The 57,671-nt window shown below is 40.1% G+C and carries 56 protein-coding genes (2 of these 56 running past the window's edge); 28 read left to right on the top strand and 28 right to left on the bottom strand.

All coding sequences use genetic code 11. The features are described from left to right. On the bottom strand, positions 1–1,052 hold the beginning of the coding sequence (ligD, locus tag ACO05G_RS07520; protein ID WP_421765399.1) for a non-homologous end-joining DNA ligase. The gene continues 1,264 nt to the left of window position 1, outside the view; only the first 1,052 of its 2,316 coding nucleotides appear in the window; the start codon lies at positions 1,050–1,052; the stop codon falls past the left edge of the window. A gap of 388 nt (positions 1,053–1,440) precedes the next feature. On the opposite strand from ligD, the gene ACO05G_RS07515 reads away from it, so the two are divergent. The 6 genes from ACO05G_RS07515 to ACO05G_RS07490 all read left to right on the top strand — a co-directional run bounded on the left by ACO05G_RS07515 (position 1,441) and on the right by ACO05G_RS07490 (position 7,567). Beyond that, positions 1,441–3,621 carry a helix-turn-helix domain-containing protein gene (locus ACO05G_RS07515; protein ID WP_421765398.1) on the top strand — a complete coding sequence of 727 codons (2,181 nt, stop codon included), beginning with the start codon at positions 1,441–1,443 and terminating at the stop codon, positions 3,619–3,621. Between the two features lie 149 nt (positions 3,622–3,770). Beyond that, positions 3,771–4,571, top strand: a complete 801-nt coding sequence (locus ACO05G_RS07510) for a hypothetical protein (RefSeq protein WP_421765397.1) — start codon at positions 3,771–3,773, stop codon at positions 4,569–4,571. Between the two features lie 287 nt (positions 4,572–4,858). Continuing rightward, a complete protein-coding gene (locus ACO05G_RS07505) occupies positions 4,859–5,860 on the top strand; it encodes a helix-turn-helix domain-containing protein (protein WP_421765396.1) in 1,002 nt (333 codons plus the stop codon). A 123-nt stretch (positions 5,861–5,983) separates the two neighbouring features. Next, positions 5,984–6,487, top strand: coding sequence for a hypothetical protein (locus ACO05G_RS07500; RefSeq protein ID WP_421765395.1), 504 nt, complete (start codon positions 5,984–5,986; stop codon positions 6,485–6,487). Positions 6,488–6,504: 17 nt separating this feature from the next. After that, complete coding sequence (locus tag ACO05G_RS07495; RefSeq protein ID WP_421765394.1) at positions 6,505–7,116, top strand: DinB family protein; 612 nt, start codon at positions 6,505–6,507, stop codon at positions 7,114–7,116. A 10-nt stretch (positions 7,117–7,126) separates the two neighbouring features. After that, positions 7,127–7,567, top strand: a complete 441-nt coding sequence (locus ACO05G_RS07490) for a nuclear transport factor 2 family protein (RefSeq protein WP_421765393.1) — start codon at positions 7,127–7,129, stop codon at positions 7,565–7,567. A 69-nt stretch (positions 7,568–7,636) separates the two neighbouring features. Here ACO05G_RS07490 and ACO05G_RS07485 read toward each other — a convergent pair whose 3' ends face one another. After that, positions 7,637–8,158 (bottom strand): REP-associated tyrosine transposase, encoded by a 522-nt coding sequence (locus ACO05G_RS07485; RefSeq protein WP_421765392.1) that lies wholly within the window; start codon positions 8,156–8,158, stop codon positions 7,637–7,639. 178 nt (positions 8,159–8,336) lie between these two features. On the opposite strand from ACO05G_RS07485, the gene ACO05G_RS07480 reads away from it, so the two are divergent. Continuing rightward, a complete protein-coding gene (locus ACO05G_RS07480; RefSeq protein ID WP_421765391.1) occupies positions 8,337–9,008 on the top strand; it encodes a hypothetical protein in 672 nt (223 codons plus the stop codon). A gap of 47 nt (positions 9,009–9,055) precedes the next feature. Here ACO05G_RS07480 and ACO05G_RS07475 read toward each other — a convergent pair whose 3' ends face one another. Next, positions 9,056–9,667, bottom strand: a complete 612-nt coding sequence (locus ACO05G_RS07475; RefSeq protein ID WP_421765390.1) for a histidine phosphatase family protein — start codon at positions 9,665–9,667, stop codon at positions 9,056–9,058. Between the two features lie 28 nt (positions 9,668–9,695). Between ACO05G_RS07475 and ACO05G_RS07470 the strand changes: the two genes are divergently transcribed. Genes ACO05G_RS07470 through ACO05G_RS07450 form a run of 5 tightly spaced genes read left to right on the top strand, consistent with a single transcriptional unit; the run spans position 9,696 to position 14,007 of the window. Then, positions 9,696–10,133 (top strand): hotdog fold thioesterase, encoded by a 438-nt coding sequence (locus tag ACO05G_RS07470; protein WP_421765389.1) that lies wholly within the window; start codon positions 9,696–9,698, stop codon positions 10,131–10,133. Further along, positions 10,130–11,284 carry an isochorismate synthase gene (locus ACO05G_RS07465; protein ID WP_421765388.1) on the top strand — a complete coding sequence of 385 codons (1,155 nt, stop codon included), beginning with the start codon at positions 10,130–10,132 and terminating at the stop codon, positions 11,282–11,284. The genes ACO05G_RS07470 and ACO05G_RS07465 overlap by 4 nt, the downstream gene beginning before the upstream one ends. 5 nt (positions 11,285–11,289) lie before the next feature. Then, a complete protein-coding gene (locus ACO05G_RS07460; RefSeq protein WP_348282372.1) occupies positions 11,290–11,541 on the top strand; it encodes a PLD nuclease N-terminal domain-containing protein in 252 nt (83 codons plus the stop codon). Beyond that, positions 11,541–13,178, top strand: coding sequence for a 2-succinyl-5-enolpyruvyl-6-hydroxy-3-cyclohexene-1-carboxylic-acid synthase (gene menD / locus ACO05G_RS07455; RefSeq protein ID WP_421765387.1), 1,638 nt, complete (start codon positions 11,541–11,543; stop codon positions 13,176–13,178). Before ACO05G_RS07460 ends, menD begins: the two co-directional genes overlap by 1 nt. Next, a complete protein-coding gene (locus ACO05G_RS07450) occupies positions 13,159–14,007 on the top strand; it encodes a 1,4-dihydroxy-2-naphthoyl-CoA synthase (protein WP_421765386.1) in 849 nt (282 codons plus the stop codon). Before menD ends, ACO05G_RS07450 begins: the two co-directional genes overlap by 20 nt. 59 nt (positions 14,008–14,066) lie before the next feature. Here the strand turns inward: ACO05G_RS07450 and ACO05G_RS07445 are convergent, their stop codons facing one another. The 3 genes from ACO05G_RS07445 to ACO05G_RS07435 are packed head-to-tail and all read right to left on the bottom strand — an operon-like array spanning position 14,067 to position 17,001. Then, positions 14,067–14,990 carry a FecR family protein gene (locus ACO05G_RS07445; protein ID WP_421765385.1) on the bottom strand — a complete coding sequence of 308 codons (924 nt, stop codon included), beginning with the start codon at positions 14,988–14,990 and terminating at the stop codon, positions 14,067–14,069. A gap of 57 nt (positions 14,991–15,047) precedes the next feature. After that, the gene (locus ACO05G_RS07440) at positions 15,048–16,454 is read right to left on the bottom strand and encodes a carboxypeptidase-like regulatory domain-containing protein (protein ID WP_421765384.1); all 1,407 of its coding nucleotides are present in this window, start codon (positions 16,452–16,454) and stop codon (positions 15,048–15,050) included. After that, positions 16,444–17,001, bottom strand: a complete 558-nt coding sequence (locus tag ACO05G_RS07435; RefSeq protein ID WP_421765383.1) for an RNA polymerase sigma-70 factor — start codon at positions 16,999–17,001, stop codon at positions 16,444–16,446. Before ACO05G_RS07435 ends, ACO05G_RS07440 begins: the two co-directional genes overlap by 11 nt. Positions 17,002–17,099: 98 nt before the next feature. Between ACO05G_RS07435 and ACO05G_RS07430 the strand changes: the two genes are divergently transcribed. From ACO05G_RS07430 to ACO05G_RS07420, 3 genes are all read left to right on the top strand, one after another. Next, on the top strand, positions 17,100–18,020 hold the full coding sequence (locus ACO05G_RS07430) for an AMP-binding protein (RefSeq protein ID WP_421765382.1): 921 nt from the start codon (positions 17,100–17,102) through the stop codon (positions 18,018–18,020). Beyond that, the gene (locus tag ACO05G_RS07425) at positions 18,017–18,670 is read left to right on the top strand and encodes a hypothetical protein (RefSeq protein ID WP_421765381.1); all 654 of its coding nucleotides are present in this window, start codon (positions 18,017–18,019) and stop codon (positions 18,668–18,670) included. Before ACO05G_RS07430 ends, ACO05G_RS07425 begins: the two co-directional genes overlap by 4 nt. A 93-nt stretch (positions 18,671–18,763) precedes the next feature. Next, positions 18,764–19,120, top strand: a complete 357-nt coding sequence (locus ACO05G_RS07420) for a DoxX family membrane protein (protein WP_421765380.1) — start codon at positions 18,764–18,766, stop codon at positions 19,118–19,120. 78 nt (positions 19,121–19,198) lie between these two features. On the opposite strand, the gene ACO05G_RS07415 is transcribed toward ACO05G_RS07420, so the two are convergent. After that, entirely contained in the window at positions 19,199–20,248 is a 1,050-nt protein-coding gene (locus ACO05G_RS07415) for a PA0069 family radical SAM protein (RefSeq protein ID WP_421765379.1), read from the bottom strand. Between the two features lie 77 nt (positions 20,249–20,325). On the opposite strand from ACO05G_RS07415, the gene ACO05G_RS07410 reads away from it, so the two are divergent. Next, a complete protein-coding gene (locus tag ACO05G_RS07410; protein ID WP_348282382.1) occupies positions 20,326–21,636 on the top strand; it encodes a DUF2254 domain-containing protein in 1,311 nt (436 codons plus the stop codon). Between the two features lie 10 nt (positions 21,637–21,646). On the opposite strand, the gene ACO05G_RS07405 is transcribed toward ACO05G_RS07410, so the two are convergent. From ACO05G_RS07405 to ACO05G_RS07395, 3 genes are all read right to left on the bottom strand, one after another. Next, entirely contained in the window at positions 21,647–21,910 is a 264-nt protein-coding gene (locus ACO05G_RS07405; protein WP_348282383.1) for a hypothetical protein, read from the bottom strand. Between the two features lie 48 nt (positions 21,911–21,958). Next, on the bottom strand, positions 21,959–22,495 hold the full coding sequence (locus ACO05G_RS07400) for a rhomboid family intramembrane serine protease (RefSeq protein ID WP_421765378.1): 537 nt from the start codon (positions 22,493–22,495) through the stop codon (positions 21,959–21,961). 75 nt (positions 22,496–22,570) lie between these two features. After that, entirely contained in the window at positions 22,571–23,032 is a 462-nt protein-coding gene (locus tag ACO05G_RS07395) for a hypothetical protein (protein ID WP_348282385.1), read from the bottom strand. A 137-nt stretch (positions 23,033–23,169) separates the two neighbouring features. Between ACO05G_RS07395 and ACO05G_RS07390 the strand changes: the two genes are divergently transcribed. Continuing rightward, positions 23,170–23,493, top strand: coding sequence for an Hpt domain-containing protein (locus ACO05G_RS07390; protein WP_348282386.1), 324 nt, complete (start codon positions 23,170–23,172; stop codon positions 23,491–23,493). Positions 23,494–23,497: 4 nt separating this feature from the next. Here ACO05G_RS07390 and ACO05G_RS07385 read toward each other — a convergent pair whose 3' ends face one another. From ACO05G_RS07385 to ACO05G_RS07350, 8 genes are all read right to left on the bottom strand, one after another. Continuing rightward, on the bottom strand, positions 23,498–24,148 hold the full coding sequence (locus ACO05G_RS07385) for a SanA/YdcF family protein (protein ID WP_421765377.1): 651 nt from the start codon (positions 24,146–24,148) through the stop codon (positions 23,498–23,500). Then, positions 24,145–24,807 (bottom strand): TrmH family RNA methyltransferase, encoded by a 663-nt coding sequence (locus ACO05G_RS07380; RefSeq protein ID WP_421765376.1) that lies wholly within the window; start codon positions 24,805–24,807, stop codon positions 24,145–24,147. The genes ACO05G_RS07385 and ACO05G_RS07380 overlap by 4 nt, the downstream gene beginning before the upstream one ends. Continuing rightward, positions 24,804–27,431, bottom strand: a complete 2,628-nt coding sequence (locus tag ACO05G_RS07375; RefSeq protein ID WP_421765375.1) for a DNA gyrase/topoisomerase IV subunit A — start codon at positions 27,429–27,431, stop codon at positions 24,804–24,806. Before ACO05G_RS07375 ends, ACO05G_RS07380 begins: the two co-directional genes overlap by 4 nt. Continuing rightward, the gene (locus ACO05G_RS07370) at positions 27,432–27,749 is read right to left on the bottom strand and encodes a hypothetical protein (RefSeq protein WP_421765374.1); all 318 of its coding nucleotides are present in this window, start codon (positions 27,747–27,749) and stop codon (positions 27,432–27,434) included. After that, positions 27,742–28,359, bottom strand: coding sequence for a SatD family protein (locus ACO05G_RS07365; protein WP_421765373.1), 618 nt, complete (start codon positions 28,357–28,359; stop codon positions 27,742–27,744). Before ACO05G_RS07365 ends, ACO05G_RS07370 begins: the two co-directional genes overlap by 8 nt. A 65-nt stretch (positions 28,360–28,424) precedes the next feature. Continuing rightward, positions 28,425–28,931: a hypothetical protein gene (locus ACO05G_RS07360; RefSeq protein ID WP_421765372.1), complete on the bottom strand. Its 507-nt coding sequence runs from the start codon at positions 28,929–28,931 to the stop codon at positions 28,425–28,427. After that, positions 28,931–30,796, bottom strand: coding sequence for a DNA topoisomerase IV subunit B (locus tag ACO05G_RS07355; RefSeq protein WP_421765371.1), 1,866 nt, complete (start codon positions 30,794–30,796; stop codon positions 28,931–28,933). Before ACO05G_RS07355 ends, ACO05G_RS07360 begins: the two co-directional genes overlap by 1 nt. Positions 30,797–30,937: 141 nt before the next feature. Continuing rightward, the gene (locus tag ACO05G_RS07350; RefSeq protein WP_421765370.1) at positions 30,938–31,354 is read right to left on the bottom strand and encodes a hypothetical protein; all 417 of its coding nucleotides are present in this window, start codon (positions 31,352–31,354) and stop codon (positions 30,938–30,940) included. 57 nt (positions 31,355–31,411) lie between these two features. Here ACO05G_RS07350 and ACO05G_RS07345 point away from each other — a divergent pair, with 57 nt between their 5' ends. Beyond that, positions 31,412–32,620 carry a sterol desaturase family protein gene (locus ACO05G_RS07345; RefSeq protein WP_421765369.1) on the top strand — a complete coding sequence of 403 codons (1,209 nt, stop codon included), beginning with the start codon at positions 31,412–31,414 and terminating at the stop codon, positions 32,618–32,620. Here ACO05G_RS07345 and ACO05G_RS07340 read toward each other — a convergent pair. The 4 genes from ACO05G_RS07340 to ACO05G_RS07325 all read right to left on the bottom strand — a co-directional run bounded on the left by ACO05G_RS07340 (position 32,617) and on the right by ACO05G_RS07325 (position 36,527). Further along, on the bottom strand, positions 32,617–33,138 hold the full coding sequence (locus ACO05G_RS07340; RefSeq protein WP_421765368.1) for an SRPBCC family protein: 522 nt from the start codon (positions 33,136–33,138) through the stop codon (positions 32,617–32,619). The two genes, ACO05G_RS07345 and ACO05G_RS07340, sit on opposite strands and share 4 nt — an antisense overlap. Next, positions 33,135–33,458, bottom strand: coding sequence for an ArsR/SmtB family transcription factor (locus ACO05G_RS07335; protein ID WP_421765367.1), 324 nt, complete (start codon positions 33,456–33,458; stop codon positions 33,135–33,137). Before ACO05G_RS07335 ends, ACO05G_RS07340 begins: the two co-directional genes overlap by 4 nt. Before the next feature lie 106 nt (positions 33,459–33,564). Then, the gene (locus tag ACO05G_RS07330) at positions 33,565–36,204 is read right to left on the bottom strand and encodes an ABC transporter permease (protein ID WP_421765366.1); all 2,640 of its coding nucleotides are present in this window, start codon (positions 36,202–36,204) and stop codon (positions 33,565–33,567) included. Next, the gene (locus ACO05G_RS07325; RefSeq protein WP_348282400.1) at positions 36,201–36,527 is read right to left on the bottom strand and encodes a PadR family transcriptional regulator; all 327 of its coding nucleotides are present in this window, start codon (positions 36,525–36,527) and stop codon (positions 36,201–36,203) included. The genes ACO05G_RS07330 and ACO05G_RS07325 overlap by 4 nt, the downstream gene beginning before the upstream one ends. Before the next feature lie 885 nt (positions 36,528–37,412). Between ACO05G_RS07325 and mnmE the strand changes: the two genes are divergently transcribed. The 10 genes from mnmE (at position 37,413) to ACO05G_RS07275 (ending at position 50,368) form a co-directional block, all read left to right on the top strand. Beyond that, positions 37,413–38,777, top strand: a complete 1,365-nt coding sequence (gene mnmE, locus ACO05G_RS07320; RefSeq protein WP_421765365.1) for a tRNA uridine-5-carboxymethylaminomethyl(34) synthesis GTPase MnmE — start codon at positions 37,413–37,415, stop codon at positions 38,775–38,777. 188 nt (positions 38,778–38,965) lie between these two features. Then, positions 38,966–40,861 (top strand): hypothetical protein, encoded by a 1,896-nt coding sequence (locus ACO05G_RS07315; RefSeq protein ID WP_421765364.1) that lies wholly within the window; start codon positions 38,966–38,968, stop codon positions 40,859–40,861. A gap of 211 nt (positions 40,862–41,072) precedes the next feature. Then, on the top strand, positions 41,073–41,777 hold the full coding sequence (locus tag ACO05G_RS07310; RefSeq protein WP_421765363.1) for a tetratricopeptide repeat protein: 705 nt from the start codon (positions 41,073–41,075) through the stop codon (positions 41,775–41,777). A gap of 465 nt (positions 41,778–42,242) precedes the next feature. After that, the gene (locus ACO05G_RS07305; RefSeq protein WP_421765362.1) at positions 42,243–42,752 is read left to right on the top strand and encodes a hypothetical protein; all 510 of its coding nucleotides are present in this window, start codon (positions 42,243–42,245) and stop codon (positions 42,750–42,752) included. Positions 42,753–42,764: 12 nt separating this feature from the next. Continuing rightward, on the top strand, positions 42,765–43,484 hold the full coding sequence (locus ACO05G_RS07300; protein WP_421765361.1) for a hypothetical protein: 720 nt from the start codon (positions 42,765–42,767) through the stop codon (positions 43,482–43,484). Between the two features lie 359 nt (positions 43,485–43,843). After that, positions 43,844–44,317: a LytR/AlgR family response regulator transcription factor gene (locus tag ACO05G_RS07295; RefSeq protein WP_421765360.1), complete on the top strand. Its 474-nt coding sequence runs from the start codon at positions 43,844–43,846 to the stop codon at positions 44,315–44,317. A gap of 93 nt (positions 44,318–44,410) precedes the next feature. Then, entirely contained in the window at positions 44,411–45,013 is a 603-nt protein-coding gene (locus ACO05G_RS07290) for a hypothetical protein (protein WP_421765359.1), read from the top strand. A gap of 2 nt (positions 45,014–45,015) precedes the next feature. Then, positions 45,016–45,291, top strand: coding sequence for a hypothetical protein (locus ACO05G_RS07285; RefSeq protein ID WP_421765358.1), 276 nt, complete (start codon positions 45,016–45,018; stop codon positions 45,289–45,291). Next, positions 45,288–45,674 (top strand): hypothetical protein, encoded by a 387-nt coding sequence (locus ACO05G_RS07280; RefSeq protein WP_421765357.1) that lies wholly within the window; start codon positions 45,288–45,290, stop codon positions 45,672–45,674. Before ACO05G_RS07285 ends, ACO05G_RS07280 begins: the two co-directional genes overlap by 4 nt. Next, complete coding sequence (locus ACO05G_RS07275; RefSeq protein ID WP_421765356.1) at positions 45,671–50,368, top strand: Kelch repeat-containing protein; 4,698 nt, start codon at positions 45,671–45,673, stop codon at positions 50,366–50,368. Before ACO05G_RS07280 ends, ACO05G_RS07275 begins: the two co-directional genes overlap by 4 nt. 32 nt (positions 50,369–50,400) lie before the next feature. Here the strand turns inward: ACO05G_RS07275 and ACO05G_RS07270 are convergent, their stop codons facing one another. The 6 genes in view from ACO05G_RS07270 to ACO05G_RS07245 are tightly spaced (at most 15 nt apart) and all read right to left on the bottom strand, a layout consistent with a single transcriptional unit that may run on beyond the window. Continuing rightward, positions 50,401–52,224 (bottom strand): hypothetical protein, encoded by a 1,824-nt coding sequence (locus ACO05G_RS07270; protein ID WP_421765355.1) that lies wholly within the window; start codon positions 52,222–52,224, stop codon positions 50,401–50,403. A gap of 15 nt (positions 52,225–52,239) precedes the next feature. Beyond that, entirely contained in the window at positions 52,240–54,873 is a 2,634-nt protein-coding gene (locus ACO05G_RS07265; RefSeq protein ID WP_421765354.1) for an OmpA family protein, read from the bottom strand. Then, positions 54,873–56,171: a carboxypeptidase regulatory-like domain-containing protein gene (locus tag ACO05G_RS07260; RefSeq protein WP_421765353.1), complete on the bottom strand. Its 1,299-nt coding sequence runs from the start codon at positions 56,169–56,171 to the stop codon at positions 54,873–54,875. Before ACO05G_RS07260 ends, ACO05G_RS07265 begins: the two co-directional genes overlap by 1 nt. A gap of 1 nt (position 56,172) precedes the next feature. Beyond that, positions 56,173–57,081 (bottom strand): hypothetical protein, encoded by a 909-nt coding sequence (locus ACO05G_RS07255; RefSeq protein WP_421765352.1) that lies wholly within the window; start codon positions 57,079–57,081, stop codon positions 56,173–56,175. Then, positions 57,081–57,461 carry a hypothetical protein gene (locus ACO05G_RS07250; protein WP_421765351.1) on the bottom strand — a complete coding sequence of 127 codons (381 nt, stop codon included), beginning with the start codon at positions 57,459–57,461 and terminating at the stop codon, positions 57,081–57,083. The genes ACO05G_RS07255 and ACO05G_RS07250 overlap by 1 nt, the downstream gene beginning before the upstream one ends. Positions 57,462–57,464: 3 nt before the next feature. Continuing rightward, on the bottom strand, positions 57,465–57,671 hold the final stretch of the coding sequence (locus tag ACO05G_RS07245) for a hypothetical protein (RefSeq protein WP_421765350.1). It continues 765 nt past the right edge of the window; the window shows 207 of its 972 coding nt (coding positions 766–972); its start codon lies beyond the right edge, outside the window — the gene reads right to left on this strand; the stop codon is at positions 57,465–57,467.

The raw sequence follows: 57,671 nt of genomic DNA, 5'->3' as shown, positions 1-57,671 counted from the left end.
GCGTGATGACGTTGGATGCAGAATCGACTTCCTGGTACTTCGCTATCAGACAAAAGGGGCTCAGGAGTTCGATTAAAGTCTCGCTTTTTCTCATAATCGGTGAGTTGCTCCGGTGTTTTATGTCGTTTGTTGGGTGGTAGTTCCTTTGCAACAACCGCTCGTTTATCCGTATGCAAGGGCACAGCCCACCCTCGAATTTGCTCCCAGGCATCTCCGTGTTCTGTTACTCTTTGAAGCGTGGTTTTAATATTCCATTGTGTCAAATCCTTCAGGCTTTCCAGTTCATCCCATTCAATAGGTGTTGAGGCAGTAGCTCCTTGCCTACCTCTGAGACTATATGGGCAAACAATGGTCTGAGATGGCCGGTTTCTATAAATGTCAACAAGCACCCTTCCTTTTCGCGATTCCTTTTTAATATGAAGTGTTGTTAACTCATTCTTTTGAATGAAGTCTGAAGCTATCTTCTTTGCTGCTTGAAAACACTCTTCAAAAGAGTACCTGGCCTCAATGGGAGTTACTAAATGAAGGCCTTTGCCACCGGTGGTTTTTACAAAGACATGGTAATTATACCTTTCTAAATGTTCCTTCAGTGAAAAAGCAATGCCCTTCAAATCTTCTAATGGAAATGAGCCATCTTCAGGTGGGTCAAGGTCATATACAATATAATCCGGCTTGTCGCTATGCTCAGAAAAACTATGAATCTGGTGAATTTCCAGGCAGGCAAGGTTGGCTAGCCAAACCAAAGTGGCTTCTTCTTTAGCAACCACATATTCTTTCTTTCGCTCCTGCCCCAGCCTTTTGTAATCGATCCAGTCAGGTGTCCAGTCCGGACGATGTTTCTGAAAAAACTGCTCTCCATAAATCCCGTCAGGATATCGAACTAGCGAAAGAGCTCTGCCTCGGATGTGATTCAGAATCGTTGGAGCCAGTTTTAAATAATATTCAATGATTTCGGCCTTTACAATCTCGTCCTCCGGATAAAGCACCTTATCCAGGTTTGAGAGCTCTATCACCCGCTTACCTACCTCCGCATGTATCTTTTGCTTGGCCATTAAGTAATATTAGCATATTCTTTAATTACGTCACTCGGTTAATTAAAAACTAAAAAATAGACCCTGAAATAAATTCAGGGTGACTATTGAATGAGGCAGACCACTAACTTGTTTCTCAACCTCTGAATGAGCAAAATTGAAGATGCCGTGTCGAGCACGGCATGACACGGTATATTGCACAATATAATTCAATCTTCGCTCCATGAACCAATTCAGTGATGCTGCAGGCAGGCTTGTTTCGGAATCTAAGATCAACTTTTTACTACTGAAGTAATTCGAAGTGCTGTTAGCGACTTGTTTCCCATTTTCTGAATGAGTAAAATTGAAGATGCCGTGTCGAGCACGGCATGACATGGTATATTGCACAATCTTATTCAATCTTCGCTCCATGAATCAATTCAGTGATGCTGCAGAGCTAGCTGCCAATTACGTAAACAGCACCAATCGTCACATTTTCCTCACAGGAAAAGCCGGTACCGGCAAGACGACCTTCCTTCGAAGTATTGTCAAAAACACCTACAAAAATGCGGTGGTAGCAGCTCCTACAGGTATTGCAGCCATCAATGCGGAAGGAGTTACCCTACACTCGTTGCTACAGTTGCCTTTTGGCGCTTTCGTGCCGGAAGAGATTCCGTTTTCAGAACGAAACATTCAGGTCAATACCCCCGCTTCCCTTTTCAGAGAGGCAAAATTTGGAGCACAAAAAAGGAAGCTCATCAATGAACTGGAGCTCCTGATTATTGATGAGGTGAGTATGCTTCGTGCAGATCTACTAGACTGCATTGATGCGACTTTGCGTCACTTGAGGAAAAGGCGGTTTGATCCCTTTGGCGGACTGCAAGTCTTATTTATAGGTGATTTGATGCAGCTTCCTCCGGTGGTCAAGCGAGAAGAGCAGAGCCTCCTGCAACAATTTTATGCGTCTCCTTACTTTTTTGATGCACGGGTTCTGAAGGACAACCCTCCCATTCGGGTTGAACTGAATAAGGTCTACCGGCAAACGGATGAGACATTTATTAAGCTACTCAACCGTCTGAGACACAATGAGCTATTGGAAGACGATGTGGAACTGCTGAATGATCACTATGATGCAGAAGTAGCTGACAAGAATCTGGAGGGATACATTCACCTTACTACGCACAATCAAAAAGCAGATAAAATCAATACCTCCAGGCTTGCTGATCTGGACGGTAGGGATCAGCTTTTTACCGCTGATATCGATCGAGAATTTCCTGAAAATGCCTATCCCAATGAGGTGAACCTCCGACTAAAGGAAGATGCTCAGGTGATGTTCATCAAAAATGACCCCAGTGGTAAAGGACAGTTCTTCAACGGAAAGATCGGAAAAGTATCCAGTTTGGAAGATGGCATCAAGGTCAAATTTGAAGATGGAACGGAAGTAGCCGTAGAGCAATACGAATGGGAAAATGTTCGATATGTACTGAACAAAGAAACCAAGGAGGTTGAACAGAAGGTACTCGGCACATTCAAACAATACCCGGTTAAGCTGGCGTGGGCCGTGACCATACACAAAAGTCAGGGTCTGACCTTCGAGAAAGCTATACTCGATCTGGAAAATACGTTTGCGGCTGGTCAGCTCTATGTTGCTCTTTCCAGACTTACTTCATTAGATGGACTGATACTTTCAAGTCCCCTACCCAAGCGATCTCCTTCCATTGATGAGCAACTCAAATACTTCATAGAGAGCTTTGAGGATACTCAAAAGCTGGAGAAGCAATTCGAAAACGATCGAATTGGATTCATTCGGATGTTTGCGGAACGTGCCTTTCTCTTTGATCCACTGCTGAGAGAATTGGTCAATCATAAAAAGACGTTTAACAAGGACGAAAACCGATCCCTGAAGCAAAAACAGCTACCGTGGACGGATGAACTGATTAATGATACCTTTCCCTTGAAAGAGGTTGGACAAACCTTTATACGACAGGTCAATTCGCTCTTATCTAAGGGAGAATGGCATCAATTAGCTGAGCGGATGACCAAAGCATCTGATTACTTCACCGAGCATCTTACAGATAAAATAGATCGGATAACTCAACTGCATCGGACTTTGAAAACCCAATCACAGGCCAAGACCTATCGGGCTGAGTTAGTGGAGTTAAAAGATCTGTTCAGTAATCAGCTGAGGCAAATCGTAAAACTCAATTTGCTGATCCAGCACATCAACGAAGGCAAGCCATTGACAAAGGAAGCTTTGCAAAAGCACGCATCTACCAAGCAAGTCAATGAGGCTGCTTCTAAGGACAAAACACCCACTGCCGAGATCACCTATAAGATGTATAAGGAAGGGAAATCCATTAAGGTCATTGCAGAAGAGCGTGGTTTGGTGGAAGGAACCATCGAGTCTCATTTGGCCAAGTATGTCGAAAGTGGCGATCTGGATGCTGCTCAGTTTGTAAAACCAACCAAACTCAAGGCGATCCTAAAATGCTATGATGAAGGCCTGACCAAGTCTGGTGAGATCAAAGGAGCATTACCCGATAGCTACACCTGGGGTGAGATTAAGATGGGGATTGCGCATGCTCAGTCAAAGGAATCGAAGGAATCCTGACAGGTTTTGAAAACCTGTCAGGATTTTCTATCAACTTTTGAAGATCCCGCAACAAGTGCGGGATGACCTCATTGCAAATGCCAACCAGAAATAATCTGCTGTTTTTATACCTTGTTAAAACATTTTTCCATTTATAGATTTCTAACAAAATGAAAACACTGCTAAGAATCTCATTGCTGCTTGTCTTTTTACAGATTTTTTCTCCGGTTCAAGCTCAAATACTTCACACAGAAAGTTTTACGGTTATTCTGGATTCAACCAGAAGAATGAAGGGTTCAATTGTTCCAGATTTCAATTATAAAAACCTGAGAAAAGACCTGTTCTCTTTTGAGAATACGGCAGATTTATCCGCAAAAGTTGGAAAAAACGCACTTACGGTCGCAAACAAGATCGAACTTTCGAAGTTTGGTGATGAAACGTTGGTTAGCGGCGGGTACATCTATGCTGAATACAGAAATGTGATGGAGAAAAAACAATCCATTGAATTTTACAGCCAGGTCCATTGGGCGGAAGCACGAGGAATGGAACGCAAATATGCCTTTGGAGTGAACAGCAGATGGAGGATTGTAAACAGGCCTACATTGGGATTCTTTGTAGGTATTGGCCCATTCTATGAATTTGAACGATGGAATTTTGACGGTGTAGCAAATACAGAAGCAATTGCAGATACCACGCCCATTGAAACAGAAAATATTAAACTCGGATCATACGCCAGCTTAAAATATGCACCCTTCGATAAAATATTCCTGGACATTAGCGTGTATTACCAAAGCCGGTTCGATGAGCTGGTTTCTACCCCTCGATTTGCTTCCAGCTCTCGATTTACGTACCAGTTTAGCAAGATTGTAGGCTTATCATTGATCTACCAAAACATTTATGATCCTACTCCTACCGTACCTATCGACAAATTGTACAATAATATAATTTCCGGATTCACCATTACGTTCTAAATAGCTTTTCCAAAAGCTGGCCATTCGGAAGGGCGATACCCTAATAGAGCTTTTACTTCTATATAGTGGGGTAAACGACACAGCCATTATATTTGAAAGATAGATAAACGCCTGGCGTTTACATTATAGTTGTAGTGCATTTAAAAAACAATAAATAAATAAATAGTAACCTTTATTCAAAGGAACATGTTCTTTAAAGCACTTGTCGATATAATTTTGAAATTTTGTTTCTATTAATACACCACTTCATTGTCTATCCATTATATCAAATTAAGGACCTCTAATAAATGTTAACAAATGGTCTCATTCTGATTCTGGCATCTCTCGGCTTGGCGCAAGGTCTTTTTTTAAGCTTCTATCTATTCACACTCAAAAAAGGAAACAAGAAATCCAATATTCTTTTAGCTCTGTTTTTATTAGGCCTAACCATTAGGGTTGGTAAATCTGTACTAAACCATTATGTTCCTTTGGCGAATTGGCAGAACAACATTGGCATTTCAGGAATTTTGTTTGCTGCGCCTTCTTTGTGGCTTTATGGATTATCGCTCTTTGAGAAAAATAAATCATTCACATTAAGAGATTACATCCATTTTGTACCTTTCATTTTGTTTCTGTTTTTAATTCCATTCGTGCCAAGGCAGGGAAATTTTGAATCCTTTTGGAATTATGGAGTTGTCGTTTTTCATTTACTATTTTACCTGATACTCTCCTGGTCTTATCTGTATAAAAATCGATTACACGTATCACTAAGTATCGCCCGGTGGTATCGAAATATCTTAATTGGTGCGACACTTATTTGGTTTCACTATGTTGGAAATTTTTTCGATTTTACCGTATACTACATTACGGGACCCATATTTTACTCCATGTTGATTTATGGTTTGAGTTATCTTTTTTTAAATCGCCAAAAGTTTACTCTTCAGAAGTATGATAGCTCTAACCTAAATAAAAAGAGTTCTGGAATCCTTTTTCAAAAAGTAAAAAAACTCTTTGAAACCGAGCACACCTATTTGGATGAAGGTCTTACACTGAATGTAGTCTCTGAAAAATTACGTGTGAAATCCCGCGAAATCTCGCAGGTCATAAATGAAAATACGGATCAAAATTTTTACGAATTTGTAAATCAGTATCGCATCGAAAAAGCCGAAATTCTATTAAAGGATTCGAAGTATGACAATGAGAAAATAGCCACCATTGCTTACGAGTCTGGTTTTGCAAACGTCACCTCGTTTAATGTTGCGTTTAAGAAAAAAACCGGATTAACGCCTTCCGTCTATAGAAAAGGATAAACCGTTTATTTTCCATTCAAGGAAACACGTTGCTTATAGTTTTCAATTCTTTTATCACTGATTATTGTCCCATACAATTTTGTTATGCACAGCTAGTGCATGATAGTGGAAGGTTCAATAATTATGAATAGAAAAAAATTTATCTATGGGTCAATCGTAGGACTCGGGGCAGCCATAGCTGTTCCATCCGCCATACTCATGAAATCGAAAGAAAAAGAAGCGGATCAATTAGATGAAAAATTGGTTAAGAGTTTTGTGATTGCCGGGCATTCCAAATTGGAACTGGTCAAAGAAATGCTCAGCGAGCATCCCAACTTAATTTATGCATCTTATGATTGGGGTGATGGTGACTTTGAAGAAGCCATTGAAGGCGCGGCACATTTGGGCCAAAAGGAAATTGTAAATTATCTACTTTCTCTAGGCGCCAGAGCCAACCTTTTTACACTAACCATGCTAGGGAAAACAGATTTGGTGAAACCAACGCTGGAAGCGTACCCTGAGCTATTATTTGCAAAAGGACCTCATGGTCTCACCTTACTACATCATGCGCAAATTGGCGAATCTGCTGAGATGGTCAACTATCTCATGGAGAAGGGTGTAACTCAAAGAATGATAAAAATCAAATAGTTTATAACCCAATAACAATGACCAGAATTCCAACAATAATTTTAATGGGTGTTCTAATCTTATTCGCACAATGTTCTACTACTTCCGGGACTGAACTAACAAAGGAAGAACGGGATTTTGCTATTAACGAGTTAGTAAGTTCCAGAGATAGCCTACTCAATACAATTAATGGCCTAAGTGAGGAGCAACTCAATTTTAAAAGTAACGAATCGTCATGGTCAATTGCCCAGTGCATGGAGCATATTACTCTTTTCGAAAATGTGATGTTTGACGTGCTCGAGGAGTCCTTGAAGCTCCCAGCCGATCCGGAAAGACGGAAGGACCTACGCTTTACCGATAGTGAATTGATGGCACATGTATCTGATCGCACCAGTAGTACGAAAACGACCGAAGAATTTGAGCCAACCGGAAAGTATGGCAATCATAGTTTAACGGTAATAGAATTTAAGGATAAACGCGAAAAACATATTGAGTATATCAGAACAACCACAGACGACTTAAGAAACCATTTTGTGAATTTTGGTTCTGCAGATGCCTATCAACTTTTGCTCTATATGTCTTCACATTCAGAACGTCATTTACAACAGATCAAGCAGATTCTAAATAATAAAGATTTCCCAAATAACTAAACACAGGACAATGAGAAAAATTAAAATTATGGGTTTAATGATGCTACTAATAATAGCGTGCAATGAAAAACCTGATACAAACGGAAATAGTGCCTCAGCTCCATCAGCAGAGAAATCTAATTTGACTGCACTGGAAGTGGTTAACAAAAGAATGGCCCTTTTCAATGCGAACAATTACGATGAGTTTATAAAACTGTATCATGCAGATTTGAAAGTGTACACATACCCTGATAAGCTAATGGGAAAAGGGTCGGATAGATTAGCCTCCATTTTTAAATCAGATTTCGATAATAAATTGGTGGCTGTTGAAATTGTTAATCAAATGGAAAATGGCCCTTATGTAATCAATCACGAGTTGGTTACAAATGATGGCAAAAAGACCAAGTATATTTCTATTTATAAAGTTGAAAACGGGTTGATTACCAATGTGCGTTTTGTAAGAGAATTTTGATAGTAAAAAAGAAGATATAATAGTTGGTTCCGCCTTTGTTGGTGTTGTCACCAACAAACTAAATAAACCTCATTCATCACCGTCATAGTGAGACAAAAAACCAAACTCATTCTTGTTTTGCAGATAGAATCGAGCTGAGGAAAAATAGTAATCCTCAGGCAATTGACATAAACCAGCCTTGACAGGATTATCATGGATGTAGTCAAGTTTTTGAGTGAGGACATCCGAAGAATACAGGTCAGTCGAAAGTGCATTTCTTTTCCAAAACTGACACTTACGGTCTTGCTTGTTTACCTGAAAATGCTTTAGCACTTCAGGATGATTATCAATCAGATCAAACTTTATTTGCTGCGCCACATATTTAAGAAAGTCACGCTGGACAGCTTCTCTTCTATGAGGTTCTTGTATCTGCCAAATGAGGTGAAAGTGATTGCTCATAATCACAAATCCATAGACTTCTACTCTCTTTTCCTTAACAAGGAATTCAAGACTATCCAGAATGAGTTCTTTGTACTTATCCGGTTTCAGCAAGTGCTTCCACTCGAAAACAGTTATTGTGATGAATTGAGGATGCTCAGTAGGGAAATTCACATTCTAATTTAACCATTTCATGTTGGTGAAAACACCAACATGGGCGTTGAAAGCTGGCCATACGGAAGGATGATAACCTATAGAGCTTTTACTTCTATATAGCGGGATAAAGGACACAACCACTATATTTGAAAGGTAGTTAACGCCATATGGCGTTAACATCAAAGTTGATGGGTATATGGAACAAGCATTGGAAATACTTGAAATTTTGAAATGGCCACTTAGTGTCATTGCTGCAGCACTTATTTTTAGAAAACCTGTAGTAGATCTAATTAACAGAGTCAATAAAATTGGTGTTGGAAAAAACTCAATTGACGCAACCGGTAGACTTTCTCAAGAATCTCCTTCAACTGCCTCAACTAAAGAGTCGAAAACGTCTGAAGAAAATATTAAAACCAAAGCTGAACAACTCGAACGAGCACTCCATATGTTTAGCGATGATACAATAATGAGATTTAGCAATGCGGTTGACGATCAGAGCGGTCTCAAAGAATGCAAGACCGATTCAGAAAAAGTGAACAATCTTATAAATTATTCTAAAGCTCTCCTTGCAGTTCATCATTTTGAACAGGTATACCATTTTATTTATGGCAGTCAAATAAAAATTCTTATACATCTTAATTCAGCATCTGGTGAGACTGTGGAATCATTGAAATTCTTTTACGAAAATGCAGCCAAGAATAATCCAGAACTTTTTAAAAATTTTCCATACCAACAATACTTTGATTTCTTGATTAAGCAAGAACTAGTTATCATAAATGATGACCAAACTGTTAATATTACATGGCTTGGAAGAGATTTCTTAAAATACATAATTGATAATGGAAGAACTGACCTTAAACCCTACTAAACGCTTCTCAACAATCAATATAGCGTATGGCCTTACTTAGTCATCTGTCAACTCAAATGCCCAACCCTATTAAAATCCTTCAGGTAAAACGAGCTCCCACGGTATCCCAGCACATAATAGGAGCAATTGGCATGTGGGAAGCCATCCATGAAATTCAGGGGATAGTTCAGCGTCCAGCTCAATAGTACGCGCATCGCTCTTCCGTGCATGCAAATAAGGATATTTTCACCATCCGTCTCTAACACCTGCTGCATTGCTGTTTGCTGTCGTTCCATCACTTCGATAGGATTTTCTCCCCCTCCCACATTCAGGTGAAGCTCTCCCCTACGCCAGCCGTTTACCGTATCCGCATACAGGTTTTTCGCATCGTATGAAGCTTCTTTTCCTTCCTGATTGCCCCAGCTGATTTCATCAAATCCGTCCAGGGATGTTACGGGTGTTCCATTGTGAATGAATTGGCCCACCGTTTCTTTTGTGCGAATCAAAGCGGAAGTAAATACATGGTCGAATGAAATGTCCGCTAGTGTTGCTCCGGCCTTTCTGGCCTGCTCTTTTCCGGCTTCATTGATGGAGGCATTCACCCCCCGCCCCTGCACCATTCCATTCTTATTGAAATCGGTCTCTCCGTGTCTAAGTATAAAAATCGTCTTGCTTTTCAAACTGTGTTTACCTTGGTTTGCTAAATAGATGGCAAAAGAACGAATTTTTCCTGATTACCTCCAACTCGAGGCATTAAACAATATGTCAGAGGGTTGCATGGTTGAGCATCTGGGCATCAAATTCACCGAAATTGGTCCGGATTACTTAAAAGCCACCATGCCAGTCGATCACCGAACAAAGCAACCGATGGGTTTGTTGCATGGAGGAGCGTCTGTAGCGTTGGCAGAAACCATGGGAAGTGTAGGAGCTACCGTATGTATTGATCTGAATGAAGCATATGCGGTTGGATTGGAAATCAATGCCAATCACATAAAGTCGGCACGAAGTGGTCTCGTTACGGGTACAGCAAAACCCATACACCTGGGACGTGGGACACATGTCTGGGAAATTAAGGTGCATAATGACGACAATGAGTTGGTAGCCATCAGTCGGATAACAATGGCTATTTTAGCGCATAAGAAGTGACAGAATTATTAAGCATATTAAAACTGAGTAAACCGGAGCGTTTGGTCGATCAGCTTCAAGCGGTCGGTTATGCATTTGCAATCTGGCGGATGCCTCAACAGTCGGAAATCAATATGCTTATTTCCCTAAAAGAAGTTGAGCAACTGGAGGAATTTCAACTCCAAGATCTAAACAGCGGGTTTCTTATTAATCAATACGCTGATAATCATCCGGTTAAGCCTTTTTACATCCAGGCCGATATCATGATCAAATCGGATAAGGTTACCCTAAGTCCAAGTGTTCAGGATTCTGAAATTGATGCGTTCAAAGAACGAATACAAATTAGTAAACCGACAACTAAGAAAACTGTAGCGCAAGAAACAGGATCAAGCGAATACCAGAAATCTGTTCGTAAAGCACTAGATGAAATAGAAAAAGGCACTTTCGAAAAGGTAGTCTTGTCTCGTTACCGTGATGAGCCACTCCCTTCAAACTTCACGACCTGGTCATTTTTTGAATCTATTGCTGATAAATATGAGAATGCCTTTTGTAGCATCACGCATATTCCTGAAAAGGGACTTTGGATAGGAGCTACTCCTGAGTTGCTGATTTCCAATGATACCGATCGGTTTAAGACTGTGGCTCTTGCCGGCACTAAAGCGCTGACGAATGGCAATAAATTAAGTGAGATTGCCTGGACGCAAAAGGAGATTGAAGAACAGGCATTAGTAAGCAGGTACATCATCAATTGCTTTAAAAAAATCCGTTTAAGGGAATTTCATGAGCATGGGCCCAAAACCATCCAGGCGGGTAATCTGGCCCATCTAAAGACTGAATTCATCGTTGATTATGCAGAAGTAGATTTTGATGAGCTTGCGGATCAAATGCTTCACCTGTTGCATCCTACCTCTGCAGTCTGTGGCATGCCAATCGAACATACCAAGCCATGGATTCAGCAAGAAGAAAATTATGACAGAGCGTTTTATTCAGGCTTTCTTGGTCCGGTTAATGTTGAACGTTCGACCGATCTATTTGTGAACCTCAGGTGCATGAAAATAGACCAGGGTCAAGTGAGGTTTTTTGCAGGTGCGGGTATCACTGAAGACTCAGATCCTCACAAGGAATTTGAAGAGACTGAACTGAAAATGAATATTTTAAAATCTAAGCTATAATTGATATGGAACTGATTGAATTCAGCAATCGAACGATGATGCTTTTAGGTGGCCTTTTTTGGGTGGCGGTTGTGCTTTGGGTTTGGGCACTCATTGATATTATAAGACTAAGTAGAAACAGCCATGAGAGCCCCGCACCCTGGCTTATTTTGGTCATTCTCTTTCCGATTTTGGGCTCAATCTTATTCTTTCAAATTGGTAAAAAGCGGATGAAAGAAAGTAAGCGATCATTTAATCCAAAGTTTAATCACGATTAGTGCTCCATCCTACTGTTTACAACACTGCACAGATTTGTTTCCAGCTTGGTGTCACCCATGCGGTGATGTCTCCGGGCTCCAGAAATGCACCTTTAACGATTTCTTTTGCCAGGCACGAGGGTATTAGCAAGAGGATTATTCCTGATGAGCGCGCTGCTGGTTTTGTGGCTCTGGGAATAGCTCAGCTGACAAAATCCCCGGTTGTACTTTGCTGTACAAGTGGGTCAGCACTACTCAACTATGCTCCAGCAATAGCAGAGGCCTATTACAGGGAAATTCCACTGATCGTTATTTCAGCCGATCGTCCGCCTGAATTGATCGATCAGCGTGATGGTCAAACCATACGACAGCTTGATTCGCTCCAGAATCACGTTAAACACACGTATGGTCTTCCGGTAGTTTCTAATGGGAAACAATCTCAGGAATATCAACAAAAGCTAATTGAGGCACTTGAGAAGTCTGTCACACCACCATATGGGCCGGTACATGTTAATATACCGTTTAAGGAGCCCTTCTATCCAGCTATCGACCAGGTATTGGAATATGGGCAGGTTGAAATAAAGGAACGGGATCAAATAAAGACTGATCAACAAAACATTGACATCTCAGGCTACAAAAAGATTGTAGTACTTATCGGTCAGCATGAACCCGATCAGCAATTAGCCGACTGGGTTTCAAAGATCTCAAAATTGGTCCCGGTTATCAGATCGCCACTTAATAACCTAAGTGAGGGGGTTGAGCATGTTGATGCTTTTATAAACAGCCAATCTGACCTTAAGCCTGACCTCTTAATAACCAGTGGTTTATCCGTATTGTCAAAGAAACTTAAGAATTTCCTTCGACATCATAAACCTGACAAACACCTGCATTTTGATCCTGCTAGTGTAGAAGTAGATACCTATCAAACAAACCCAGCTATAATAGGTCAATTTTTATGGGAATCACTAAATGAACATCAATTCGCTCATGCAGATCGGGGCTATTTGACCGTATGGCGTACGTTGGAAATCAAAGCTAAGGAAAGCGTGAAGTCGTTTCTTACCGGAGTAAACCATAGTGAAAGTAAAGCCGCTTTTGACATTCTTCAATCCCTTCCAAAGGATTCTGTCTTGCATTTAAGTAACTCTATGCCAGTTCGTTATGCCGATCTATTTGGAGTCAAAGAAGGCGTTCATTGTTTAAGCAATCGGGGAACAAGCGGCATTGACGGGTGCACTTCAACAGCAGTCGGCTCCAGCCTGGTATCAGATAAAATGAATATCCTGATTACAGGAGATCTGGCCTTCCTCTACGATCGAAATGCATTATTTCATAATTATGCCTTGCCAAACTTCCGGATTATTATTCTGAACAACCAAGGCGGTGGAATCTTCCGGTTAATTGATGGTCCTGCCAACTTACCAGAGCTTGAAGACTATTTTGAAACACGGCATAATCGAACAGCAGAATATATTTGCGCTGAAAATGGAATTACCTATCTGACAGCCAGTGATGATAAATCACTAGCAGCGCATTTAAATTCCTTTTATGATTCAAGCAAAACAGCGAAGGTTTTGGAGGTTTTTACTGATCCGGAAACGAACCAGAACGTCTATAAAAAATTAAAGCAATACATACATGAGCGAATCAAAGATTGATTGGATTAAAGCTGAAGGCTTTGAGGATATTACTTATAAAAAATGTGGTAAGGTTGCCAGAATAGCATTTAACAGACCAGAAGTTCGAAATGCTTTTCGTCCCAAGACTGTGGGTGAACTTTATAAGGCTTTTCATGATGCCAGAGAGGATGTCAATATCGGTGTGGTTCTCCTGAGCGGAGAAGGTCCATCAGCCAAAGATGGCGGCTGGGCTTTTTGCAGTGGCGGAGATCAGAATGCCAGAGGGCATCAAGGCTATGTAGACGATGACGGTATGCCTCGGCTTAACATCCTTGAGGTGCAAAGGTTAATTCGATTTATGCCAAAGGTGGTAATAGCAGTGGTACCAGGTTGGGCTGTTGGTGGCGGTCATAGCCTGCATACGGTTTGTGACTTAACGCTAGCGAGCAAGGAACATGCGATATTTAAGCAAACCGATGCAGATGTAACCAGTTTTGATGGCGGATATGGATCAGCCTATCTGGCAAAAATGGTTGGGCAAAAGCGTGCGAGGGAAATATTCTTCTTAGGTAGAAATTATTCCGCACAGGAAGCTTTTGAAATGGGAATGGTGAATGCTGTTATTCCCCATGATCAACTAGAAGATGAAGCTTATTCATGGGCTCAGGAAATATTGGCAAAATCCCCTACTTCTATTAAGATGCTGAAGTTTGCGTTCAACCTGACCGATGACGGCATGGTTGGCCAGCAGGTTTTTGCCGGTGAAGCCACCAGGTTGGCTTATATGACTGATGAAGCGAAGGAAGGTCGAAATGCCTTCTTAGAGAAACGAAAGCCTGATTTTAGTGATATTAAGTGGATTCCGTGATAAGTAAATAAGTCGTCCCACCACTTGAAGTGGTGGGACGACTCTTTCAAAGGAGTGTTTTAGCACCCCTTTCCTTTTAATACTGCTTCGCCATTCGAAAATTCAAAATCAACGCCAAACGTACGGGCGATTATTTCGATGGCATCTTTTGCTTTCTTTTTGTTGAACTTGGCGGTAAGCTTACAGTTTTTGAAATCCGGATTTTCAAACTTCACGTCGATTCCGTAGACATCTTCCAACACCTGCTCCACTTCGGTCATGGTACTCCCATTAAATGTAAGCACCTTGGTCTTCCATGCCAGATAGTTGGCATCACCAATGTTTCTTTTGATTATGCCTTTGTTGTTATTGCTTATAAGCCCCATCTCTCCTTTCTCAAGCTTGACAGAAATTACTTCCGAACCTCTTGCTTTCTTTGATAATTCAACCACGCCGGACTCAACACATACCTCCGTACCGTACGCAGTAGTTTTGACCAGAAATGATGTTCCTAAAACCTGAATCTTCGCATTGTCTGTGTGGATAATAAAAGGTCGGGCTTCATCTCTTTCAATATCAAAGTATCCTTTACCTGCTATTCGAACCTCTCTTATATTTTCATCAAAGTTTACTACTTCCATGCTGGATGTTCCATGTAGTAAAATCTCACTACCATCTGTCAAAGACTGATTGGTGTATACACTTTCACCTGAATCGTTGTTAAGAACAAAAAGCAGTGATATAGCGAGAACGAGTACGGCAGCACTTGCATATTTAACCCAACTTCTCATTATAAAAGGAACCTGCTTTCCTTGAGGCGAACTTAAAATTCCATCTAAAACATCAGACGGAGCAGCAACTTCTGGCTGTGACGCCAACCAAACATTTTTGGTGTAAAAAAACGTTTTTGCGTTGCTTTCAGATTCTGATCTCCAGCTTTCAACCAATGTTATTTCGTCATTGGTAGCTTCACCAGAAAAATATTTTGCTAATACTTCTTCCATTTTCTTCTTATCGTCTGGTTATTAACAACTTAGAGACGCTCACCCCCTAATTTTATTTTATAAATTATCATATTTTGGATCATAATTTATTGGGACTAAATCTGCCGTCCTTTCCCATGACCAATAGCCAAAAGTGGTGACCCCAAATTTATCCATAATTTCTCCTGACAAATCTAATCTAAGTGATCCTCGAAGCAATCTAATTATTGAAATTTGATTTCCTGGATCCTTAGCTAAAATACCATTTGGAGTGATATACTCTGAATATATCACATCTACTACGCTGCTGTTTCTGAGAAAACTGCGTGACTCCCTCTCCCTTCGATATTCAACAATTAGGTGGTTATTAAAATCCAACTCATAGTGATTCCCCTTGAAAACTAAGATATCTGCTTCTGTCAGTTCATTTTCTTTTTTCATTTCGAATTTTTCCAGATCTCTTAATCGATAAATTCGATACCCGTCTTTTCTAAGATTTCCATCAAGCAATGATTTCTTGAAGTGATTGAAGGATCCATAGTAGCTTTCTTTTCTATTTCTTTTCCACTCCCTCTTCTCAGCACCATTCATAGCCGCAAGATTTCTAAACCTAATTTTTCCTCTGAATCTTAGATCTCCATCATTTTCCTTCCGAAAGGATTCAAGAAAGTAAGTAATCCGATAACCTAATGCATCATTCCTAATCTGCAGTGGCTCACTGGCATAGGCTCTAAGTGCATTTGCTCCCCTATTATAGGTGAAGTCAAGAGCTTCCGGGTTTTCGATTACGCATTTATCAGCATTTTCTGTCAGTCCAATAAGTTCCTTTTTAAAAGCAAGGTAATAGGCCAACCAGCTATCTTCCGTCCGCCTTATCCTATTGGAAATGACTTCCACCTCTTCTAATTGGCCCAGGTCCAGCTCCATTTGGTGATTTTGGATCCGAGCCCCTCCATTAATTTCTGATAATTGATACACCGCATTTTCATATCCGACATGTGAAAACACGATGTTGTAAAAGCCGGGGGGAATAGATTCAAGCTTGTAATTCCCGTCAATATCACTTGAAACACCTATGGTTGTTCCATCAAGAAATACATTGGCACTATTTAGTGGTTGGCCATTTTCGTCATAGACAGTTCCCGAAATTGTAAAGAAATTCTTTTTTTTAACCACCAGCTGAGGCGCTTCATAATGTAAAATTATTTGGTCTTTAAAGAAGGAATATTTTAATCCCGTACCGATAAATAACCTGGAGAGAAACTGATCAATGGGTTCATTTTCTGCACTAATTGTATAAAGGCTGCCTTTGGGTAATAGGTCTGTGTTATAACTGAAAAAATAATCAGTCTGAGCACTCAATGAATCAAAAATTGCCTCTAAAGGAGCATCTTTGACAGAAATAGAAATTCGATCACTTTTTCTAAACTGACCGAACGAGGAAACAGCATAAATGAGAAAGAGAATAAATAAATTAGCTCGCATCCCGAAGGTTTTTCAGGTCCTGTAGACTTTCCCTCAAAACTTTCAATGCTTTACCCATTTGTACCTCAACCGTCTTTACAGAAATACTTAAGTGATCTGCAATTTCCTGATACTTTAACCCTTCAAACCGACTAAGCTTAAATATTTCAGCACATCGTGGGGGTAGTTTATCAATTTCTTTATGAATCCGTTCGCGTATAACATCCGGATCGTTTTCATCTATTTCTGTTTGGTAGGAAGATTCCATGACATGGATCACGTGCTGTCTGTATCCATCTTTCACCTTGTCGTGCTTGATTGAATTGAGGCAGGAATTATGAACAGATCGATATAAATAGCTTTTGATCGATGAATCCTCGGATAATGATTCGCACTTTTCCCAAAATTTTACGAAGACGTCCTGGGCTATTTCTTCCGCTTCAGCACGAGTGTCCATGAACCTAGAGGCGTATAATACCATCACATTATAATATTGATTAAACACGAGTTCAAATGCCCGCTTATCTTTGTTTATCAATCTATTAACTATTACCTCTTCGTTTTCCAAGCGCAGTGATTATAAAATCTAAAAATTTCGTTTTAAAGTTAGAAGAAATTCTAAAAGATGACCTTCCAACGGAAAGATATAACGAGTATGAAAAAAATGTGTTAAGGTTAATCCAAAGTTGGCACTCCTCAGTACAAAATTTCAGTCATCATACCTCAGGCTCAACAGGTAGACCCAAGAAAATTGAAATTAGTAGGGATAAAATTGAAATAAGTGCTAGCGCCACAATGGCTGCCATTGATCCTCTTGGTAGTATTAAGCATTCTTTTCTTTGCTTGAATCCCTTATTTATTGGAGGTGCCATGGTTGTATATCGTGCACTAATATTTGATCATGACCTGACGCTGCTTGAGCCTGCAAATGAACTCCAGTTTCAACTAGATGATCAGCCATTTGATCTGGTATCTCTTGCTCCACTCCAGTTTTACAAACTACCGAAAAAGCAAATTGACGCCTTTAAAGTGGTTCTGATTGGTGGTGCTCCTATGGCTGTTCTGGATACACCCTATGAATCAAAAGTGTTTTCCACTTTTGGGATGACCGAAACCGTATCTCATATTGCGTTAAGAGAAATTGCTTCTGAAATATTCGAAACCACTGGGGATACGATAATTGGATTGACGGATGATCAGACTTTGAAAATAAAAGGATCTATAACAGATCATAAATGGCTTAAAACCAATGATATAGTTGACATGATTGATGCCAGATCATTTAAATGGATTGGAAGGGCAGATTTTATCATTAATTCAGGTGGAATAAAAATTAATCCCGAGTATGTAGAGAAGCTTCTCAAGGAGCAATTTGATGGTGATATTATGATTGCGTATTTACCTGATAAAAATCTTGGAAAGAAGGCTGTCCTACTTTCAGATGGAAATACTCAAAACGTGAATTTTTCTACTCTCCCCAAGTATCATAAACCTAAAGATGTATTTTTTAATCAGGTTATTTTTAAAACAGAAAATGGCAAAATTGATCGGTTAAAAACGCAATCTCAATTTGAAAAAACGCAATGAAAATAACATTGTCCTACCAACCTCAATTGTTATCACCCCCTTACGCATACGCTGCAGTTTTGAAATTTGATAGTTCAGGTGACCAAATTAAAACGGAGTTTGAAATTGTATATCTCAATCGTGATCTGATTTCTATTGATGCTGTTAAGTCCGAGGGTTTTACGGAGAATGATGATTATTCATGGAAAGGTGATTTCAATCCTAACTGGAAAAAAGATATTGAATCATTTGCAAGGCTAAAGTCAATGGAAGATCCGGATGCAGAAATTTATTTGCATATCAGTGTGAATGACTCTGAGTTGGGATTCCCAAAGGAAATCAAGAAAGCAGATAAGTTATTTCAGGAACTGATGCAAGCCATTGTAGAGAGGGATCAACTGGAACTACCGCTTCAATTGGACCTAAAACTTGACGGGCAAGCAGTTCAAATTAAATGGAAGTTCTGGGAAAGAATGGTTTTAGTAAATGATAATCAGTCAATCGATTGGGAAGCCGGTAGAAATATGATGGAACTAATCTATTCAATCAATTTTGAATCAATAAAACCAAGCAAAAAATCAGTGAATAATTGTGTGAATCTTGAGGGGGTTTGGTATTCAATTAAAGATAATGTCGCTCAAACGTTGATCGGTCAAATGGCTAAATTATAGCGATTGTGATCTGGTTGCACTTTTTGTGAATACCACTCAAAAAATGTATCTTGAAAGTGATTAACATTCATTTTCAACCTTTAACTCAACCAAATGAAAAGCTTAGGATTTCTTGGAAAGCTCATGTATGCCGGACCAATGGCAATGTTCGGAATTTTTCACCTCATGGGTGCAGATGATATGAAAGGTATGGTGCCTGATTTTCTTCCTGCCCCGGTCTTTTTTGTTTACTTAACGGGTATCGCATTATTACTTGCTGCCGTTGCTATCATTATTGGAAAAAAAGCTAAATTGGCAGCACAATTACTTGGTTTAATGCTTGCATTATTTGCCGTATTGATTCATTTATCCGGCTTTATGAGCCAAGATCCGGTAAGTTCATCCATGTTCTTAAAGGATATTGCGCTGGCTGGGGGAGCCTGGTTTATGAGTGCGCATTTAAGTGATTAAAGATAAATAACCTTAATCTAGACAATACTAGATAAGTATGAAGAGAGGCCTCCCATGAAATATGGGAGGTTTTTTTATTTAAAAAAGACTGTAGTTCCCCTTCCTTCTAAAGTGTGAAGTTTCCAGGGGTTCAAATGATTTGTTCTTGAAATACTTTCGCTTACTCACCTCAAATAAGTTTTTAATCGCTTCGGATATTTTCCCGTCTCCTTTTATTCTCCGTCCAAACTCCGTGTCATTCACATTGCCGCCATGTAAATCCTGAATCTGGTGCCAAACCTTTTCTACCCGATCCGGGTAACTCTTTTTTAGCCAGTCGTGAAAAATCTTATTGATCTGACCATTGAGTCGAACAACCGTATAGCTGGCGAAACTCGCACCTGCATTGGAAGCAGCCTTTAATATTTCTGGAGTTTCATGATGATTCAACCCTGGGATAATTGGGGCATTCATGACTCCAACAGGTATCCCCTCAGCTGCCAATGTTTCCATGGCTTTCAGTTTTTTTGATGCGCTGGCAGTCCTCGGTTCTAGTTTCTGTCTTAGTTGCTCATCAAGAGAGGTTATCGAGAAGATTACCTGGACTAAATTGTTAGAAGCAAGCTCTTTGAGGATGTCTATATCTCTTGTGACCAGTGCATTTTTTGTGATAATTCCCACAGGGTTCTGATACTTATTAAAAACACCAAGCAGTTTTCTTGTTAGTTGGTATTCACGCTCAAGTGGTTGATAACAATCTGTATTGCCACTAAGCATGATGGTTTTTGGCTTCCATGAAGATCTAAGAAATTCCTTTTCCAATAGCGCTGGTGCTTCGGGCTTCACAATAATCTTGGTTTCGAAATCCAACCCCGCGCTAAACCCCCAATATTCATGAGAGTTACGAGCATAACAGTAAACACACCCATGTTCGCATCCCTGATATGGATTAATGGATGCTGATAAACCTATATCCGGACTGTTGTTGGTAGAGATGATTTTTTTAGGTGTTTCCTTAAATACTTCAGTTTTAGGTTTTTCCTGAATTAGCTCTTCATCTATTCCATCCAATGAGTCAGTTGATAAATGACTACTCGCAAACTTATTGGCTACATTAATCTGTGCTCCTTTACCCTTTATATAATCCATAATTAAAATTACTAATATTTTTAGTAAAATAGATCAAGAAAGAAACATTAGCTTAGTATTAAATCAAACGTTTAGTTGTGAAAACAAGGCTGCTATACTTCTGGGACCAAATACTATCCAGTTTCTGGTTCTTTCCTTTACTTCTTGTGTTTACAGCCATTGGGCTGGCTATAGGATTTGTCTATGTCGATAGCGTAATCTCATATACACCTAACAACACTATAAGGTATTTTTTTTCAGGTAGTGTAGATTCAGCCCGGAGTGTGCTTACGATTGTTGGTGGAGGAATGTTGGGCGTGGCAAGTACGGTATTCTCAATCACACTGGTAGCTTTAACATTGGCTTCTTCGCAGTATGGGTCGCGTCTGCTTCGAAATTTTATGCATGACAGGTTAAACCAATTCGTCCTGGGTACCTACATAGCTACATTTATTTATTGTTTGATGGTTTTGCGAACAGTTAAGTCAACTGAGGAGGTGATTTTCATTCCCAATATTTCTGTTTTATTCGCCATGCTCCTGGCCCTAGGGAACATCTTTCTTCTAATTATATTTATTCATCACATCTCCATGAGTATACAGGCAGACAAAATTGTGTCTGACATCAGCATTCAATTGCACAAAAGCATTGATACCCTTTTTCCATACGAACTCGGAAAAGAACAGGAGCTTGATCAAAATGAGAAAGTAGAAAATCGCAAGAAAGAGCTTCCATCAACAAGTTCTGTTATATGCAATCAGACAGGCTATTTGCAAGCCTTGGATGAGGATGGCTTAATGAAAACTGCAAAAAGTCATGACCTGCTTGTTCAACTTGATTTGAATCCTGGCGATTTTGTGATTAAGAACCAGACTCTTTTGAAGGTATTTTCCAAAGATGAATGTGAGTACAGTCTAATGGAAAAGTTGCATAGTTATTTTCTTTTTGGAGAACGCAGGACCCCTATTCAGGATTCAGAATTTGCGATTCATCAAATGGTTGAAATAGCATCCAGAGCACTTTCACCTGGAATAAATGATCCGTACACAGCCATAACTTGTATCGATAAACTCACAAGTGTTATTTGCAAACTTTCCGCTGTTAGTTTCCCTTCAGCCTATCGATTTGATAAGGATGAACAGCTAAGAATTATCGTAAAACCCACCTCTTACGCAGGTATCATGGACGCATCATTTAATCAGATTCGCCAGTTTGGATCGAACGTCCCTTCCATTCTCATTAGACTCATGGAGTCCTTCGTCCTGATTCATTCATTTACACAAAATGACGAACAAAGAGAGGCCCTGAATAAGCATGTGCAAATGGTGATCGAAACTGCTGAATCCTCAGATATGAATAAAAGTGATTTAGCTGACCTACACAGAAGGCTGGATCAGATTGATAAGTAAGGTTATTCGATTATTGGTTACAATCTTCAAGCTGCTCCTCTAAATCCTTTACTTTAAGTGTTAGTTCCTTATTTTGAATTTTAAGATTATTCAGTTCTTTTTTGAGTTCGGTAATATCATTAGTTTTCGAATAAGCAACATCTGCAACTTCCTTCGACTGGAAAGTATCATCAACTTTATATTTTACGAGTTCTGCTTCCAATGCATCATATTTTTTTTGGCTAACACAGCTTGATAGCACGATTACAGCAAGAATTATTAATGTCTTTTTCATTGTTAATTGGATTTGTTTAATAAGATACATCAAACAGCCCCCAATTGTTTATTTTCTTCTCATTAAATAAGCAGTGCTGAGGCCTACAACTGCTCCCATCAGATGAGACTCCCAGCTAATTCGCTCATCAAACGATAATAGTCCATAAGCCATTCCACCATAAAGGAAAATGACAATAGCGCTTATAATAACGGATTTAAAATTTTGTTTGAATAGACCGAAAAAGACCAAGAATGAAGCTAACGCATAAATGAGACCACTTGCTCCAATGTGATAAAAAGGTCGACCAAAAATCCAAACCAATACATTAGTGAAGAAATATGCCTGAAGAAATACACGGGTTGCAATCGCTGGGAAGAAGAAGAATAGACTTCCACCAAGCACCAAAAGAGGAATGGTATTGGAGGCCAGGTGATTAAAATTTCCATGAAGCAGTGGAGCCATAACAACACCTACCAACCCGGTAATCTCACGTGGGTATATTCCCAAATATCCTAAATCAACATCCAAGTAGAATTCAATGGTGAATACCAACCACATGAAAAAGCAAAGTCTAAGCGGTGGTACTATTCCCGTTTTCTGCATAGGGAGTAAATTAAAATAAAAACCCTGATTTCTGAGGAGAAATCAGGGTCCGTAGTTCGCAACTACTAATAAGCGTTACTCTATTTCTTTTATCATTTTCAGTTCCATCAGCCTTGACTCTTCGTAACTAACAGATAGATAACCTAAAACTCCACCAGAGGCTTCTGCAATTTTCTTTGCTAAGTCTTTGAGGCTCGCAACAAACTTGATGGAAAAGTTTTTATCAATTTTCGGCAAAATGAAATTAAGCTTTCGCAGCTCCGTGGTGATAGCGGACACACGTGAGTCCGTACCTGATGGTAGTTCATCCACCAGCTTATTGAAGTTTTCTTCAAATTGCTCGCCGACCATCTTATAAAACTCTGCCAGTTGCTCTCTTGATCGGCTTTGCTTATTCCTCGCTACATCAATTGCTTCTCGTCTTTCAGATTTATCAATCTTGCCATCAGCTCCGGCAATCAAAATAGCTACGTAAACAGGCGCTTTTAGCAAAACCTGTATCTCGTCTTCTCTTAGGGGTTCAAATTCTGGGATCATTCCTTTTGATTTCAAATTCGGCTCGAAAATACTAAATAATTTCCGCCTTGCTCATGACATCAACCCTAAATTTTGGTTATGATTTTTACCTAGTTAACGTTTAGAGATATTACATTTAAAGTTGGATTAAGCTAACTATGGAAAAAATTGATTTAACATACCTTGAAGTTCTGAGTGAGGACGATGAAAGTTTCAAAATGGAATTCATCGAGACATTTGAGAACACCTATATTACTCTTGTGGAAAAGATGAATATGGAATTGGAGAAAGGAGATCTGGATAACCTCTCTAAATCAGCTCATCAGCTGAAACCTTCAGCAAAGATGATTCAACTCTCATGTGCAGAAACACTCGAGGATTTGCAATACCATCCCGAAAAAGCAACTTCTCAATTGATAAAGGAAATCGAAGTAGAGTGCGAGGATGCCCTTCGGCAATTAAAAGATTGGGCCGGAATTTAAACCTTTAGGATTTGATTGGAAGGATAATCTCTTCGCCTAAATATTTCGGTTTACGTTGCAATACGTAAAGATCTAAAACAGCCATTGTCCGGGCTAATACTTCCCTTAGCGCCAGCGCATTGCCAATTGGACCACCATTATCTGCAGAGACAGCTACGGCCTCCATCTCAAAATATTGTGCAATGAAAAGCGATCGATAGCAATGAAATTCCTGTGTGACAATAGTGACTTTGTTTTGACCAAACACTTCTGTACACCTCACTACAGAATCGAGCGTTCTCAACCCCGCGAAATCCAACGAAATATCTTCCTCAGGGATGTCAAGGTCGCCAAGCGCCTGAAGCATGTCCCTTGGCTCATTGTAGTATTTCGTTCGGTTATCTCCACTCACAATAATGTGTTTGATTTTTTGATCCAAGTGGAGTGAAGCTGCCGTGTTCATCCGTTCTACAAAGAAACGGTTGGGCTTCCCCTCCACAGTTCTTTTACTGGTACCTAATACTAAAGCCACATTATTCAATGGAACCGTATCTATTGTGTAGATAGAGCTTTTTGTGGATTGGACCACCCAAATATTCGTGCCCAGCACGAACAGTATTAAGGTAATTGACAACCAAACTCCCAGGCGAAGAAATTTAGCAAGCGATATCTTCATACTTCTATCCCTTTTGTTTTTAAGATTAAATCAGCTTCTCTTACAATCTTTCGGTACCATTCTGCCCGAAGATCCAGCTTCTCTTCGTCTTGCAGCTGCGGCCACTCTCCTAGCTTTGATTTCATCACTGTCAGGCATATAGCTGCACTTACAGAGAGGTTAAAGCTTTCGGTAAACCCACTCATCGGAATATGAACAAATCCATCTGCCTTTTCCCCTGCCTCTTCCGTGATTCCATCCGCTTCAGTTCCAAATACGATTGCAGTCTTCTGCTTAGGATCAAGGTCATAAATCGACCGTGATGTTTCATGAAGGGATGTCGCATAAATCTGATAACCTTCTTTTCTGAGCGAATCAAAGCACTCACCAACATTATCGTCAGCTCGGCAGTGATGATGCATGGTGATCCATTTCGCAGCACCTTGTGTAATCCCAGTGTTTACGGTGTAATCATTCTTATTCTTGATGAAATGTAAATCCTGAATCCCCATGCACTCTGCAGTGCGCAAAACGGCACTTACATTATGTGGTTTGTCAATGTCTTCAAATACCAAAGTGAGATGACGAGTTCGTAGTTTTAAAACCCGGTCGATATGGGCCTGTTTGTTGTCTGAAACAAACGCTTCCAGCACCTCAATTATGGCATTCGATTCATTCATTCTTTCTTTTTCTCGCCTCCGAAAAGTCCTAATTGATTCTCTTCTTCCTCGACTTCAGACTTTATGGTGCTCTTTATCGCATCCAGGTCAATTTTAGGTTCTTCTTCGGGTTTCTCTTTTAGAGGGGCTTGTTCTTTAGGCTTTTCATCTTTGATCAACTCAACACTTACAACCTGTTGTACCGGGAGCTTATTGCCGATCGCTTTCCATCCTTTGATGTCAATCAAACTCATGAGATCCAGCTTCTTCTTCTCATGTTTGCGACCTTCCTTGTAGGTAACCTCCACATCAGTTTCGATTCCCTTTGAAATAAACATCAGCTTGGAGCTTCTTGCCTCGGTCACAAATGGGAATTTCTTATTCGGCGTGTTAGTCTCGATGATAAAGCGTTTGACAAAATAATTTTTCGAGTCTCCATCATAATGAATGGCATTGAACGAGGCGTCCGCATCAAGTTTATAGATTCCCATTACATTATTAAAGTCGTAATGGTTAGTTAGCTCAAAAGAGGTTGTTTCATAGCTCCCATCCTTATAGAATGCTACTACCTGATCTTCAGACATGAAGTTGCCCAAATGATCACCCCTTTCTTCTCTATTCAGTCGTCCGACTGTTGGATCGTACCAGATATCTACTCCACCAAGAGTAGACCTTCCTTCTTCTTTGAAGACGACCTTCCTTACCGGATATTTGGTAAGGATATTTCCACCAGCTCCCCGACCTTTGATTTCAATCTCTGAGAAGTCAAAATCAAACACTTTCTTGCGTGCTTTGCTAGCTTGTGTGAGCGATACAGTTACAATCTCTGCTTCCCCATTAGGATTGGCTGTGAAGTAGTGCACCTTCCCTTTTCCTCCTTTTGTTAAATCATACTCACGATCTCTTGTGACAGACAAAACCTGGAAGCGCTTTACGTATGAATTGCCGGACTTAGCATCTACATAGGCCATGTTGTAGACCATGCGCTCGTCGTTCTTCTTGAACACCCCTACATGCAAGATGTCCTTCCCTACAAATGTCTTATCCTGAATTTTGGTAACGACACACTTACCATCCTTGGTAAATGCAATAACATCATCGATATCCGAACAGTCGCTGACAAATTCATCTTTCTTTAACCCATAGCCCACAAAACCATCTTGCCTGTTGACATAAAGCTTAGCGTTGTTAGCTGCGACGACCGTCACATTGATCGTATCGAAATTGGTTATCTCTGTTTTACGTTCCCTTCCCTTTCCGTACTTTTCTAAGAGGTTTTGATAGTATGCGATGGCATAATCCGTGAGATTATCCAGGTGATTATTCACCTGATCGATTTGATCTGATAAGTCCTGAATTTGCGCATCTACTTTACTCGTATCAAAGCGGGTAATGCTACTCAGTGGCTTGTCAATAAGTCGCTTGTAGTCTTCGTTTGTAATTTCCCGATAGAACGTATCGAAAAATGGAGTAAACAGGGTATTGAGCACTTCATAGCATTTCTGCAGATCACCGGAGTTTTCATAATCCGGATGCTTATACATGCCTTCGTTGATGAAGATCTTGAGCAGGTTGCTAAAGAAGATTTTCTCCTTAAGCTCGGCTTTTTCGATCTCCAGTTCTTGTCTGAGTAAGTCAATGGTTTGATCTACCGACTGTTTCAGAATTTCGGACACCCCGAGAAATACCGGTTTGTCGTTGATAATGACGCAGGCATTGGGAGAAATAGAAACCTCACAATCGGTAAAAGCATATAGCGCATCCATGGTGATGTCAGGTGATATACCGGATGCCAGGCTGATCAGGATTTCAATGTCCTTTGCGGTATTATCAACTACCTGCTTAATCTTGATCTTTCCTTTATCATTCGCCTTAACAATGGATTCAATCAGTGAGGTAGTTGTTGTACCATATGGGATATCTTTAATCACCAGGGTGGATTTATCAAGCTCCTCGATGGTCGCACGTACCCTGATTTTACCTCCGCGTTTTCCATCATTGTAATCCGTGACATCAATCTTACCTCCGGTGAGAAAGTCCGGGTAGAGTTTGACTTTTTTACCTTTCAGTGTCGCAATGCAGCCCTCCAGAATTTCACAGAAGTTGTGGGGCATCATTTTGGTAGAGAGGCCTACGGCTATTCCTTCTACCCCCTGAGCAAGAAGTAACGGAAATTTGACCGGGAACGTGACAGGTTCTTTCTTTCGTCCATCGTATGAAAGTTGCCATTTGGTAGTTTGTGGATTGAAAATGACCTCAAGCGCGAACTTAGAAAGCCTCGCCTCGATGTATCGTGCTGCTGCTGCAGAATCACCCGTACGTACATCTCCCCAATTACCCTGCGTGTCAATAAGCAGGTCCTTCTGTCCCAGATTTACGATGGCATCTCCAATGGAGGCATCTCCATGCGGATGGTATTGCATGGCGCTACCAATGATGTTGGCTACCTTATTGTATCGCCCATCATCCATCTCCTTCATTGCATGCAATATCCTTCGTTGCACTGGTTTTAATCCATCGTTAATGGCCGGTACCGCACGCTCCAGAATTACATAGGATGCATAATCCAGAAACCAGTTTTCATACATTCCCGATATAGGGATGACATCATGTATTTCTTGCTCGTTTTCGTGTTCTTCTCCCATTTAAAAACAATATTGACTCATTAGGTAATACCCTATTACTATTAAAACTGAGACTAGATTTCCGACCAGGAAATAGTCATTTGAAATTTTATCATCGTCCTTGAGACGAGTGGCAATTTTAAGTGCCCCAAAGAAGGCCATGCCCTGTGGCAGGTTCACCAATAAAATGATGAATAAAAATCCTCTTTCTAATACTCCTCTTAAAATGCTGCTTAATGTCAGCGATCGTCCAAACATCTTTGTAACAAGAAAGAATATGACAAGTGCTGCAAGCTCACCAATCACAAAAATGGCGCTATCGTATAGGTAATTATCCATCTATCAGGTGATGTAAGAGTTCTTTACACAATACATACTCATCAATTGCTAAACTTTTTCTTCTTCTCCACAACGTTGAATCATCCTTTGATTCGATTCTGGCCATTTCCTTATAATCGTGTCCCTGCAGAAATCCCGAAACAGTACTTCTGTCTTTTGGATGCCAACTATCAATAAAATGTTGAGTTACTTTCATCATTTTATTGATTTGATTACTAGCTGGTATTGATATCAAAAAGCGTCCGTTCTCTTTTTTCATATCATTCAACATCTTACGCGCATCTGTTAAACCAGGACCTAGCATCTCATATGCCTTGTCCTTATTAATAGGTGTTTCCACCTCTCCTTCATGCAATACATATCGCAGTTTGAAATCAAATTCTTCTTCCAGAATGTATTCTTCCATAGCCAGAATGATATCTACACCTTTAGCAGCGGATTTTACAATCCCTTGAAATTCATCTCCAAGTGTTATTGTTAAAGGCGATTCTATATCGTCACCGTAGATCTTGTTGGTCCATTGTACCAGCACCTGAAAGTCAGACATCAACGCGTTACTATCCTTTTCGTGACTGCTCACAACATCTGCCATTAGTATGAACCTATTCATGATCTATTTTTACAAAACACAATTTATTGTATTTTTTTTACAAAAAACTATTTTTTGCATTATTATTACAATGAATGGCTAGCTAAACCCTTGTCAACGCCAATTTTCTCTCTGTACTCGTGATGAGCTTTACGAACCAAACCACGAATTCTATTAAGTTCAGCGTCAATTTTCTTATAATTCAGCGGATACCACAAGGATGGTTTGCATATTACTTCGTCACCAAATTGATCACTGTGGTACAGCTTGAACTTATAAAGTCCATCAAGACTTACAATCTCTATATCCTTGACTTGATGAAAAGGAACCTGTATTTCATAGGATCCCTCCTTTACGTACAGGTTCTCTTGATCATAAGCCACCTCTTTGATCTGTCTGAAAAATTTGGTCAGATTCGGATACCAATAGAAGATCATTATGAAAACATAGGCGATGGCTGATAAGATGCCAAAGAGACCTCTTCTGCTTGAATTAATGAGTACGTAAAAGATGAATAGAAAAGATACAGCTCCTATGAGCAGTAACTTGTATGCCTTGATAGATTTTACAGAAAGTGATTTAGACCTTTCCATTAAACAGCTCCAACTTCCTCAATCAAATCCTTCTCCACGCGCAGCTTATCAATGATGAACTGCTGTCGATCCGGCGTGTTTTTACCCATATAAAAGGTCAACAGGTCCTGAATACTGGTATCTTTTTGTAGAATCACAGGATCTAAGCGTATACCATCACCGATAAATGCGGCAAATTCACCAGGACTAATCTCTCCTAACCCTTTAAATCGGGTGATTTCAGGTTTAGTCCCAAGCTTAGCTATCGCATTCCTTCGCTCCTCCTCTGAGTAACAGTATATTGTTTCTTTTTTATTTCGCACCCTAAAAAGAGGTGTATCAAGAATGAAAATATGGTTGTTTCTCACCAGTTCAGGAAAGAACTGCAGGAAGTAGGTCAACAAGAGCAGACGAATATGCATGCCGTCCACATCAGCATCTGTAGCTATCACGATTTTACGGTATCTCAACCCTTCGAGACCATCCTCAATATTTAATGCGTGCTGCAAGAGGTTAAATTCCTCATTTTCGTACACCACCTTTTTTGTATGCCCAAAACAGTTGAAAGGCTTGCCCCTTAGTGAGAATACGGCCTGAGTTTGTACATTCCTTGATTTAGTAATGGATCCACTGGCCGAGTCACCCTCAGTGATGAATATCATCGTCTCATCCTTGATCGCCTCATCTCCTTTCTTATCGTTGAAGTGAATACGGCAATCCCTTAGTTTCTTATTGTGCAGATTGGCTTTTTTAGCTCGCTCATTGGCCAATTTCTTAATGCCTGCTATTTCCTTTCGTTCTCGTTCAGACTGTTGGATACGTTTCAAGAGCGCATCTGCTGTATCGGAGTTTCTATGAAGAAAGTTGTCAAGTTCCGTTTTTACAAAGTCATTGATAAACGTTCGCATGGTTGGTCCATCCGGGCCCACATTTTGAGAACCCAACTTTGTTTTAGTTTGACTCTCGAAAACCGGCTCTTGTACACGGACTGCAATAGCACCAATGATGGCAGAACGGACATCCGCCGAATCAAAATTTTTCCCATAAAACTCCCGGACCGTCTTTACTAATGCCTCACGAAAAGCAGCCAGATGTGTTCCTCCCTGCGTGGTGTACTGACCATTTACGAAAGAATAATATTCTTCTCCATATTGATTCGCATGTGTAAGCGCTACTTCAATATCCTCGCCCTTCAGATGAACGATTGGATAGCGTATGTTTTCAACATCTGCCTTCCTGCTGAGAAGATCTTTTAATCCATTTTCTGAATGATACTTCTTGCCGTTCAACACGATGGTAAGTCCGGCATTTAGATAGGCATAATTCCACATCAGGTTATCCAAATACTCCGGGATAAAATGATAGTTTTTGAAAACCGTATCATCTGGTTCGAAGACGATTCTGGTTCCATTTCTGCCTTCCGCTTTTTGAACTTTCGAATCGTTGGTCACCTCACCTCTTTCGAATTCGGCAACCTTAGTTTCTCCGTCACGGAAACTTTGAACTTTGAAATAATTAGAGAGGGCATTTACTGCTTTGGTACCTACCCCGTTCAGTCCAACTGATTTTTGAAATGCACCTGAATCGTACTTACCTCCTGTGTTGATTTTACTCACGCAATCCACCACTTTTCCCAATGGAATTCCACGACCATAATCCCGAACGGTCACGCGGTGGTCCGTCACCTTCACCTCGATGGTTCGCCCATGCCCCATCATGTGTTCATCGATACTGTTATCAATGATCTCTTTTACCAATACATAAATTCCATCGTCCGGAGAACTTCCGTCTCCCAACTTACCGATGTACATCCCTGGCCTAAGTCGGATGTGCTCCTTCCAGTCCAGTGATTTGATACTATCCTCGGTATATATCGCTTCAGCCATCTAATAAAATCGTTATGAATGATTTAATAATCTCTATTCCAAAGTAATGATAAAAATCCAACACTTACACGTAACAACCTAAGCGTTAGAAATAGTTTTACTTGAAATAAGTCAATTTAATAAACTGAAATAGAGCGAGTTCTACTTCTTTTTGATTATAAAAAAAATCAAGCCAATGACCCAAATAATTAAAAAAACAGGTCCTAAATAGTTTAGGTAACCGAAGCTTGAGGGATTGATGTGACCGGTATTATTAATAACCCCAATGAATCCTACCATGGAAGCCAAATAAAAATTAACGATAAAGAGTATTGCCCGAACCCATGCAGCTAAATCTTCAGATAAATTTCGTGATCCAAGACTCGCTCCTATCCGAATTAGGATGTTGATCACTACGAAACTTCCAAAGGCATAGAAGAAGAACGTTTGTTTATGAAGATCCTTCACTCCTGCGATATTCATGTCCACCATTATGGGTAAGTATGCATACACCAAAAGAAGAATGACAGAGAAAAGTAAAACCGAAATAGAATTGAAAACTTTTATCGCTTTGATCATGGCCGCAAAACTAACCACCCATTAAAAGAAATTGTAAGGGCCAATCATTAATTTTGAATGATGGATTTCAACCCGGTTATTCTTTCTATCCCTCTTTACTTTACTTTGATCGGTTTTGAGCTTATCTACCAGCTGATTAAAAAGGTTAAAATCTACCGAACCAACGATGCGATTTCCAATATCAGTTGTGGGATTTCTTCTCAGGTAACCAATGCCCTGTGGGGGGTGCTATCCATTGCCATGTATCAATATATCAATGAGTATTGGTCCATTGCAACCATTCCCAATACCTGGTGGAGCTATGTCCTTTTGTTCGTCCTGGTAGATCTTATGTATTATTGGTTTCATCGGGCCAGTCATGAGATTAACTTCCTGTGGAACGTAGCACATGTTGTTCACCATCAGAGTGAAGATTATAACTTATCAGTCGCCCTGAGACAAGCTTCCCTTGGGGGAGTCTTCGCCATGGTTTTCTATTTGCCATTGGCACTGATTGGGTTTAACACCTACGCATTTCTGGCAGTCAAAGGGATCAACTTGATCTACCAATTCTGGATACATACAGAAGCCATTGAGAAAATGCCAAAGTGGTTTGAGTATCTATTTAATACTCCATCTCATCATCGCGTGCATCACGGACGAAATCCCAAATACATCGATCGAAACCATGCAGGGACCTTGATGATCTGGGATCGTATGTTTGGAACATTTCAAGCAGAAGAAGAACGACCTACGTATGGCGTCACTAAGCCCACTAATACATGGAATCCGGTTTGGGCCAATGTCCTACCTATCGTAGACATGACGAATCAGGTAAAAGGCACTCAGGGTTTTTGGAATAAGCTGAAGGTGCTTTTTTATAAACCCGGATGGCAACCGTTGGAGTTAGGCGGCTATCAAATGGCTCCTGAAGTGGATAAACAAACCCATCGCAAGTTCGATGTTCATCCGCATATGCCGATGATACGTTATGTGTTTGTTCAGTTTGTGTTGGTAATTGTATTTACAGCTCTGTTCCTATTTACACATAGCAATTATGATTTCTATGCCAAACTCGCCCTTGCAGGATACATCATGTGGTCCATCGGTCAATTGGGTATCCTGATGGAAAACCGCAAAAACTGGATTCCATCTGAATACATCCGAATATTGGCTTCAGGTACCATCATTGTTTTTCTTATTGGAGGTACTACCTCTTACCTTATTGCAGGGGGATTGATAATACTTTTTAGTTTCTGGCTTAGCCGAGTTGCCAAAAGCTCCTAGAAGAACTTTTGATCATAGGCTTGCTCAAGCTTCATATGTGCATTCCAGAATCCCTTAGGATCGTTTTCATTTACTCGATCAACCAGAATGTCCAGGTGTGTATGCCATCCTGCCATGGTACCAACACACTTTTCTCTGTCTGCAGGTAAATTTGAGTGTGAAAGCGTAAGTTTTACCTGATCCTGATGCTCTTCCAGTTTAAAGCTTACCTCACCCCCTTCCCAGCCGATAACAAGGAGATGTGGTGGATTGAAGGTTAGCACCTCGGCAACAGATGTCATCCCGCCTTTCAGGTCTCCATACTTTGCAGGTATCGGATCTGGTTCTGGTGAAAGTCGACTGTGATCAAATTGAAACGTTACCTTACCTCCCACGTGTGAATCCATTGGGCCTCCTGCAAACCATAATGCACGTTTGTTCGCATCTGTAAGATATTCCCAAACCCGATCAATGGGTCCAGGTAGCAGTCGTTCAAATTCAATGGTGTGATCATTGATTAGTTTTCCGTAGGTATTCATGGTTTATTTTCATTTGTTTCATCTTTCAGTAAGGCCTCAAGTTTATCCAGGCTCGCATTCCAGAACCTACGGTACTGATGTACCCAGAGAGCGATCTCTCCAAGCTTGTCCAGCTGTGCATGGCAAAAACGCTCCCTGCCTTTCTTCTCAACCTTGATCAATCCACATTCCTTGAGAATCCGCAAATGCTTTGAAACCGCAGGTCTGCTCATGTCAAAATTTTCAGCCAGTTCATTCACGTTTTTAGATTCATGTGACACCAACCCGATAATCTCTCTACGTGTGGGATCCGCTATTGCCTGAAATACATCTCGTCGCATAATATGAAACCTTTTGGTTACAAGTATACTAAAAAGAAACTAAAAGGTTACATTTAAATCAAAATTATTTGAATATTGACCTAGAAGTATTATTAGTGATTGATAATCACTCTTGTCTTAAACTATCTACTGGATTAGTAAGCGATGCTTTAATCGTCTGAAAGCTGATTGCTAATGCACCAATTAACAGAACAATCCCGGTTGCAAGAACGAAACTCCACGCATTAATAGTGGTCCGTTCAGCGAAATTCTGAAGCCAATAATCTGTTGCAACGTATGCAACTGGCCATGAAACCAATGTTCCTATTAGTGTAGTACGTACCATATTATTTGACAATAACCAAACCAGTGTTGCCGTGCTTGCTCCCAGCACTTTTCGAATGCCTACTTCCTGCCTGCGGGTTGAGATATTGAATGAAATAAGCCCAACCAATCCTAAACAAGCGATTAAGATGGACAATGACGCCAAAACCAGGAATATCTTTGCGGTAGCAGCTTCATTCTGGTATAGTTTTTCATATTCCTCATCCATAAAGAAGTACTGAAACGGATGATCATTGGTATAACCCGCCCATAATTCATCAATGCGCTCAATGGTCTTTCTAACGTCCTGATCACTCGTAAGCCGAATGCTGATATACTGTGGAGATTCATCTATTAGCAGTTCCATAGATACGGGTAATACAGGCTGATGAAGCGATTCGACATGATAGTCTTTTACCACTCCGATGATCGTAACCAAGTCATCCATATGCCAGGGTGATGTCAATTTTTTACCAATGGGATCATCATATCCTAAAGCTTGTGCCGCAGTTTCATTTATTACTACCGAATGAATATCCGTTTGCTTATGTTCATCCGTGAAAAAACGACCAGCTACTAGCTCAATGTTCATCACCTGATGATAGTTCTGATCTACCAGATTATTTGGGAACAAATATGTTTCACCTTTATCCATATGCCGGTAGGATCGAATATCATACCCCTTTCCTGGAAGGGTTTTGGTATGTGATACCTGTTGTACATTACTCATTGCGTTTAATTCGTTTTCAAATGTCTCCAGGTGATCCTGAAGGGCATCCGGACGTCTAATTACCATTACCTGCTCTTTATCAAAGCCCAGATTCTTGGTAAGCATGTAATCGATCTGATTGTAGACAACCAGCGTTACGATTATGATCACAATGGAAGCAGCAAACTGTATAACCACCAGTCCATTTCTAAGCCAACCTGAGGTACCTACTGGTGACAAAGTGTTCTTCATTGCCCAAATTGGATGAAATCTGGAAAGTACAAATGCCGGATAGCTACCTGACAGAATTCCTACAAGTGTGGCAAAGATGATAAGCACTATAGGTCCCCAAAAACTAGAGAGGATGCCGAATGCCAATTCTTTTTGTAACATCCATTCAAATGATGGCTGTAGCGTATAAGATAGGAAGGCTGCTAATATCCCGGCAGAAAGTGCTAATAGAACAGATTCAAAGATGAACTGTTTGACGAGCAGTGACCAGCTGGATCCCATGACCTTTCGAATCCCAACTTCTCTTGCTCGTGTCGCTGATTGAGCAGTGGCCATGTTCACATAGTTGAAGATGGCAATAAAGAGAATGATGAAACCAATGACTGCATAAATGTATATGTAGGACAGGTTTCCAATAGGTGTTAGCTCCTTTGTGAAATCAGATTTAAGATGAATGTCTTTCATCGACATGAGCTCATACCCTACCCAGTTTCCAGAAGCCTCCCACTCACCGATGGTTTGCCCTGTATAGTATTCAATCTGAGGAGCCATGTGATTGTAAAAGATGTCACGCATGCTTTCTTCCAAATCTTTGATATCAGTTGCTTCATTAAGCAATAAATACGTGTGGGCTCCATTTCCAATCCAGTTATTTCCTTTGTCTACATCAGGAAGTGAATTAAGGGAAGCGAGCATATCAAACTGAATGTGTGAATTGGGAGGCGGGTCTGCGACTATTCCGGTAATGATATAGAATGACGAATCAGTATCAAGCTGGATTTGCTTGCCTACCGCTCGCTGGTCTCCAAAGAATTTTTCAGCATAGGATGTAGTAAGAACAAGTGATCGAGGGTGCTTGAAGACCTCCTTCGACTTTCCTTCGATTAAGTTGAAATCGAAAAACTCAAAAAAGGAAGGGTCTACATAAAAAAGACCATCTTCTATGAATTTACGATCACCTTCTTCTAGCAAGACTGGATCACTTTGCACGATTCTCACCGCACTTTTAACAGCGGCATAATCATTCACCGCCACTGCAGCTAATGGTGCACTTGCAGGTGCTTCCCTGTTCTGCTTGCCATTGATCACCGCGACGTTACTCACCCGATAGATCTGTTCATACTTTGCATGAAAACGATCGTAACTGAGCTCATTTATAATATAGAAGACAATCAGCACAAAACTGGTTAGACCGATGGTTAGTCCGGTGAGATTGGTGAGGAAATAGCGCTTATTCCTTGCGAAATTCCTGACTGAAGTAAAGTAGAAGTTTTTAAACATAGCAATATTTGAGTTTGACCTTGATTGTTTGAATGCAAATGGACGTATGGCACTGAATACATCCAGGAAATAATGAAGGGCTGCTTTGAATCTTCCGTTTCGCTCCATCCGAAGATGATAGAGTTCCTCCAGGTCACCCTGTAGAAACTCCAGCACATTTTCTGAGCAAAACCACTGAAGGATTTTTCTCGCAAGCTTTGGTGGATTGGATTGGTTTTTCATGAGCTTGGCTTCAGATTTAGTCCCGGCACCTCTCTTGAGAAGGCCATCCGCAGCTCATTAGCTTCTTCCAATACTTTGATTCCATGAGAAGTAAGTCGGTAGTATTTCTTCCGTCTTCCTCCTCTTTCACTGGTAGCTCCACCTTCAGAAGCCTCTAAGTATCCTTTTTCCTCCAGGCGATACAATGCTGAATGCAATGCGCCAATGCTTGGGTTCTTCTTAGTTTTCTCTTTAAGAATTTCTTTGATGGTGACACCATAGGCATCTTCACCGAGCACCCCTACTGCCAATAATACCAATTCTTCAAAAGCTCCGAGTTTCATGTTAGTCCTATTTATTTCCTATTTACAAAACAAATATAAACTTATTTATTTCCTATTTGCAAATGAAATGAGTAAAAACTAGCATAATCGTAGAATCGAAGGATAGAGAATACACATAAGAGGTAAGAACCGCAATGTCGTCTTCTAGGGCTCTTTCTACTGCTAAACCATGAACTACCCGCTATTCCCTTGCGAGCGAGGAACAAGCGAGACTTGGGAATCTTATAGAACAAGTCACTCGGATTGATTTACACACACCATACCCTCCTATCGCTCGTGAATCTTCGATTTGTCGTGATTTTTTTTGCCAGAACGCCGCTCCGATTCGTTTTTGGACGGTACGTCGTTACGGTCTAGCCAAAAATGAAGAGCCCCAATGGCTTGAGTGGATTAAACAAGTCCATCTAAGAACTGTCATCCTGAGCCTGCCTGAGGTAGGTAAGCGCAGCGAAGGATCTACATAAACTCTAGGGGGAATTAGCACTAAACCAATAGACCGCCCTCAACCCAGATCCTTCGTTAAACTCAGGATGACATCCGCTTTATAATCATTTTGAGATATTGGATATGACGACTCTCGAATCCCATCGCCGGCACGGCGAACCGGCAAAATCACGTGTTGGGATTGCGAGGGTAGCTGGATTGATTTTGACATGATTTTTTGCTTCGTTTTTCATCTAGGAAAAATGAAGGGCCTCCCGGCTTGAGTGGATAATCATATCTAATCTAAGAACTGTCATCCTGAGCGCAGCGAAGGATCTATTTCAAATTTCAGAATAGTTAAATAAGACAGAATAGATTCTTCCGTCAATCTGCTTGCAGCAGATTCGTCAGAATGACATTCTAATAATATGCACCTCATATTTCTCCTATACTTTTGCACCCATGTCTCACATCAATGACACCATCACTGCGTTAGCTACCCCTCCCGGGCAGGGAGCATTGGGAATTATTCGCGTTTCCGGTTCTGAAACGATTCCTATTGTGAACGGGCTATTTCGAGGAAAGGACTTGACCAAAGTAAACTCGCATACCGTACACCTGGGGACTATACGGGACGATGAAAACACGATCATTGATGAGGTTTTAGTAACCCTATTCAAAGGACCCAACTCATACACTAAGGAAGATGTGATTGAGATTTCCAGCCATGGCTCGCAATACATCCTACAAAAGATCCTGAGCTTGCTCGTGAGTAAAGGTGCCCGCCTGGCCAAACCGGGAGAGTTCACCCAAAAAGCATTTTTGAATGGACGCTTCGACCTAGCCCAGGCAGAGGCAGTCGCTGACCTGATCGCCTCTGAGAATGCCAGCATGCAGCAAACAGCCATGAAACAGATGCGAGGTGGGTTTAGCGGCGAAATCAAGAACCTCAGGGAGCAGCTGGTTCACTTTGCCTCCATGATTGAGCTGGAGCTAGACTTTGCAGAAGAAGACGTGGAATTTGCCGACCGGCAGGGATTAATTGATCTGGTCAATAAGATCCAAACGTTGATTCAATCCCTGATCTCAAGTTTTGAATATGGGAACGCCATTAAAAACGGAATCCCGACAGTCATAGCAGGCAAGCCAAATGCAGGCAAGTCTACCCTGCTCAATGCCTTGTTAAACGAAGAGAAAGCAATCGTTTCGGATGTAGCAGGCACAACCCGTGATTTCATTGAAGATCAGATTTATCTGGATGGGATTGCGTTTCGCTTCATTGATACTGCTGGTATCCGGGAGACCGAAGACAAAGTGGAAAGTATTGGGGTAAAGCGTACGCTAGAGAAGATGCAACAGGCTAGCCTTGTCATTTATATGATTGACTTAAAGAGTGATAATGTGGCAGATGTACATGAACAAATCAAAGGACTGAGACAATCTAAGGTTCCGTATCTGGTGGTAGGAAATAAGGAAGACGAAGCACAGCAGGTGCTAATGGATGCGATTGCAGAAGAAAGTCCAGTGTTCATCTCTGCAAAGAGCAAGACTCATCTGGACAACCTGAAAGTCCGACTGAAGGAGTTTGTTGAAGAAACCAAAAGTTCAAGTGATGTGATCGTGACCAATGCACGACACCTGCAGAGTTTACAGCAAACAGATGAAGCGCTAAACCGTGTAATTGAAGGCATCAACATGCAGATGAGCAACGACCTGGTAGCTCAGGACATCCGCTCTGCTCTCTTCCATTTAGGAGAGATCACTGGTGAGGTGACGACTGATGATTTGTTGGAGAATATTTTTTCGAAGTTCTGTATCGGGAAGTAGGCCGGTTATTTGTATTAATCACCTATACTTGGCTAGCACGTATGTTTCAATTGTAGCTTGCAAGCATCACATTCTTTTTGAAAGCACTCGTTATCAATTAGCGCTAGCTAGTGATTTCAACCAACGTAATATTTCGAAAATTTTATAGATTGTTGCCTGAATTTTAAAAACCTAACCAATTCTACTACATGACTAGGGAAGAACAAGTTGCCTTTTGTAAAAAGTGTACTAACCGGGAGATGAGCATGGATGGGCTCATCTGCCAGCTGACAGGTAAGAAAGCTGAATTTGAAGGTACATGCGATGATTTTAATCGAGATGAGTCTGTAAAAGATGAAATAAAGCAAGACGATCGTAAAACCACGGAGGTCATTGCAGATCTTAAAAGCTCAGATCGAGATAAGCTTATCCACCATCAGGACTTGTTCTATGCCATAATCGGGGGATTATTTAGTGCAATAATTAGTGCCCTTATTTGGGCTGTCATAACTGTTACTGCTGAATATCAGATTGGTTTCATGGCGATTGGCGTTGGTTTGGCGGTTGGAATGTCCGTCAGATTTTTTGGAGCCGGAATAGAACAGATCTATGGAATCATTGGTGCCTTCTTTGCACTTTTCGGCTGTTTGCTCGGGAATATCTTTAGTCAGATAGGCTTCATTGCTCAGTTCCAGCAAATGAGCTACTGGGATGCATTGCTGCTAATGAACTTTGAGACCATCATACTCATTTTTAAGGATACCTTCTCATTCATAGATCTCGTTTTTTATGCTATCGCTGTTGGGGAGGGTTATAAATTCGCTTTCCGACCGGTACCTGAAGACATTAGTCAAATCGAGGATGCTGAGCCTGCAAACACCAAGCTTCGCAAGCCTTTAGTGATAGGTTGTTTCCTGATCATCTCTGCCTCAATCTTTGCCCTTTCTCAAGGTGTCAGCGGCACACAGACCTTTTACTACGAAAATGGAAACATGGAGTCACAAGGTAATATGGAGGACGGATTGGAGGAAGGTGAATGGACATATTTCTACGAAAGTGGACGACCGTACCTCACCGGTAGTTTCATAAAGGGAGTGGAAAATAGCTCATGGACTTGGTTTTACGAGTCAGGACAAGTAATGAGACAAGGTAATTATGTGAATGGGTTATTTGATGGGGAAATCATCGATTACAACCCGGAGGGCGTTGTAGTTACCACCAGCAATTATGAAAGTGGGCGACTAAATGGACCATACAAACAATATTTTGATAGTGGGGACCTGCAACAGGAAGGGTTGTATGTCAGAGACAGGCAAGAAGGAGAATGGAAGTTATACTATCAAGACGGCACTCTTAATGCTACCATTTCATTAAAAGATGGTGAATTGCATGGTGAATCCAAAGTTTACAATGCTGATGGAAGCCCTTTGAGAGAATTCCGCTATGAAGGAGATAAGATATCGCATCTCACGAACCTTTGGAACTCCGATGGTGAGCAAATAATCATTGATGGTAATGGAAGATTCAAGTCTTATCATGAGAATGGAAAACTCCAGGAGGAGGGAAATGTAAAAGATGGCAAAAGAGTGGGCAACTGGACCTCTTATCACCCTTCAGGGAGAAAACTCTCTATAGGATATTATGAGAAGGATCAATATGTTATGCAAAATGCGTGGGACACATCAGGGAACCTAATGGTTCAGGACGGCACTGGAAGCTATGTTACATTCTTCCCTGACTCAGCCTCTGAACAAGAAAAGGGAGATATAAAAGGTGGTCTCAGAAGTGGAATCTGGTATTTGTATTATCCCAATTCAATCATTCTTCAAATGGAGCAGGAATTCAAAAATGGAAAGCTTAATGGACAGGTCACTTCATATTATCAAAGCGGCGGATACCAGGCAAGTGGAGCATACGATGACGACAAAAAGGTGGGCCTCTGGACCTGGTATTATGAAACCGGGGGCGTTAGTTCCACTGTGAATTATGTGAACGGAAAGAAAAATGGAGAGCAAATTTTCTATTCTGAACTGGGGAAAAAAGTAAAGGTAGAAACATACAAAGACGGTGGCCTGATCTCTGAAGAGTTGGTAGATGAAGGTTAGTAGGATACCACTCAAGAACTCTGAGAATTTATGCTCATTCAGCACAAGCGGACGCTTGCGTTAGTTGGGTGTCTATTTCAGGAAGATCTCAGAGTCCTCGGTTGAGTGACTCTGAGTGTGGGTAAGACATTTTGGACATTGAATCACCATTCCAAAGACATAGCGAGTAAAATAGATTAACTTTTGGCAGTTATAAGTTATATCAAAATAGATGCAGTTTAATAAACTTCTCCTGATTTCAATTTTCCTGATATTCTTTAGCTGCAATCAACAAGAAAAAAATTCAAATATTGATTGTGATTTTAGCTACCTCGACCTGAGTTACATTAAACCAATAGATGCAGAAGATTGCGAAGGAGTTTCTATAGCTTCGAAAGATTCCCAAGAGTCCCTTTTAAAAGGCACTATTCTTTTTGATACCGTTACTCAAAAATATGACCTTGATACGTTTGAATATAAGCTGAGGAAAGGAGCATTTCTCATGTCGAAAGGGGCACTTGACTCTTCAATATTTTATTTACTTCAAGCCCATGAAATTGATTCTATCGATAGAGTATTAAACTACAATCTGGGATTATACTACATAAAAGTCAGTGATTTTGAAAAGGCAAAATTCTTTACCGAAAAAGCATTTCTGCGCTGCCCAGATAATGTTCCAACCCTAAACCAAAAGGGAAGAATTTTAGCAACATTAGGATGTTATGAAAAATCCTTTCCTTTTCTACGTAAGGCAATAAGACTTGACTCCAATTATCATTCAGCCTTCATAAACCTCACAGTCGCATTTTACAAAAGTGGTAATAAAGATTCTGCGTCATACTATCTTAAATTAATGGATAGTAGATTTCCCATATCTGGAGGACAAAGAGAAACTTCTAGTGATTATTGGATGAAAGTGCGAGATGAATTATTATGATGATTTTATATTTAATTGTCTTCTTTCAATTACCAGTCATCTCCTCAAGGTTCCTTTATTTGGGACTCTGAATAATTCAACATCTTCATCAGCTTCTTCGATAATTGAATCCTAAAAAAAATGGTGGTCTCGTTCAATCTTGTTGAACGGGACTCATTTTTTTTTAATTTTTAGGACTTGATTCTTATAATATATCCCCAGATTTAAGTAGTCAATCACCGTCGATCTTAAGCAGCAATGCATCCTTTGTTTAAGCAAACGCAGTTTTATACATTCCTAGATTTAGGCACCCAACTTTTAAGCAGCCCCCACCTAGATAAGAAATTTCCGGTATTAAACTAAATCAATCCACTAAACCCAATTTAATCAGTTCAGAATTTGGATTAGAAAAGCAATTAATTAGCAGGTAAGATTTTGTATCTTTTAGTGGCCAATTAAAAATAACGTCTTAACTACAAATAAAAAATGAGTTCAATTGAAAGACTATCCGATAAAGATCATGTTTACAGATTCAATATGATCAAGGGTAGAATTGCAGAAACTTTAGCTGAGGAGTTGTTCTTAAGTCTTGGTTTCAATGTATTTCGATATGGCATGGAAAACACTATTCCAGGGGTAATGGAATTGCTAAAAGGAGTAAAATCTGAGGTAGCTAATGAAATAAAAAGAATGCCGGATTTTGTTATTCAAAACCCTACAACCAAGGAGGTATATTTTATTGAAGTGAAATTTAGAGCTAGCGGAACTTTTTCTCGCAAAGACTTACCCAATGACTACCCTTTCTACAATGCATTAATTCTAATAATTTCTAAGAAACATATCAAGTGCATCTCTTATCCTGAATTGGAAGAAGGACATGCCATCACACCTACCTCAAAAAATTATCTAGGAAATAGGAAAGAATTTGAAAATTTAAATTCCAAGGTGATTATAGATTTCTGCGGTTTCGCTGTTAAATTTTTCGAAAACATCTAAAAATCTAATAAAATGGATTCACTTCTTGAAGAGGATGGGTTTAAAGGAGTAAGGAAGAACCTGATGCTTATCAGCATTTTAATCATTTTTCTTTCTTTAAGCTATCCACAACTGAATGAGTTCAATCTGCTTGGAGTAGTGATCAAAATTCCATCAGGCACTGCATATGGTTTTATATTGATTTCCTATACCTACTACACATTTAGATACTGGCAAGAATTAAAACTTAAGAAGTATGATTTAAAAAAATTGATTAATTATAGACTTCAAAAAATTCTAAATACAGAATTAGAAAATGCAACTTCAAAAGTTAAAACTGAGGGGCTGGAAGCATCAAAAAATTATATAAATAAAATTCTAGTAGAGAAAACCTTAAGCGAAGATTCACAAATTGTAGATAAAGCAAAAAATATTTTGAATTCAGAGATTCTTTTAACTCATGGATTTATGTTTGAAAGTACTACTTCAGGTCTAAAAATTACAATAGACCCTAATCAAATACTCATAACCAGAGATGGCATTGAAAGGAGGTTAAGTGATAATGGCATTGGAATACATAAAACAACTATAGAGCCTAGGCTAAAAGCCATCATCCCTTTTAAGAATAAGGCTATAAATCAATTGCTAAAGGATGACCCAAATTTTATTGTATTATTCTTGCCTATTGCTGTTTGGGGTCTTAGTTTGGTTGGAATATTAGCGAGAATGATCCTTGAATACTACATAGTTTAATTATAAAGCGCACGGTGTTTGCATTTCATTTCATTTATTAGCTTTAATAATGTTGCCATATTGTTGGACGACAAATGTAAATAACTGTAATATAGATAGTTACACCCATTATTAAGTTTTGTATCGGGAAGTAAGATTTGCCTGCCACCAAAATAAGAAAGGTGGTCTTCCGGAAGTAATTATTCTGATGATTTTTTGTTCTCAAATCTTTTTAAATGCACTTATATATTTAGATAATACAATTTATCTTAAGAACCTCTACCCATTTTGTGGTAAATATAAAATCAATTCATTTTTTAGTTCATTCCAAGTGGACTTTTTCGTATCTTCAGTAAGGATATAAACAACCACTCACCAACATGAATCAGCTCAATACCACCAAAGCAGAGATCGCTTGGAGGGACGAGGAAGATGGAGTAAAAATTCAGATCAATTTACCTGCGAATGACCCGTTATCCACCTTGCTTACCTCTAAGGAGGGTCGGAAAATTACAGTTGTAAAAAACAATATTTACAACGCCCATATCCCTGGGGTTTTTGTCCGGAATGGAATTCGGTTTGATAAGATACAGTACCATGACATTCTATACCTGGAGGCACAGGGAGCCTATACATTGGTAAGGACTTACAAAAAAGACTATACAATTTCTCGAAATCTAACTCAGTGTTGTAAGGAGTTAGGATATCCTTTTATGCGTGTTCATCGATCTTTCACAATTAATCTTGAAAATATCGATTCCTTTTCCGAGGCAAATGTTTTTTACCAGGAAAGACGAATTCCTGTCAGCAGTCCCTACAGAAAAAAACTACTGGCATATTTCAACAGGATGTAATCCTAATTGCACTTATGGAACGTACCATCCGATCACGATTCTTCATTCTACATCAGTCAATAAAAAAGGCTGACGTATCCTAACCACTTTGCTATGCAGAATACCATAGATCTTAGATCCTTAATTATTGGCCTGATAAGTTCCGTAGCTAAATCGCAATATGAAATGGACCGGAATTCCATTAAGACCGCCATCAAGCTTCTGGAAAGCGGGATGACTGAACAAACTGGATTATCCGCTCATTGGTATGCAATTCCTGAAGTTGATCTGGCAATTAAGATGTTATTAGAAATCAATAAAGAGCGAGAATTAAAATCTCAATTGGTGGATGCTGCATTTACTTCCAAGTATAGCGTTGACACAAAGCTGACCAGTGATTTCAATATTAAAGTAAAACGGATACCTGTTGATGAAGATTTAAATCTGACATCACAAAATGAAAAGCTTTTAATAGCTAAAATTTCGCGTATAAGAAAAGTGGCACAGTTGCTACACACCTATGACCATGCTTTTCTTAATGTATTCTTCAGGTCATTTAAAGGTTCAAAAGCATATAATGGAGGAAACTGGTACCTGGAGGTCCTCCATCCTCCTGAAGAAGATGCAAAGCAAAATTCAGGTTTGATACTGCGGGCATTACTAATTGTAGATGATGAGACCGGGAAGATCATAACAGCCAAATATCGTGAAGATTGATTATGAAAAAATATAATTCCCACATAGCAATAAGACGAAGTGCCATCACTCCTCCTCCAGGAGTTGACTGGCCTCATGCACGACATAAGTTGAAAACAGATTCTAAATCTACCCCTAGCCTTTCAGATTTTTTAAAAGGATATACCTCGGTAGTAAAAAACATTGAGGCGACCCAAGCCGAAAGTCAAGTCCATCAATTGGACATCAAGGAATTCAACATTGAAATAACCGCAGGTATTGCAGGTATGGATGATAACGAAATTATAATAGCATTATGAGCAATAAAACCATAGAAGAATTAGAAAATGAGGTTGTCAGTCTAAGAAATCTAGTTTTTGACTTGTACAATGAGCTCAAAACTTCAAAAAGTGAGGGTCAGAAGATCACAGGAATTGCTGTTAAAACAAGTGATTTGATGAATGGATTTCAAAACTCCATGGCAAAAGCCATCAAATCAAATACCCTATCGAGTGCTGAAAGTGAGACCATCAAAGATTACATCATTCAAGATCTTGAAGTTGATTTTGCATTGCCTCTTATCGCAGAAAGAGGAGAAGATGAGCCAATGCTCATGCTTCCTAATATCAAAAGTGTAACTGAAGAATCACCATTGGTGAGACTCAAATTCAAGATTTCAAACATTCCAGATTCAGAAGAATGAAACACTACCTCAATCAAAAAACACGTGAAAAATCCGTAATCAGCAATTCCGGCAGTGAAGGTGCGGGTTATATGGAGGATATTGTAAAGGAAATCGGTCAGGCATTGTCCCAGAGTCAGGAAAAACTGGATGAGATCTTAATAGAGTCACAACAATTGAGGCTCAAAGAGTTGATAGCAAAACCAAAATTGGTCCTGCCTCAGGCGTCCACATTTGTATTGCCGGAAGCTAAACTGGATCTGCACATGCAGGTCAAAGGCAAATATGACTCTCTTGGAAACTTCAAAATAGAAACCAAACCACATAATGCTCAGACTCAGGCTAAGTCCAATGTGAACCAGGAAGTATCATCCAAGATTTCATTGAGATTTGCCATGGTTCCCGGAGACGCAGCTACTGATGCCAATGTTGTCAAACCAAATAGCAAACAGCTTATTGAAGACATCCGTGAAAAAGCCATTGAGGAAATAGAGAAGTATAATAACATACGCAACGATAAAATTGAATATAGTAGTCTGACACTTGAATATATGCCGGATTCCAGAAAATGGTACATTTCGGTATTAGATGCAGATGAAGTTTTCGCCATTTTAATTTTTGATGATACCTCTGGTGAATTTTTAGAACTATTACTCCTGTCTGCTGAAAAAAGAACCATTGATGATATCACTGAACTTGCCAGTCCCATTATATCAGAGGTAAGTAAGTTGCGTGTCTCTTCAGGTGAGACTGTTACAATCACCGGAGAAAACCTGGGTGCCTTAAATATGACCGACACTATCATTACAGTTGGAGGCAAAAGGATTAATCCGATGGAGGTCTCATTTGAACAAATCACTTTTAAGATCACTCCAGAACTAACTAGCGGATCCATTAGGGTGTCTACACCGGAGGGAACGTTCGAACATACAGATCCGCTGATCATTAATGCTACCCCCAGAAAGTTTGAAATAAATTCCAACTATGGATATTTTAATCCTGACAATAAACTTGGTAGTCTGATTAAAATTTTGGGAGAAAATATTTCATCAGACACAAAACTCAAGTTTACCAATGGCACATTAGGTCATTTGGAATCCCATACCCCAACGTTAGCTCAATTTCGAGTTCCCCAAGGAGCAAAATCAGGTCCGGTCAGCTTCCTAACGCGTGACCAAGAAGTGAAGATGGGGATAGAGGAGCTTTTCCATCTAAGGCCATTCATTAATAAGGTTTCCCCGAAAGAAGCAAGACGGAATGAATTAATAAGAATTAGTGGCAACCACTTTTCGAACGTCACCAGTCTAAAAATCGGTGAGCGAACATTTAACCTTACGAACTCCACTAAGGAAGAAGATGGAATCTATTCGATCAAGTCGGATCAATCACTATTGATTGCAATTCCAAAAAAAGCTGGAGACGGACGTATATTTTTATACAGCCATCAAAAGTGGTGGGATACCAACGTCTTCTTTTATCAGATACCAAGTATTGAGATTGCCCCTGAATACATTATTATCGGCAATGAAAGCAGGGTTTACGGGTATGGATTTGGAAAAACCCATCAAGGACTTTATCTGGAATTTGAACGCAACGAAAACAGCATCATAGAAGCCGCATATCTGGATCATTCAGATGAGCACCATGTATTGGGTTTTGCGCTTAAATCAGGTGCATTTACAGACAAGATGCGCATCATACGTTCAGATATTGCTTCGGAGGAAAAGTATGACGAAACGACCACACTTTGGAATCGTAAGATTCCTGTGTTCCGGCAAGGAACCTTCGCTGAACACATCATCTGGTGCTCTCCTATATGGAATCAAATGGATGAAAAGTGGATCACAGAGGGTTTTGACATATTACCTAAAAAAGTACTGAAGAATAGAGAAGGAACAGGTGCTCTTACACTTATTCAGGATCTTCCGATCTATTTTACCTTTTATGGAGAGTTTTACAACCTAAGTCACCTTGATGTTCAAATAGACCTGCTTGATGACTACAAAATTGAACAAGGGCATCTGAAGATTAGCTTTAATCCGGATACCATTGATTTCCATCTAAGTGCAACAGATACAAGCATCTCCTACCCAACAAACATTATCATGGCCGGGGATGGATTTGATCGACTGTTTCTTAAACTGCATTTCAGTGAAACAGAATGCACCATTACCATCAATGAGCATAGATTTGGTTGGCTCCTGGACGATGAAGAATCTGAGATAGCCATTTTGTTGCAGGAATACATTCAGATGCACAAAGCACGGAAAATACACATTGCACCTTCCATTGATTCGTTTACAGGGTCAGTGATACTGAGTAATTATGATGTCTTGGAATTACCCGACTTTTCCAATTTTGTTTGGGATTTTAAAACTGAATCGTTGCTAAAAGAAGAAGTAGGATATGAATTAAATGAAATAGAACATTTTCCAACCACTGAAAAAAGAACCTTTAAAATTACAGGTAGCGGATTTACGAAATACACTACAGTGATGATTAATGAAATCAGAGTAGACACTTACTTTCAATCTGAAACTGAGTTGGAAGTTAACCTACATGATGCAACGCTGAACAATGGCGAACTATATGTTTTTGATTACCTCAACCCGGATCTGAGGTCAAGATCTGTTCCATTTAAAATTATCCAAGAAGCGAAAATATACACTTCACCAGAACATGTTGCAGCGGGTGAAACGATCATCATTAGTGGTGACCATTTTACGGAAAACGGATTACCAAATGTATACGTTGAAAAATTTGGTCCTTTGAACGTCACGAATATCACAAATGAATTGATCGAGGCGATCGCTCCTAAGCTGACCATAGTAAATGCCAAACTGCGATTGGTTTATGATCAAAATACCGTTAAAATATCACCTGTACTTATTAACGTAAGTTCACTTAATAACTATAGTTTTCTTCGCAATGCGCATCATGCTGTGTGGCAAATATCCAATGGAGAAACAATACCATATGGATCTGAAACAGAAGGTTATGGGTCTGCTGAGATTATAGATAATGCAACATTAGACGATGGCGACACCTATGACCAGGCCCTTGTTATTACATGTCCTACGGATTCACAAATCATGCACCTGGAAGGGCGCTTCGAAGATTTCTATTTACCACATTCATGCGATTTAGCGTTTGAAGTGGGCTTTCTTCAGGAAGCGAGTCAAAGCAATGGTATCCGGTTCTCCGTATTTTTAGAAGCTGAAGGTTCTCGACACATTTTCATCGATCGCGCTATTGAAGAGTATGGAGATGCCCTTTCTATATATTCTTTCACTTATGAAGCAGAAGGAAAAAAAGGCACTTTAGTTATCCGGGCTGAGCCGGGAACTTCTGGTTTTGATGATCTCCTGGCCATCGTAAAGGCCGAACTCAAGTTCACGCACGTTGAAGACGGCTGGACCATGCTCTTCGGGTCTGATAAAACCAACATCCTCACCATCCCCGGAACCCGGAATGAAACTGATTCGCAAAGCATGCCCGGATCAAGAAGCTTTTCAGCAATATGGCAAGATTTAAAAGGTAAAATTTGGTTGTTTGGTGGATATGGAAATGATGCCAACCCGAGAAGCGGACAATTAAATGATCTCTGGACCTATGATGGAGACAACTGGACCTGGGTAAAAGGCTTTTTCACTACGAATGGTTTCTCCAAATTTAGCAGCACACCCGGTGAAATCACCACACCAGGTGGCCGTCATGGTACTGCCTATTGGCAAGACAATGACGGGGTATTCTGGATGTTTGGCGGACATGGTTATCATACAAGCGGGCGCCAACGATCACTTAATGACCTGTGGATATTCACAGAAAAGGATGGCTGGAAAATGGTAGCTATCAGTGAAGATTGGAAAGCCGATGGTGCTCATGGAACTTATGGTGATGAGCTCATCATGTTGGACGAACATATGAACAAGGAAACAGTCAAGTGGTGGCCACTCACACGAGTACGTAGCTCTTTCTGGTACGATGAAACCACGGGCTTGTTATGGCTGTTTGGAGGTGAATATAAAGAATCAGGAATACAGTCGTATTGGATATCGGACTTATGGACGTTCGATGGAGTATCGTGGGAATGTAAAAATGGTGATGGGACTCCAAACTATGCTCCCGACTTGCAAAATAAGCGGCCATCGGCCAGGTGTGGCGCATCCATTTGGACCGACAGCTCAGGGAAATTGTGGTTATTTGGCGGTTATGGGATAGTTGATGATCAACCCAGGACTTTGAACGACCTATGGTTCTTTAAAAAGAATAAATGGACGATGGTGAAGGACAACAACCTCCAATTGAACAATTCTTTCGTTCAGTCAAACAAGCGACCAGGTCCCCGGGCTTATGCTGCTCTTTGGAAAGATAGCAATAACTCGGTGTGGATGTTTGGAGGTGAAGGCTCTAACACGGATGCCAGCAGGGATGCTCCTTTGAATGATTTATGGAAATTTACCAATGACAAGTGGTCGCATGAAGGTGGACCTGTGGACATGAGGGATATGGGAAATACTACGGCGGCTAAAATCCCTTATCCAGACAGCTGGCCTTCATCACGCTATGGGGCTGCTTGCTGGCTCAACCCTACCGGATGGCTGATGATGTATGGAGGAAAAGGCTATGCTGAATCTAAAACGACAGGAAATAAGTCACTGGGACGATTGCAGCAGATGTGGCAATTTTCGCCGGGGGGATTAGGTTTATTTTGAAAGCTTCCTAAAATCTGATAATTATAATTTCTTTAGGCAATGTTTGAAACGTTGTTTCCATCATTCAAGGCACCATAATAATTATTTCCATTCCATTTAGAATTTAAATCTTGAATAATATTACCAGAGGTTCCTAGATTGTTCATGTTGGTTCTAAACCAATTGATTTCTGGCTTTGGGTTGAGATTAGGACCTACTCGATCTAAATTATATTTTAAACGAATCCCCCTCAATATACTTCTTAACTCAGTTTCCGAATTTCGAGCATCATAAAGATTTACTCTCCAATTATCAGTACCTTCATAAGTCATGAAATCCACTCTCTCAGGCCTAGAAGTTCCTCCCCATGGAATACGAAAACCAATTACTTCAAAAGCTCCGGACCTTCCATTTGGCAAAACAATATCTTTTAATGTCTCATTCACGTCAATAGGCACTTGGCCGTCGACTAGCTTTTTATAACGGATAGATCCAATTCCATCGCTAATTACGACAACCAAAGGTTTATGGAAATTCCCAGGAATGCTTGCCATAATATTATCTACAGCGCTCCTAAGCGGGGTGTGGTGTCCCGATCTATTACTAAGTGCCTGCATTAGCATTGTCTGAACACGTGCTCTCATTACACTCCCAGGTGGAGGGAATGTAGGCCAAAGATTATTTGTATCAGCATCAAAAATTCTAGGTTCAAATACATTAACCTGTCTAGTGGTCTGGTTAAGATGGAACATTCTGAAGTAAATTGGTAATAGTGACGGGTCATTGCTATTGCTAGTTGGTAGTAAATGATCATTTATTTCACGGCATGCATATTGATAAAGTTGTTGAAATACAGGAGCCGGATTATTCACAGCATCATCAGCTTGAGCTACAGTTTCGCCATCTCCTGTTCTTTCCGGGCGAAACATGCTACCACTCATGTCTAAAAGAATGTAAACAGAATCCACCTGCTGATCGGGAACAGCAATATCCTGAATATCAAGTCCCGGGAAATTTTGAGTATCATCTGGGCCACTATCAAGGCAAGTAATTCTTGCATAATTAAGGCTCTGCGCTGGCTGTCCAACTTGTCCTTGAACTTCAAAACGACCCGAAGTACCGGCAGGATTGATGTCTTGACTGTAAATCTGATTTAAGACTAAAGTACTATTCGGAGCAGTATTTCCTAAAGTGACATTGTATTGTTCGTTAGGACCCTGGTCAACAATAGTAAGTGTTGTAACCCCGGGGGTATGCATAAGAGGAGGTTCAAACCATAAATGAATGATACCTCTTTGCCCTATGGTTAAAAAATTTGTAGGATTTCCAAATAATTTATTTCTTAAATAAGCTTGTTGATCCGTGACATTAGCTGGGAAGTCGGCAGGAACAAAATCATTTCCATTTATATCCATACCCCAATTAACTTCTATTCTTGAGGGTAATGAATTGGATTTCCAGATAGGCTCAACTATTAAAATATCATCATCGAATTGTGGTAATCCGGTCGTTAACCTAATCGTTTTACTAAATACATTACCTGTCGAATCATAAGCTTCTATGACAACATAATCACCTGAAACCGCATTAACTTCATTGACTGTACCATCTGCATTTATTAAGTATGGTTCTTCACTGTTTTCTGTTTTTGGACCTTGATATCTATCATTAGGTTTAATAAGACGCAAACGACCTCTTACCGCATTTTCACCGTTGATTTTAATCCTTAAATTGATGCCAGATGATTGCCCTAATGGAGGGTTAGGATCCGGAAAATTTTGTTCCTGATTCTGAACCACAATTCCTTCAGTTGTTACTTGTATTTGGACCTTTGTAAGTGTATTTGGTTTTATAAGTATTTGATCTGAATTTGGCATGTTAAGGAATTAATTTCAGAATTTCCATTTTGATAAAAATTGCTGCAGCTCTTCAGAAGTTTCTGGTATCTTTATGAATCCAGTTTCTATTTTATTAGTCGGGTTATCATCCGCATCTCGAGGTTTCCCACTTTCAAAAGAAGATTTTCTGGCCCACTCTCCGCCATTGTTTTGTAGCCAAATGACAGTATGCCAGAACATGTAATCATCACCTTTAACACTGGAACAACGTGCTTTTTTATGACCATCGACAGACTCGTACATAGGAATATTGTTTCCAGGAATAGTCCTCTTTACAAACTGAACCTCTACCCACTCGACAAATGAACCAAGTTTTATTATATCAGTATCATCTGTAAAATCATGAATTACATTGTTCTCTTTATCTTTTAAAACTGGTATTTGATTGTTTTCATCAAGGTATATTGCGGGAGAGTCACTCGAAATTTGCCTTTGGATATTTGCAGCAATTGATTCATCAATTGAAAAGAATAAATCCGGCAGATATTCATCTAAATTGTATACTTCACCATATGGGCCAATATCATCATCACTTCCAATCTCTCTACCTAAAGATTTAATTTGCATCCACACCCCTGACTTGTTTCTTACCCATACACCTCCCCATGCACTTCTCTTAAAGTCAAATTTGAAAGCATAGTCAGTGTTAAAACCAGTAGTTTGATTGTAATTAGTTTCAGTTGTTATTAAACTCCTTTCGATCTCGGGTACATTTGATATTTCAAATTTGGGCTCGAACCAAATCAAAGCTCTGTTTTCCCCACTATCCCTAGGACATCCCAACTCAAAAGCTTCTCCTGGTTGTATTCTGTTCTTTATATTTTCAATATTGCTAATTGCTTCCTGATAGATCGGGTTGGTTTCATTTGCATGTTTGATGAACATTAGCTCCTCAATTTTTGGATACCAATCCGGTGATTCTTGTTTCTGAAAATAGCTCTCCAGAAGCTTATTTTTCTTTGATAGCAATTCTTCTGCTAAATCATTATCTCTAATACGTTGACCTATAATGACTTTAATTGATGAATGAGTATCCTTGGGAGATTCATTATTTTCAATATATAAATCAATACCCCTCCTAAATACATAGTGTCCTAAATGCTTAGCTGTTCTTAAGTAGATTTTTTGTTTTGAAAGCTGACATTTCGCATTCACAATTTGATAATATCCGTAGATACGTCTTCCAGAATCTCCTTGAAAAGCATCATTATCATTCTCAGTCACTTGGGTAATTGTCAAAAGAGCTAGATTACCATCTATTAAGATCATTAATGATTTTTGACTAAAAGATGTGTCCTGATCAGAATCATAAGTCGCTTGAAGCCCCCCTCCGTTCTTTTTTTGGACACGAAACTTGTATACGTTTAAGGCCTCTTCGCTTATCAACTTAAAACCATTGACTCCATCAATTTTACTTTCTGGCAAATAAGATTGATAGTATGCTTCTGTGTTTTTGTAGTTTGGAATTTCAACTCTTACAGTAAAGTTTTGAGGAACTGGGGCCGCTCCTTTCTTAATTGCGCTTTCGCCCAAAATAGTATGAATGTCCTTATATTTAAATTCATTGACATCAATGTAACATTCTCTATCATGGGAAAAATTGTCAATATCCGAGTATGCCTTTGCTTCAACTTTTCTACCCTTTGAACCAAAATCAGTTTGATCTTCATTAATACTAATTCTTGTTTCTAATCTAACTGAATCAGAAACCAACTTATTAGTTAGTAATTTTTTAACTGCTACCGACCTTTCAATTTTTAGATTATCAGCATAAGTTTTAGAGCCTTCCTCGTTGGCATAGCCTTCTAAAACAACGGTGTTAATATTTTTATCAATTTGATTTCTTAGATATTGAGCTAATTTTTCAATAGACTCATTTGCAGATTTATTAATCGTTTTACTTTCTTTATCGAAATACACAATTTGATCATATTGATGACCTTCAAATTTTAATTCCGGCTTGATTATTAACTCATACTCACCTGCTTCTACATTAGATATTTCTCCAATTCCATAATTAATGCTTTGAGGATTAGTATCAATTTTTATTTCTTCAATTTGAGTCCCAACTGTATTTTGCAAGAATAGCTTTTGAGGCATTTCTTGTCCCTCTTCAATTTTAACCTGAACCTCTAAACTTCCAAATTTTCTTTCCCTTTTCCCTTCAGTCTCCAACTCCAGAACCACCGTCTCTCCTGCCCTGACATGGACTTCATTTCCGTTTGTCTCCAGCTCTTCGTCTGGTTTTGGTGGTTCTACTGGAGGGTCTGGATCTTCTATTGGATCTGGTGGATCCGGCGGGTCTTCTTGCTCGATTACCTCTTCTACATTTTTGACTCCATCGTAGACCACCCAGCCATAATATTCCGTTCCGTCTCCTCCCACTACAATGACTTTCACCACCTCATACGGTGCAAAGGGATCGCCTTCTTTCGCAGGGTGTCCTTCTTCTACCCAATGCTCGAGAGATGTTACCTCTACCACCTTGCCTTTTAGCTGAAGGACTGCCGTACCGGTCGATTCCCCTCTGGAATGCTCATCGGCAGGATTTGCAGGTGTGTAATTGTCCCATCCGCCCATTACACCGGTTACATTATACTTTTTCCCTATTTCGGTGAAAAACGCCATCAATCTTCTCCTGTTTCTTTGAAAATCACCTCGTAAGTTCCTGGAGTTACCTTGTCAAAATGGAAGGCTTTATCCCTCGACAGACGCTCAGTGGTTATGACCTTATCTTGCATGATGAGCTCCACACGGGTCTGGTTAGCGTCTCCCATTGGATACTTGCCAACGACTTTCCCCGGTGGTAAATGACTTAAGTAGATAGTCGATTCGGGAACCTCCAAGACATAGGTTCCTCCTACCAGTTCAAAAAACTGAAAGTTACCATGCGCATCTGTGGTTGTACGGCTCACTTCTTCTCCTGATTGTTTCAGGATAACCACTTGACCAGTCATTACGCGACCTTTTTGATTACGGAGAACACCACCAATGACTGCATCTTTAACAACCACCGACTTTGTTGATGAGAATAGAAAGTCTGGCACATCCATCAGATATGGGTAATTGGATAAGGGTGTATCTCTTACCGGGAAAGCAGGCAAAGGCCCTGTTGTGAATTTTCCGGTTTCATCAGTGGTGGTTTTAAATATTTCATTATCCGGAGCTTTGAAATGAACATCTGCATATTCTACCGGATAACCATCCTGATCGGTGAGCCAACCTTTGATGTTACCAAATTCGTCCCTTCGTATTACCTGAATCGTGCATGCATAATGCTTAACCGTTACTTTGTAAGTGCCCGCCGGAATTTTGGAAAACCAAAATAATCCACCATTTTTTGTCGTACGCTTTAGAACCTCTTCTCCCATTTTCAGCTCAACATCCGCGCCATCTAGCGGTCGATTTTCCACATCATAGACTGTCCCGCAGACTGCTCCCGGTCCCATGGCATACATGCTGGGACCAATACCGGTCAATGATTTAAAAGGAGTAAGCAATTCATAGATGTAGCGTTTCTTTTCGAAAATCTGGTGTGGATCCCTTGGTACAAAAAGGTCTCCTTTGAGTCCCGGCGGCTGCAGCCTATTCAAATCATAAGATTCCTTGAAAAGATCTAATCGCTCGACTAGGTCACGGATATTAATGTCACACCAATAATCCTTGCTGCACTTGCTGGTACGATGTACGTAAGAAAACCCAGGTTGAGAACTTTTGAGTACCTTTTGATTCCAAACATCATCCAGTTTATCATCCTCAGGTTGCCGGATCATGAGTATGTAATAGGGATCCAGTATCCCACGATCGATGTATTCTTCACGAAATTGCCATGATTTTGACTTACGCACATGCTTTTTGATCACATTCAGAGCATTCTCCAACTCCCATGCGTGTATGTCTGGTTTGGGTGTTTGAGTGAGGATCATACTATTCCAATTTCAGTCCAAATGTGGGTGATTGATCAGATTTGAATGAAAGTCCTTCGTTCATTTCGAATTGATCGTCATCGAATGACAATCCCCCTTTTTTGCCACCCGATCGACTATCCCACATTAAATCGTGCTTGCTCTCAAGCATCTCGCGTTTCTTTTGATTGTAAGCCTTAATGGATTCCATCCGGTCATCAACAGATAGGGTTTTGAAGTCTTTGAACCATTCTTTCGCGTCTGGCTTCCTATTTGGTTTGGGAATATCATTCGTGCTAAAGGCTTTGCTATCCTTTGTAAGGAAGATCTCTGGTTCAACAGCCATTGTAGGGGCAGCTGGTTTATTCAGATTGACAACTTGATGATTGATGGAGGAATCGTGTGGAGCAAGGGATGGCTTGCTTGAGGCTGTGACTTTGTGATCACTGAAATCTGGTGCCAATCTTTGTTTGGCCCGTTCCAATAATACCTTTTTAATCAACGCCGCACGTTTCAAAAGCGCTTCATCATCACTACTTTTCTTATCAATCAGTGCCTTCCGTTGGCTCGACTTTTCCTCTTCTTCAAGCTTTTCTTCTCTTTTTTGCTCACTGTTTTCTCGTGCTTCTTCTCTCCTTAAATGAAGGTAGCGTTCTTCAGGATCTTCCGGAAGCTCTTCCTTAGAAGCATCTTCCACCGCCTGTTGCTTGATTTGAGAGTAGCTACTTGCATCTTCCTCTTGATCATTTTGCCAACCTGAAGCTTTGGCCCATTCTGGTCGCTCAGAAGCTATTTTTTCTTTGATGGTTTTTAGAATAACCTCTCCCTCTTCTCCCTCTGGCAATCCTTGAGGAAAAGCCATGGAGAGGTAAAGCTGTAAGGCTTCATCGATGGAAATCTCAGGGACTTTATTTGAATCGTTCTGTTCCATTAGACATCAAAACCAAGATTGAATTTTTCTTTCCATTTTTTAGATTCCACTCTCATCAAATCATCTTCTTGGCTCTTATTTGCTTCCTGTTTCTTCGGGATCGCATCCATCAATTTGTCCTTTTTGTGTTTCGGATCGATGGGCATGTCCACCTTCGAAATTGATGCGAATGGATCTCTCGTCATAGATTCAAGGGGTAATGAATCATCGGTTGATTTATTGAAGTTTAACCCTTTTTCGACCTTTGGGTCAATGTCCAATTGCTTTGCTCTCGGGGATTGTGAAGCATAGATCATCTGATCTTTGATAGCCTTGATTTTATCGGAAATTCCAGGATGGAACTCATCCGAGATGGTATCAAATATTCCTTTGAACTTCATCGCTTAAGCTGGGATATCCAGGTCAAGCAGGTCATCGAAGGAAAATGCACTTTTTTGAGTTTCACCTGCAGCGTGCACCGACATGATATCACTATGCCCTTCTTCACTAGTGAGTGCGATAATGTATTTGTTTTCAATCTTATCCTTGACGATCCATTTCCTTACTGTGATCTTTTCATCGTCACTCTTTTGTTCCTCCTTAAAGGTAAT

Source organism: Ekhidna sp., assembly GCF_965227465.1.
In the GTDB taxonomy this organism is placed as follows: Bacteria; Bacteroidota; Bacteroidia; order Cytophagales; family Cyclobacteriaceae; genus Ekhidna.
This window is presented reverse-complemented; position numbering and strand designations above follow the sequence as displayed.

What these genes read in the sequence shown, in the direction of transcription:
- ACO05G_RS07515 (WP_421765398.1), top strand. Translation starts at nt 1,441, where the DNA reads ATGAATCAATTCAGTGATGCTGCAGAGCTAGCTGCCAATTACGTAAAC.
- ACO05G_RS07510 (WP_421765397.1), top strand. Translation starts at nt 3,771, where the DNA reads ATGAAAACACTGCTAAGAATCTCATTGCTGCTTGTCTTTTTACAGATT.
- ACO05G_RS07505 (WP_421765396.1), top strand. Translation starts at nt 4,859, where the DNA reads ATGTTAACAAATGGTCTCATTCTGATTCTGGCATCTCTCGGCTTGGCG.
- ACO05G_RS07500 (WP_421765395.1), top strand. Translation starts at nt 5,984, where the DNA reads ATGAATAGAAAAAAATTTATCTATGGGTCAATCGTAGGACTCGGGGCA.
- ACO05G_RS07495 (WP_421765394.1), top strand. Translation starts at nt 6,505, where the DNA reads ATGACCAGAATTCCAACAATAATTTTAATGGGTGTTCTAATCTTATTC.
- ACO05G_RS07490 (WP_421765393.1), top strand. Translation starts at nt 7,127, where the DNA reads ATGAGAAAAATTAAAATTATGGGTTTAATGATGCTACTAATAATAGCG.
- ACO05G_RS07480 (WP_421765391.1), top strand. Translation starts at nt 8,337, where the DNA reads ATGGAACAAGCATTGGAAATACTTGAAATTTTGAAATGGCCACTTAGT.
- ACO05G_RS07470 (WP_421765389.1), top strand. Translation starts at nt 9,696, where the DNA reads ATGGCAAAAGAACGAATTTTTCCTGATTACCTCCAACTCGAGGCATTA.
- ACO05G_RS07460 (WP_348282372.1), top strand. Translation starts at nt 11,290, where the DNA reads ATGGAACTGATTGAATTCAGCAATCGAACGATGATGCTTTTAGGTGGC.
- ACO05G_RS07450 (WP_421765386.1), top strand. Translation starts at nt 13,159, where the DNA reads ATGAGCGAATCAAAGATTGATTGGATTAAAGCTGAAGGCTTTGAGGAT.
- ACO05G_RS07445 (WP_421765385.1), bottom strand. Translation starts at nt 14,990, where the DNA reads ATGGAAGAAGTATTAGCAAAATATTTTTCTGGTGAAGCTACCAATGAC.
- ACO05G_RS07440 (WP_421765384.1), bottom strand. Translation starts at nt 16,454, where the DNA reads ATGCGAGCTAATTTATTTATTCTCTTTCTCATTTATGCTGTTTCCTCG.
- ACO05G_RS07425 (WP_421765381.1), top strand. Translation starts at nt 18,017, where the DNA reads ATGAAAATAACATTGTCCTACCAACCTCAATTGTTATCACCCCCTTAC.
- ACO05G_RS07420 (WP_421765380.1), top strand. Translation starts at nt 18,764, where the DNA reads ATGAAAAGCTTAGGATTTCTTGGAAAGCTCATGTATGCCGGACCAATG.
- ACO05G_RS07415 (WP_421765379.1), bottom strand. Translation starts at nt 20,248, where the DNA reads ATGGATTATATAAAGGGTAAAGGAGCACAGATTAATGTAGCCAATAAG.
- ACO05G_RS07405 (WP_348282383.1), bottom strand. Translation starts at nt 21,910, where the DNA reads ATGAAAAAGACATTAATAATTCTTGCTGTAATCGTGCTATCAAGCTGT.
- ACO05G_RS07400 (WP_421765378.1), bottom strand. Translation starts at nt 22,495, where the DNA reads ATGCAGAAAACGGGAATAGTACCACCGCTTAGACTTTGCTTTTTCATG.
- ACO05G_RS07395 (WP_348282385.1), bottom strand. Translation starts at nt 23,032, where the DNA reads ATGATCCCAGAATTTGAACCCCTAAGAGAAGACGAGATACAGGTTTTG.
- ACO05G_RS07390 (WP_348282386.1), top strand. Translation starts at nt 23,170, where the DNA reads ATGGAAAAAATTGATTTAACATACCTTGAAGTTCTGAGTGAGGACGAT.
- ACO05G_RS07385 (WP_421765377.1), bottom strand. Translation starts at nt 24,148, where the DNA reads ATGAAGATATCGCTTGCTAAATTTCTTCGCCTGGGAGTTTGGTTGTCA.
- ACO05G_RS07380 (WP_421765376.1), bottom strand. Translation starts at nt 24,807, where the DNA reads ATGAATGAATCGAATGCCATAATTGAGGTGCTGGAAGCGTTTGTTTCA.
- ACO05G_RS07375 (WP_421765375.1), bottom strand. Translation starts at nt 27,431, where the DNA reads ATGGGAGAAGAACACGAAAACGAGCAAGAAATACATGATGTCATCCCT.
- ACO05G_RS07370 (WP_421765374.1), bottom strand. Translation starts at nt 27,749, where the DNA reads ATGGATAATTACCTATACGATAGCGCCATTTTTGTGATTGGTGAGCTT.
- ACO05G_RS07365 (WP_421765373.1), bottom strand. Translation starts at nt 28,359, where the DNA reads ATGAATAGGTTCATACTAATGGCAGATGTTGTGAGCAGTCACGAAAAG.
- ACO05G_RS07360 (WP_421765372.1), bottom strand. Translation starts at nt 28,931, where the DNA reads ATGGAAAGGTCTAAATCACTTTCTGTAAAATCTATCAAGGCATACAAG.
- ACO05G_RS07355 (WP_421765371.1), bottom strand. Translation starts at nt 30,796, where the DNA reads ATGGCTGAAGCGATATATACCGAGGATAGTATCAAATCACTGGACTGG.
- ACO05G_RS07350 (WP_421765370.1), bottom strand. Translation starts at nt 31,354, where the DNA reads ATGATCAAAGCGATAAAAGTTTTCAATTCTATTTCGGTTTTACTTTTC.
- ACO05G_RS07345 (WP_421765369.1), top strand. Translation starts at nt 31,412, where the DNA reads ATGATGGATTTCAACCCGGTTATTCTTTCTATCCCTCTTTACTTTACT.
- ACO05G_RS07340 (WP_421765368.1), bottom strand. Translation starts at nt 33,138, where the DNA reads ATGAATACCTACGGAAAACTAATCAATGATCACACCATTGAATTTGAA.
- ACO05G_RS07335 (WP_421765367.1), bottom strand. Translation starts at nt 33,458, where the DNA reads ATGCGACGAGATGTATTTCAGGCAATAGCGGATCCCACACGTAGAGAG.
- ACO05G_RS07330 (WP_421765366.1), bottom strand. Translation starts at nt 36,204, where the DNA reads ATGAAAAACCAATCCAATCCACCAAAGCTTGCGAGAAAAATCCTTCAG.
- ACO05G_RS07325 (WP_348282400.1), bottom strand. Translation starts at nt 36,527, where the DNA reads ATGAAACTCGGAGCTTTTGAAGAATTGGTATTATTGGCAGTAGGGGTG.
- mnmE (WP_421765365.1), top strand. Translation starts at nt 37,413, where the DNA reads ATGTCTCACATCAATGACACCATCACTGCGTTAGCTACCCCTCCCGGG.
- ACO05G_RS07315 (WP_421765364.1), top strand. Translation starts at nt 38,966, where the DNA reads ATGACTAGGGAAGAACAAGTTGCCTTTTGTAAAAAGTGTACTAACCGG.
- ACO05G_RS07310 (WP_421765363.1), top strand. Translation starts at nt 41,073, where the DNA reads ATGCAGTTTAATAAACTTCTCCTGATTTCAATTTTCCTGATATTCTTT.
- ACO05G_RS07305 (WP_421765362.1), top strand. Translation starts at nt 42,243, where the DNA reads ATGAGTTCAATTGAAAGACTATCCGATAAAGATCATGTTTACAGATTC.
- ACO05G_RS07300 (WP_421765361.1), top strand. Translation starts at nt 42,765, where the DNA reads ATGGATTCACTTCTTGAAGAGGATGGGTTTAAAGGAGTAAGGAAGAAC.
- ACO05G_RS07295 (WP_421765360.1), top strand. Translation starts at nt 43,844, where the DNA reads ATGAATCAGCTCAATACCACCAAAGCAGAGATCGCTTGGAGGGACGAG.
- ACO05G_RS07290 (WP_421765359.1), top strand. Translation starts at nt 44,411, where the DNA reads ATGCAGAATACCATAGATCTTAGATCCTTAATTATTGGCCTGATAAGT.
- ACO05G_RS07285 (WP_421765358.1), top strand. Translation starts at nt 45,016, where the DNA reads ATGAAAAAATATAATTCCCACATAGCAATAAGACGAAGTGCCATCACT.
- ACO05G_RS07280 (WP_421765357.1), top strand. Translation starts at nt 45,288, where the DNA reads ATGAGCAATAAAACCATAGAAGAATTAGAAAATGAGGTTGTCAGTCTA.
- ACO05G_RS07275 (WP_421765356.1), top strand. Translation starts at nt 45,671, where the DNA reads ATGAAACACTACCTCAATCAAAAAACACGTGAAAAATCCGTAATCAGC.
- ACO05G_RS07270 (WP_421765355.1), bottom strand. Translation starts at nt 52,224, where the DNA reads ATGCCAAATTCAGATCAAATACTTATAAAACCAAATACACTTACAAAG.
- ACO05G_RS07265 (WP_421765354.1), bottom strand. Translation starts at nt 54,873, where the DNA reads ATGGCGTTTTTCACCGAAATAGGGAAAAAGTATAATGTAACCGGTGTA.
- ACO05G_RS07260 (WP_421765353.1), bottom strand. Translation starts at nt 56,171, where the DNA reads ATGATCCTCACTCAAACACCCAAACCAGACATACACGCATGGGAGTTG.
- ACO05G_RS07255 (WP_421765352.1), bottom strand. Translation starts at nt 57,081, where the DNA reads ATGGAACAGAACGATTCAAATAAAGTCCCTGAGATTTCCATCGATGAA.
- ACO05G_RS07250 (WP_421765351.1), bottom strand. Translation starts at nt 57,461, where the DNA reads ATGAAGTTCAAAGGAATATTTGATACCATCTCGGATGAGTTCCATCCT.